The 57,163-nt window shown below is 63.7% G+C and carries 50 protein-coding genes (1 of these 50 cut by a window edge); 30 read left to right on the top strand and 20 right to left on the bottom strand.

The features are described 5' to 3' along the window. The coding region (locus HAQ05_RS11605) for a hypothetical protein (protein WP_190420616.1) at positions 1 to 923 on the bottom strand (923 nt) is incomplete at its 3' end. A 415-nt stretch (positions 924 to 1,338) separates the two neighbouring features. On the opposite strand from HAQ05_RS11605, the gene HAQ05_RS11610 reads away from it, so the two are divergent. The 3 genes from HAQ05_RS11610 (at position 1,339) to HAQ05_RS11620 (ending at position 5,097) form a co-directional block, all read left to right on the top strand. Continuing rightward, positions 1,339 to 2,688, top strand: coding sequence for an MFS transporter (locus tag HAQ05_RS11610; protein WP_190420618.1), 1,350 nt, complete (start codon positions 1,339 to 1,341; stop codon positions 2,686 to 2,688). Positions 2,689 to 2,712: 24 nt separating this feature from the next. Further along, positions 2,713 to 4,266 (top strand): galactarate dehydratase, encoded by a 1,554-nt coding sequence (gene garD / locus HAQ05_RS11615; RefSeq protein WP_190420620.1) that lies wholly within the window; start codon positions 2,713 to 2,715, stop codon positions 4,264 to 4,266. 138 nt (positions 4,267 to 4,404) lie between these two features. Further along, on the top strand, positions 4,405 to 5,097 hold the full coding sequence (locus HAQ05_RS11620) for an NADPH-dependent F420 reductase (RefSeq protein ID WP_190420622.1): 693 nt from the start codon (positions 4,405 to 4,407) through the stop codon (positions 5,095 to 5,097). A 12-nt stretch (positions 5,098 to 5,109) separates the two neighbouring features. On the opposite strand, the gene HAQ05_RS11625 is transcribed toward HAQ05_RS11620, so the two are convergent. Further along, the gene (locus tag HAQ05_RS11625) at positions 5,110 to 6,447 is read right to left on the bottom strand and encodes an MFS transporter (protein ID WP_190420623.1); all 1,338 of its coding nucleotides are present in this window, start codon (positions 6,445 to 6,447) and stop codon (positions 5,110 to 5,112) included. 451 nt (positions 6,448 to 6,898) lie between these two features. Here HAQ05_RS11625 and HAQ05_RS11630 point away from each other — a divergent pair, with 451 nt between their 5' ends. After that, on the top strand, positions 6,899 to 7,477 hold the full coding sequence (locus HAQ05_RS11630; RefSeq protein ID WP_190420631.1) for a CGNR zinc finger domain-containing protein: 579 nt from the start codon (positions 6,899 to 6,901) through the stop codon (positions 7,475 to 7,477). Between the two features lie 18 nt (positions 7,478 to 7,495). Further along, complete coding sequence (locus tag HAQ05_RS11635) at positions 7,496 to 8,581, top strand: NAD(P)H-dependent flavin oxidoreductase (protein ID WP_190420633.1); 1,086 nt, start codon at positions 7,496 to 7,498, stop codon at positions 8,579 to 8,581. Positions 8,582 to 8,583: 2 nt separating this feature from the next. Here the strand turns inward: HAQ05_RS11635 and HAQ05_RS11640 are convergent, their stop codons facing one another. Then, the gene (locus HAQ05_RS11640; protein ID WP_190420635.1) at positions 8,584 to 9,777 is read right to left on the bottom strand and encodes an MFS transporter; all 1,194 of its coding nucleotides are present in this window, start codon (positions 9,775 to 9,777) and stop codon (positions 8,584 to 8,586) included. Between the two features lie 326 nt (positions 9,778 to 10,103). On the opposite strand from HAQ05_RS11640, the gene HAQ05_RS11645 reads away from it, so the two are divergent. Next, positions 10,104 to 11,252: a MalY/PatB family protein gene (locus HAQ05_RS11645; protein ID WP_190420637.1), complete on the top strand. Its 1,149-nt coding sequence runs from the start codon at positions 10,104 to 10,106 to the stop codon at positions 11,250 to 11,252. A gap of 164 nt (positions 11,253 to 11,416) precedes the next feature. Here the strand turns inward: HAQ05_RS11645 and HAQ05_RS11650 are convergent, their stop codons facing one another. Beyond that, positions 11,417 to 12,214, bottom strand: a complete 798-nt coding sequence (locus tag HAQ05_RS11650) for an IclR family transcriptional regulator (RefSeq protein ID WP_190420639.1) — start codon at positions 12,212 to 12,214, stop codon at positions 11,417 to 11,419. A 145-nt stretch (positions 12,215 to 12,359) separates the two neighbouring features. Between HAQ05_RS11650 and HAQ05_RS11655 the strand changes: the two genes are divergently transcribed. The 11 genes from HAQ05_RS11655 to HAQ05_RS11705 all read left to right on the top strand — a co-directional run bounded on the left by HAQ05_RS11655 (position 12,360) and on the right by HAQ05_RS11705 (position 24,474). Continuing rightward, positions 12,360 to 12,743 carry a Zn-ribbon domain-containing OB-fold protein gene (locus tag HAQ05_RS11655; RefSeq protein WP_190420648.1) on the top strand — a complete coding sequence of 128 codons (384 nt, stop codon included), beginning with the start codon at positions 12,360 to 12,362 and terminating at the stop codon, positions 12,741 to 12,743. Further along, positions 12,740 to 13,891, top strand: coding sequence for a thiolase (locus HAQ05_RS11660; protein ID WP_190420650.1), 1,152 nt, complete (start codon positions 12,740 to 12,742; stop codon positions 13,889 to 13,891). The genes HAQ05_RS11655 and HAQ05_RS11660 overlap by 4 nt, the downstream gene beginning before the upstream one ends. A gap of 38 nt (positions 13,892 to 13,929) precedes the next feature. Beyond that, positions 13,930 to 16,074: an acetate--CoA ligase family protein gene (locus HAQ05_RS11665; protein ID WP_190420652.1), complete on the top strand. Its 2,145-nt coding sequence runs from the start codon at positions 13,930 to 13,932 to the stop codon at positions 16,072 to 16,074. Continuing rightward, entirely contained in the window at positions 16,064 to 16,930 is an 867-nt protein-coding gene (locus HAQ05_RS11670) for a MaoC/PaaZ C-terminal domain-containing protein (RefSeq protein ID WP_190420654.1), read from the top strand. The genes HAQ05_RS11665 and HAQ05_RS11670 overlap by 11 nt, the downstream gene beginning before the upstream one ends. Continuing rightward, complete coding sequence (locus tag HAQ05_RS11675; RefSeq protein WP_238936509.1) at positions 16,930 to 17,988, top strand: acyl-CoA dehydrogenase family protein; 1,059 nt, start codon at positions 16,930 to 16,932, stop codon at positions 17,986 to 17,988. Before HAQ05_RS11670 ends, HAQ05_RS11675 begins: the two co-directional genes overlap by 1 nt. Next, positions 17,981 to 18,745 (top strand): enoyl-CoA hydratase/isomerase family protein, encoded by a 765-nt coding sequence (locus HAQ05_RS11680; protein ID WP_190420656.1) that lies wholly within the window; start codon positions 17,981 to 17,983, stop codon positions 18,743 to 18,745. Before HAQ05_RS11675 ends, HAQ05_RS11680 begins: the two co-directional genes overlap by 8 nt. A 12-nt stretch (positions 18,746 to 18,757) precedes the next feature. Next, positions 18,758 to 19,915, top strand: coding sequence for an acyl-CoA dehydrogenase family protein (locus tag HAQ05_RS11685; protein ID WP_202988059.1), 1,158 nt, complete (start codon positions 18,758 to 18,760; stop codon positions 19,913 to 19,915). A gap of 33 nt (positions 19,916 to 19,948) precedes the next feature. Next, positions 19,949 to 20,869, top strand: coding sequence for an SDR family NAD(P)-dependent oxidoreductase (locus HAQ05_RS11690; protein ID WP_190420660.1), 921 nt, complete (start codon positions 19,949 to 19,951; stop codon positions 20,867 to 20,869). 16 nt (positions 20,870 to 20,885) lie between these two features. After that, a complete protein-coding gene (locus HAQ05_RS11695; protein WP_190420662.1) occupies positions 20,886 to 21,866 on the top strand; it encodes an NAD(P)H-dependent flavin oxidoreductase in 981 nt (326 codons plus the stop codon). 54 nt (positions 21,867 to 21,920) lie between these two features. Further along, positions 21,921 to 23,204, top strand: coding sequence for an MFS transporter (locus HAQ05_RS11700; RefSeq protein WP_190420664.1), 1,284 nt, complete (start codon positions 21,921 to 21,923; stop codon positions 23,202 to 23,204). Between the two features lie 223 nt (positions 23,205 to 23,427). After that, positions 23,428 to 24,474 (top strand): PAS domain-containing protein, encoded by a 1,047-nt coding sequence (locus HAQ05_RS11705; RefSeq protein WP_190420673.1) that lies wholly within the window; start codon positions 23,428 to 23,430, stop codon positions 24,472 to 24,474. A gap of 195 nt (positions 24,475 to 24,669) precedes the next feature. On the opposite strand, the gene HAQ05_RS11710 is transcribed toward HAQ05_RS11705, so the two are convergent. Continuing rightward, entirely contained in the window at positions 24,670 to 25,584 is a 915-nt protein-coding gene (locus tag HAQ05_RS11710; protein ID WP_190420675.1) for a LysR substrate-binding domain-containing protein, read from the bottom strand. A 302-nt stretch (positions 25,585 to 25,886) separates the two neighbouring features. Here HAQ05_RS11710 and HAQ05_RS11715 point away from each other — a divergent pair, with 302 nt between their 5' ends. Continuing rightward, on the top strand, positions 25,887 to 26,639 hold the full coding sequence (locus tag HAQ05_RS11715; protein WP_338050202.1) for a DMT family transporter: 753 nt from the start codon (positions 25,887 to 25,889) through the stop codon (positions 26,637 to 26,639). A gap of 88 nt (positions 26,640 to 26,727) precedes the next feature. Beyond that, positions 26,728 to 27,366: a LysE family translocator gene (locus HAQ05_RS11720; RefSeq protein WP_190420679.1), complete on the top strand. Its 639-nt coding sequence runs from the start codon at positions 26,728 to 26,730 to the stop codon at positions 27,364 to 27,366. Between the two features lie 164 nt (positions 27,367 to 27,530). On the opposite strand, the gene HAQ05_RS11725 is transcribed toward HAQ05_RS11720, so the two are convergent. The 8 genes from HAQ05_RS11725 to HAQ05_RS11760 form a co-directional block, all read right to left on the bottom strand. Then, positions 27,531 to 29,126, bottom strand: a complete 1,596-nt coding sequence (locus HAQ05_RS11725; protein WP_190420681.1) for a gamma-glutamyltransferase family protein — start codon at positions 29,124 to 29,126, stop codon at positions 27,531 to 27,533. A gap of 21 nt (positions 29,127 to 29,147) precedes the next feature. Continuing rightward, complete coding sequence (locus tag HAQ05_RS11730) at positions 29,148 to 30,032, bottom strand: ABC transporter permease (protein ID WP_190420683.1); 885 nt, start codon at positions 30,030 to 30,032, stop codon at positions 29,148 to 29,150. Then, positions 30,032 to 30,976 (bottom strand): ABC transporter permease, encoded by a 945-nt coding sequence (locus tag HAQ05_RS11735; RefSeq protein WP_190420684.1) that lies wholly within the window; start codon positions 30,974 to 30,976, stop codon positions 30,032 to 30,034. Before HAQ05_RS11735 ends, HAQ05_RS11730 begins: the two co-directional genes overlap by 1 nt. A 43-nt stretch (positions 30,977 to 31,019) precedes the next feature. Then, positions 31,020 to 32,519 (bottom strand): ABC transporter substrate-binding protein, encoded by a 1,500-nt coding sequence (locus tag HAQ05_RS11740; RefSeq protein WP_190420686.1) that lies wholly within the window; start codon positions 32,517 to 32,519, stop codon positions 31,020 to 31,022. A gap of 2 nt (positions 32,520 to 32,521) precedes the next feature. Further along, entirely contained in the window at positions 32,522 to 33,637 is a 1,116-nt protein-coding gene (locus tag HAQ05_RS11745) for an ABC transporter ATP-binding protein (protein ID WP_190420695.1), read from the bottom strand. Then, on the bottom strand, positions 33,634 to 34,641 hold the full coding sequence (locus HAQ05_RS11750) for an ABC transporter ATP-binding protein (protein ID WP_190420697.1): 1,008 nt from the start codon (positions 34,639 to 34,641) through the stop codon (positions 33,634 to 33,636). The genes HAQ05_RS11745 and HAQ05_RS11750 overlap by 4 nt, the downstream gene beginning before the upstream one ends. Continuing rightward, the gene (locus HAQ05_RS11755; RefSeq protein WP_190420909.1) at positions 34,638 to 35,375 is read right to left on the bottom strand and encodes an FCD domain-containing protein; all 738 of its coding nucleotides are present in this window, start codon (positions 35,373 to 35,375) and stop codon (positions 34,638 to 34,640) included. The genes HAQ05_RS11750 and HAQ05_RS11755 overlap by 4 nt, the downstream gene beginning before the upstream one ends. Positions 35,376 to 35,707: 332 nt before the next feature. After that, positions 35,708 to 37,087 carry an aminotransferase class I/II-fold pyridoxal phosphate-dependent enzyme gene (locus HAQ05_RS11760; RefSeq protein ID WP_190420699.1) on the bottom strand — a complete coding sequence of 460 codons (1,380 nt, stop codon included), beginning with the start codon at positions 37,085 to 37,087 and terminating at the stop codon, positions 35,708 to 35,710. 321 nt (positions 37,088 to 37,408) lie between these two features. Between HAQ05_RS11760 and HAQ05_RS11765 the strand changes: the two genes are divergently transcribed. From HAQ05_RS11765 to HAQ05_RS11815, 11 genes are all read left to right on the top strand, one after another. Next, positions 37,409 to 38,329, top strand: coding sequence for an ABC transporter permease (locus HAQ05_RS11765; protein ID WP_190420701.1), 921 nt, complete (start codon positions 37,409 to 37,411; stop codon positions 38,327 to 38,329). Beyond that, positions 38,319 to 39,131, top strand: coding sequence for an ABC transporter permease (locus HAQ05_RS11770; protein WP_190420703.1), 813 nt, complete (start codon positions 38,319 to 38,321; stop codon positions 39,129 to 39,131). Before HAQ05_RS11765 ends, HAQ05_RS11770 begins: the two co-directional genes overlap by 11 nt. After that, on the top strand, positions 39,124 to 40,125 hold the full coding sequence (locus tag HAQ05_RS11775; protein ID WP_190420705.1) for an ABC transporter ATP-binding protein: 1,002 nt from the start codon (positions 39,124 to 39,126) through the stop codon (positions 40,123 to 40,125). The genes HAQ05_RS11770 and HAQ05_RS11775 overlap by 8 nt, the downstream gene beginning before the upstream one ends. Continuing rightward, positions 40,122 to 41,072: an ABC transporter ATP-binding protein gene (locus HAQ05_RS11780; protein WP_190420714.1), complete on the top strand. Its 951-nt coding sequence runs from the start codon at positions 40,122 to 40,124 to the stop codon at positions 41,070 to 41,072. The genes HAQ05_RS11775 and HAQ05_RS11780 overlap by 4 nt, the downstream gene beginning before the upstream one ends. A 36-nt stretch (positions 41,073 to 41,108) precedes the next feature. Beyond that, the gene (locus HAQ05_RS11785; RefSeq protein WP_190420716.1) at positions 41,109 to 42,695 is read left to right on the top strand and encodes an ABC transporter substrate-binding protein; all 1,587 of its coding nucleotides are present in this window, start codon (positions 41,109 to 41,111) and stop codon (positions 42,693 to 42,695) included. 85 nt (positions 42,696 to 42,780) lie between these two features. Beyond that, positions 42,781 to 44,232: an FAD-dependent oxidoreductase gene (locus HAQ05_RS11790; protein WP_190420718.1), complete on the top strand. Its 1,452-nt coding sequence runs from the start codon at positions 42,781 to 42,783 to the stop codon at positions 44,230 to 44,232. Next, positions 44,229 to 45,134 carry a TauD/TfdA dioxygenase family protein gene (locus HAQ05_RS11795; protein WP_190420720.1) on the top strand — a complete coding sequence of 302 codons (906 nt, stop codon included), beginning with the start codon at positions 44,229 to 44,231 and terminating at the stop codon, positions 45,132 to 45,134. The genes HAQ05_RS11790 and HAQ05_RS11795 overlap by 4 nt, the downstream gene beginning before the upstream one ends. Then, entirely contained in the window at positions 45,131 to 46,351 is a 1,221-nt protein-coding gene (locus tag HAQ05_RS11800) for an acyl-CoA dehydrogenase family protein (protein ID WP_190420722.1), read from the top strand. Before HAQ05_RS11795 ends, HAQ05_RS11800 begins: the two co-directional genes overlap by 4 nt. A 1-nt stretch (position 46,352) precedes the next feature. Beyond that, the gene (locus tag HAQ05_RS11805; RefSeq protein ID WP_190420724.1) at positions 46,353 to 47,132 is read left to right on the top strand and encodes a class II aldolase/adducin family protein; all 780 of its coding nucleotides are present in this window, start codon (positions 46,353 to 46,355) and stop codon (positions 47,130 to 47,132) included. Then, positions 47,122 to 48,057 (top strand): NAD(P)-dependent oxidoreductase, encoded by a 936-nt coding sequence (locus HAQ05_RS11810; protein WP_190420726.1) that lies wholly within the window; start codon positions 47,122 to 47,124, stop codon positions 48,055 to 48,057. The genes HAQ05_RS11805 and HAQ05_RS11810 overlap by 11 nt, the downstream gene beginning before the upstream one ends. Before the next feature lie 166 nt (positions 48,058 to 48,223). Continuing rightward, on the top strand, positions 48,224 to 49,570 hold the full coding sequence (locus HAQ05_RS11815) for an OprD family porin (protein ID WP_190420727.1): 1,347 nt from the start codon (positions 48,224 to 48,226) through the stop codon (positions 49,568 to 49,570). On the opposite strand, the gene HAQ05_RS11820 is transcribed toward HAQ05_RS11815, so the two are convergent. The 7 genes from HAQ05_RS11820 to HAQ05_RS11850 all read right to left on the bottom strand — a co-directional run. Then, the gene (locus tag HAQ05_RS11820; protein WP_190420729.1) at positions 49,567 to 50,703 is read right to left on the bottom strand and encodes an alpha-hydroxy acid oxidase; all 1,137 of its coding nucleotides are present in this window, start codon (positions 50,701 to 50,703) and stop codon (positions 49,567 to 49,569) included. The two genes, HAQ05_RS11815 and HAQ05_RS11820, sit on opposite strands and share 4 nt — an antisense overlap. Positions 50,704 to 51,002: 299 nt before the next feature. Continuing rightward, positions 51,003 to 52,664, bottom strand: a complete 1,662-nt coding sequence (locus tag HAQ05_RS11825) for a rhodanese-like domain-containing protein (protein WP_190420732.1) — start codon at positions 52,662 to 52,664, stop codon at positions 51,003 to 51,005. Positions 52,665 to 52,872: 208 nt separating this feature from the next. Then, positions 52,873 to 53,541: an HAD family hydrolase gene (locus tag HAQ05_RS11830; RefSeq protein ID WP_190420734.1), complete on the bottom strand. Its 669-nt coding sequence runs from the start codon at positions 53,539 to 53,541 to the stop codon at positions 52,873 to 52,875. Positions 53,542 to 53,609: 68 nt separating this feature from the next. After that, positions 53,610 to 55,148 (bottom strand): sodium:solute symporter family protein, encoded by a 1,539-nt coding sequence (locus HAQ05_RS11835; RefSeq protein ID WP_190420736.1) that lies wholly within the window; start codon positions 55,146 to 55,148, stop codon positions 53,610 to 53,612. Beyond that, positions 55,145 to 55,390, bottom strand: a complete 246-nt coding sequence (locus tag HAQ05_RS11840) for a hypothetical protein (protein WP_190420739.1) — start codon at positions 55,388 to 55,390, stop codon at positions 55,145 to 55,147. The genes HAQ05_RS11835 and HAQ05_RS11840 overlap by 4 nt, the downstream gene beginning before the upstream one ends. Positions 55,391 to 55,626: 236 nt before the next feature. Next, entirely contained in the window at positions 55,627 to 56,562 is a 936-nt protein-coding gene (locus HAQ05_RS11845; RefSeq protein WP_190420741.1) for a choline kinase family protein, read from the bottom strand. Positions 56,563 to 56,567: 5 nt separating this feature from the next. Continuing rightward, positions 56,568 to 57,163: the 3' portion of an aminoglycoside phosphotransferase family protein gene (locus HAQ05_RS11850; RefSeq protein ID WP_190420743.1), read on the bottom strand. It continues 346 nt past the right edge of the window; only the last 596 of its 942 coding nucleotides appear in the window; its start codon lies beyond the right edge, outside the window; it ends in the stop codon at positions 56,568 to 56,570.

Below are 57,163 nucleotides of genomic sequence, written 5' to 3' on the forward strand. Positions count from 1 at the left end.
GCCTTGCGCACGGCGGCGGGGGGGGGGGGCATGGGGCTGGCTTCGGCCTGCGCCTGCGCCGGGTTTGGCATGGGCAAGGTGTCCCAGGCCCGGGCGACACTGCGGGCCTGCGCCACGGCTCGGTTCAAGGTGGCCAGCGCGACAGGGTCCTCGGTGCTGCCAGCGTCTTTATCCACCCCACAACTGCTGTGGCTGGTGATTTGCCCGTGAGTGTCCAACGCTACGGTTTGCACGAAGTTCGGGTCTGCGACGGTCACGGTGTATTGCTGGTGCTTGAACGGCACGCTCAGAAAGGTGAGCGTGGCGGTACGGCAGGCCGAATAGAAGTAAATACCCGAGGCCTTGGCCAAGTCGAGCAGGCGGGTTTCGATGGTATCGGCAGGCACCGCATCATAGGCCAATTCCAGGGCCACTTTGTTACCGGAGTTCTCCACCACCCCATAGGCTGTGCCAGCTTCACGGCGTGGCTCGTTGAGCAAGCGTTGTACGTCCACCGCCAGTGGCAGCGCCAGGCGCGCACCGCTGGGCTTCGCGGTTGCGCGGTCGATGCTGGCCGGCACCGCCACCGGTGTGGCTGCCCGGGTTGCAGCCGGTACGGCGGCCTGCGCCAGGCTTAGGCGGTGAACCAGGCGGGTGCTGTCAAGGGTGCTTAGTTGCATCACTGGTGTGCCCACCACCGGCTGGAAGCCGAACTGGGTGTGGGCTCCTTCGGCCTCGGCTGGTAGTGATAGCAAGGCGGCAGCTGTACCGGGCTCGCTCGGTGGTTGCAGCAGCAATATGGATTTGGCCAGGGTGAACTTGCTCAGGCCACCATAATCGGCACTGGCATGTTGGGGGTCGAACTCAACATAGCGCCACTGGGCTTCAGGGCTGCTACAGCCGGTCAGCCATAGGGCGCTTAGCGTCAAAGCCAGCACTGGCATGATCTTCACCTTCGTACTCCCTCGAACCGGCCACTGACGTGTCGGGCACATCCATGGCGCCTTTCCCAAAGCGCGAACATAGACCCGCGCAGGGAACTTGTCCAGCCTAATACAATCGTCATCGTACAGGTACACAATTGCTGGGCCAGTTAGCAGGGGCCACGCCCTCCTTGGCGGCAAGCGAGCGACGTGCTGTCGTTGCTGCTCAGTAGTGTTTAAAAGGTGCTGATGGGCGCCATGATCGCCTATTTTCGCCTCGTTTTACGACGAATGGGCGGGCTGCCTTGGCGGATGAAAAAACATCGCACCCTCTAGCGCCTGGCTTAGTTGTACGATAACGTATCGCAGAACACGGCCTCGACCGTGAGCCTGTTGGCCTTACCCGCACAACGATAACAAGTGGGAGTTTTTCTGCATGCATGCGAACAAGAACACGCACGTGCGCTATTTGATCCTGTTTTTGCTCTTTGTAGTGACCACGATCAACTACGCCGACCGCGCCACCATCTCTATCGCTGGGTCCAGTATCCAGAAAGATCTGGGGGTAACCCCGGTCACGCTCGGTTTCATCTTCTCGGCCTTCGGTTGGGCCTATGTCGCTGCGCAGATCCCTGGCGGCTGGCTGCTCGACCGCTACGGCTCCAAGCGGGTGTATGCGTTCAGCATCTTCACCTGGTCGGCGTTTACCATCTTGCAAGGCTTCGTGGGCTTTTTGCCGGTCGCCACGGCGGTGATGGCGCTATTCACCCTGCGTTTTCTGGTCGGCATGGCCGAAGCACCGTCGTTCCCGGGCAACGCCCGTATCGTGGCGGCCTGGTTTCCCACCCAGGAGCGCGGCACTGCCTCGGCCATCTTCAACTCGGCGCAATACTTCGCCACCGTGCTGTTCACCCCGCTGATGGGCTGGATCGTGCACTCCATGGGCTGGGAACACGTGTTCATGGTGATGGGCGTGCTCGGTGTGCTGTTCTCGTTGGTATGGCTGAAGCTCATCCATAACCCCAAGGACCACCCGATGATGGGCCAGGCCGAGTACGACCTGATCCGCAACAACGGCGGTGTGGTCGACATGGACCAAGTCGGCAAGAAAAGCGGCGGGCCGCAGTGGGGGTACATCCGCCAGTTGCTCTCCAGCCGCATGATGGTCGGCATTTACTTGGGCCAGTATTGCATCAATGGCATTACCTATTTCTTCCTGACCTGGTTCCCGGTGTACCTGGTGCAGGAGCGCGGCATGACCATCCTCAAAGCCGGGTTCGTCGCCTCGTTACCGGCGATTTGCGGGTTCATCGGTGGCGTGCTGGGCGGGGTTATTTCCGATTGGCTGTTACGCCGTGGCCATAGCCTTACGTTTTCGCGCAAGTTGCCGATCGTCTGCGGCCTGGCGCTGTCGACCAGCATGGTGGTCTGCAATTATGTGCAACTGGACTGGCTGGTCGTCGGCCTGATGGCCCTGGCCTTCTTCGGCAAGGGCGTCGGGGCGCTGGGTTGGGCAGTGATGGCCGACACAGCGCCCAAGCAGATTGCCGGCATCAGCGGCGGCCTGTTCAACATGTTCGGCAACATCGCTTCGATTACCACCCCCATCGTAATTGGTTACCTAATCAGCGCCACCGGCTCGTTCAAATGGGCTTTGGTGTTCGTGGGTGCCAATGCGTTGGTCGCCGTGCTCAGCTACCTGTTCATCGTTGGCCCCATCCGCCGTGTGCAATTGCATGACGCCGATGGCCAGCCGGTGGTCGATTCGCAGCCCGTACAAGCCTGATAACAAAAGACAGGGGAGCTCCCCATGCAACTGATCGAACATTCCGACTCGCCGCGTTACATACGCCTGCATGAAGATGACAACGTGGTGGTGGTGGTCAACGACCAAGGCGTTGGCGAAGGCAGTGTGTTTCCCGATGGCTTGACCACCATCGAGGGCGTGCCGCAAAGCCATAAGGTGGCGCTGCACACCATCCCCGAGGGCGCCCCCGTGCGCCGCTACGGGCAAGTGATCGGCTATGCCGTCAAAGAGCTGCCCAAGGGCAGTTGGGTGCAGGAGCACCAATTGAAAATGCCCCAGGCCCCGGCGCTGGACAGCCTGCCCATGGCCGACGCGGTGCCGGCAGCGCTGCCGGCGCTGGAAGGCTACACCTTCGAAGGCTATCGCAACGCCGACGGTACGGTGGGCACGCGTAACATCCTGGGCATCACCACCACGGTGCAGTGCGTGACCGGGGTGCTCGAACACGCGGTCAAGCGCATCCGCCAGGAGCTATTGCCCAATTACCCGCACGTAGACGACGTAGTCGCCTTGACCCACAGCTACGGCTGCGGCGTGGCGATCAACGCTCGCGACGCCTACATCCCGATCCGCACCGTACGCAACTTGGCGCGCAACCCCAACCTGGGCGGCGAAGCCTTGGTGATCAGCCTGGGCTGCGAAAAACTGCAGGCCGGGCAGGTGATGCATGAGGGTGACCCGTCGGTAGACCTCTCCGAGCCCTGGTTGTACCGCCTGCAGGACTCCAGCCACGGCTTCAACGAGATGATCGAGCAGATCATGGCGCTGGCCGAAACGCGCCTGAAAAAACTCGACCAACGCCGCCGTGAAACCGTGCCGGCCTCGGAGCTGATCCTGGGCATGCAATGCGGCGGCAGCGACGCCTTCAGTGGCATCACCGCCAACCCCGCGCTGGGTTATGCCGCCGACCTGTTGGTGCGTGCGGGGGCCACCGTGATGTTTTCGGAAAACACCGAAGTGCGCGATGCCATTTACATGCTCACCGCCCGCGCGGAAAACCTCGACGTGGCTAACGCACTGGTGCGTGAGATGGACTGGTACGACAAGTACCTCGACCGCGGCGCCGCCGACCGCAGTGCCAACACCACGCCCGGTAACAAAAAGGGTGGTTTGTCGAACATCGTTGAAAAAGCCCTTGGTTCTATCGTGAAATCCGGCAGCAGCGCTATCAATGGCGTGATCGGCCCAGGTGAACGGGTCGATCGTAAGGGCTTGATTTTTTGCGCCACCCCGGCCAGCGACTTTGTCTGTGGCACCTTGCAGCTGGCGGCAGGCATGAACTTGCACGTGTTTACCACCGGCCGTGGTACCCCCTATGGCTTAGCCATGGCACCGGTGGTGAAAGTCGCCACCCGTACCGAACTGGCCACCCGTTGGCATGATTTGATCGATATCGACGCCGGCCGTGTGGCCAGCGGGCGCATGACCATCGAGGAACTGGGCTGGGAGCTGTTCCACTACTACCTGGATGTGGCCAGCGGCCGCAAGCAAACCTGGGCCGAGCAGCATCGCCTGCACAACGATATCGTGCTGTTCAACCCAGCGCCGATTACCTGACCGGCTGGGTTGTAAAACGCTGCCTGCGTATCAATGCAAGCTTGGGGTGCGCAGCGGATGCTGCGCACCTTTCGTTTGGCGGTAGGTTTTACTACGGTGTCAGTACGTAGAACCGATCTCCAACGGGAGCCGCACACCATGCTTAAAACCCTTCTGCTCGCACTCGCAGGGCTTGCGCTGTGCACCACCCAAGCGCTGGCCGAGCCCCTGAAAATCGGCGTTATCGGCGCTGGCAACGTGGGCGGTACGCTCGGTACGTTATGGGCGCAGGCCGGCCACCCGGTAATGTTTGCCTCGCGCCATCCCGATGAACTGGCCGGCTTGGTCAAGGCCGCCGGGGCCAATGCGCGGGCAGGCTCTGTCGCCGATGCGCTGGCCTATGCCGATGTGATCGTGCTGAGCGTGCCCTATGCGGCCATGCCAGCGATCAGTGAACAGGGTAGGGGCACATTCCAGGGCAAAGTCGTACTTAGCACCAGCAACCCCTTTAGTGGGCGCGATGGCGAGGTGGGCCGCCAAGCCCTGGCCGACGGCGTGGCCAGCGCCGACCAGCGCTACCTGCCGGGCGCGCGGTTAGTGCGCGCCTTCAATGCCATTGGCTACGGGTCGATGAAAAGCCAGGCCCACCGCCAAAGCGGCGGGCCGGTGGCAATCGCCACGTTTGCGGATGATGCCAAGGCCCGTGAAGTAGGTGCCCGCTTGGTGCGCGACGCAGGGTTCATACCGGTGCTGTTGCCACTGGCGCGAGCTAACGAAGGCTTGCCAGGCGGGGCCACCAGCGGGGTGCTCAGCGAAGCCCAGCTCAAAAGCGCCCTGGGCGTCGCCCCTTAACCTTAAACCTGCCTAAGCGACCTGGGCAGCGGCGGTCGCTCCGTCGTCGGCCTCACCGTGCAGGGAGATGCGGTAGGTTTCCGGCAGGGCCAGGCCGCCCGCCATGGCTAGCACAGCGATCAGCACCAGATAAAAGGCCGGTGCCAGGTTGCTGCCGGTCAGGTCGATCAGCCAGGTGGCGACCAGCGGCGCGGTGCCACCGAAGATCGTATAGGCCATGTTGTAGGTGATTGCGCCTGCGGTGTAGCGGGTGCGGGTGGGGAAGGTTTCCGACAACAACGCCGCGGTTACCACCCCGCACAGCAATGCGCCGATGGCCAGTAAGATAACCCCGAATATCGCCGCGCCCACCGAGCCGGAACTGGCCAGCCAATAGGCCGGGAATACCGTGAAAATCAACCACAGGCAAGTAAAGCCGACCGTTTTACGCCGCCCCACGCGATCGGAGAATGCCCCGGCCACCGGGCAGGCGGCGGCGGCGAACAGCAGCGCCACGGTAGATACCAGCAGCGACTGGGCACGGCTTAAGTGGCCCACCACCTGCAAATACGTGGCGAAGTAAGTAGTGAACATATAGAACGACAGTGCCGTCAGCGAAATGAACGCCCCCAGGCAGCAAATCGCACCGCCGTGGTTGTTCAGGGTTTCCTTCAGCGGCGAGTGCGCGTGCACGTTGTCTTCGGCAAGGGCCGCCTGGAATGCTGGGGTTTCTTCCATGCGCCAGCGCAGGTACAGGCCAACGATGCCCAGCGGGGCGGCCACCAGGAACGGCACCCGCCAGCCCCAACTGCTCATGGCTTCGGGCGACAGGCTGGCATCGAGAACGTAGGCTAGCACCGCTGCGCAGGCGAAGGCCGAGAAAGTCGACACCGGCACGAAGCTACCGTACCAGGCGCGCTTGTGCCGTGGGGCGTGCTCCATCAAGTAGGCGCAGGCGCCGGCGTACTCACCGCCGGCCGAAAAACCTTGCACGCAGCGGGTGAGCGTGAGCAACACCGGCGCCAGCAGGCCGATGCTGGCATAGGTCGGCAGCAGCCCAATGACCGTGGTGGCGCTCGCCATCAACAAAATCGTCAACGACAAGATGCGCTTGCGTCCCAGTCGGTCGCCCAATGCACCAAAGAACACCCCGCCCAACGGGCGCAAGGCGAATGCCACGGCGAACACGGCGAAGGTCTTGAGCAAGGCCACGCTGGGTGCGGAGCTGGTGAAGAACTGGTTGGCAATGATCGTTGCGAGAAAGCCGTAAACGGCGAAATCGAACCATTCCACGAAATTGCCGATGGCCGAGGCGGCGATCACCTTGCGTAAGGTGGCCGGCGAAACCGGCCCGTGTGCAGTGGTTGCCATGCGCGAACTCCCGTGAACGATGTCTTTGGTGGATTATCGGCAGTGGCCCTTAAGGGGGCGTTCGAAAAGCGCCCTCGACGTAGCCAAGAGCGCAACATGGGGGGTGGCGGCGCTCTGCGGCGACGTATAGGCCGGTATTTAGCAAATTCCGCGCCGTGATCGCCGGCTGGCCCTGCTGAGGCGACCCGGTCGGGCAACCGGGTGCTGTTAGGTCATTACGAAAGTGTTTTGGGCTACGCCAAGCGTAAGGCCTCGGCATGCACCTATCGATGCCATGCACTGCTGCTGTAACCTTTTTAACGCTATTTATAGGTTATTAAACCGACAAATATATTTTAGTTAACCTATAAAACACATAATGAACGGTTACTAATATAAGCTTTTCGCCTGCGGGTAACTGTCATTATGAGTTATAAAAGTTACCGCCCTTTCGTTTTCGGAGCTTGTGTACATGCACCAAAACCCCGCCGAACCTTTCGTGATCGCCGACCACCCGGTGCTCGACATGCTCAACACGGTGAGCCAGGTCGACGGCCAGGCGCAGGATGAATGGCGCAGCGCCGATGATGTGCTGCATTGGTGCGAACGCCTGGGAATGACCTTGGCACTCCCTGCTACGTATAACCCAGGCGAACTGTTGGCCCAGGCCCGCACCCTGCGGGAGGCGGTCCGTGCCCTGGTTTGCCGCCGCCAGGCCGGTGAGCCGGCTGACCCGGCACCGTTGAACGGCTTTTTGCGCCACGCTGCCAGCTACCCGCAGGTGGCCTGGGCGGCCGACGGGGGCGTGACCCTGTATCGGGTGGGCGGGCCACCAACGCTGGCGCAAGCGTTGGCACCAATGGCCGAGGCGGCCGCGCAGTTGCTGGTAGAAGGGGACTTTCGCCGGGTACGCCAATGCCAGCACCCCGATTGCATCCTATGGTTCTATGACCGCACCAAGGCCCAGCGGCGGCGTTGGTGCAGCATGGCGCTGTGCGGGAACCGCCACAAGGTGGCCGCGCATCGCAACCGGCAAAAACTCATTAACTGACCCTCCAGGAGCAGGTTGATGTCCGATGTTCAATGGCTGAACCTACAACTGCCAGTGATCCAGGCGCCCATGGTGGGTGTGTCCACCCCGGCGCTTGCGGCCGCCGTGTCGAACGCCGGTGGTCTGGGTTCCATTGGCCTGGGCGCCTGTAGCCCGGAACAGGCCCGTACCATGCTGCAGCAAACCCGCGCGCTCACGGCCAAGCCCTTCAACGCTAACCTCTTCTGCCACCGCCCGGCCCGGGCCGACGCTGTGCGGGCGCGGGCATGGCTGGAGCACCTGCGGCCGTTGTTCGCGCAGTTCGGTGCCGAACCACCGGCACAGTTGGCCGAAATCTATAAAAGCTTTGCCAATGACCCAGCCATGCTGGAGGTGCTACTAGAATTATGCCCGCCCGTGGTGAGTTTCCATTTCGGTTTGCCACCGCAGGCCTTTATCGATGCGCTCAAGGCTAAGGGCATTGTGTTGCTGGCAACGGCGACAAGCTTGGCCGAAGCACGGTTGATCGAGCAGGCCGGCCTGGATGCCGTCGTCGCCCAGGGGGTTGAAGCCGGTGGCCACCGTGGGGTGTTCGAACCGCGCGAAGACACCCGCCTGGGTACCTTTGCCTTGGTCCGTTGCCTGGCCGAACGGGTATCGCTGCCGGTGATCGCCGCCGGTGGCATCATGGACGGTGCTGGCATACAAGCCGCCCTTACCCTGGGCGCGCAAGGTGTACAAATGGGCACGGCATTCATCCTGTGCCCCGAGTCTGCCGCCAACGCCGCTTACCGCCAGGCACTGCGTTCGCCGCGCGCCGAATGCACGGCGATCACCGCGGCCATATCCGGGCGCCCGGCGCGGGGGCTGGTGAACCGCTGGTTTACCGAGGTCGATTGCCCCACTGCGCCGCCATTACCGGATTACCCCAACACCTACGATGCAGCCAAGGCCCTGGTAGCCGCCGCCGGTGTCCAGGGCAGCGACGCATTTGCCGTGCAGTGGGCCGGGCAGGGCGCGCCATTGGCCCGCGCCCTGCCGGCAGCGCAGTTGCTCGCACAGTTGGCTGAGGAACTGGATAATGCCCGTGGCGGGCGCGTTGTGAAGGGCGGTGGCCGCCGTTAGTATCACTGCAGCTCGCGGGCCCGCGCCGCCCTGGCCACCACCCAGGCCAGCCATAGGCACAGCGAAAAGGCCAGGATCGCCAGGGTGGCCATCAGGTCGATCATCGCCTCGCTGCCCAGGTGGGCGATCAAATAACCACACGCCAGTGGCGCCAAGGCCTGGGCGATCAGCGCCGGGCGTGCCATGCGCCCCGACACTTCAGCGTAGTCGGCCGGGTTGACCACCACCAGCGGCAAGGTGCTCTTGACGATGGCGCGCAAGCCGTTACCAGCGCCATAGCACACCAACCCCCATGCCACCCAGGCGGGGGCGAAGTCCACCACCAGCAGGCCCACGGCAGTGAGCCCGCTGGAGAGCAGGGCGGTGGCCATTGGCGCTTGGCGCTTGAACACCAGGTCGCCGATACGGCACAACACCTGCGCCGGGCCAATCAACGCACCGAGGGCGATGGCCGATGCCAGGCTATGACCGCGTGCTTGCAACACAGTGAGCAGCACGATAGAGATGCAGGTCATCAGCGCCGCCGCGAGGGCGAACAGCAGGGTCATCGGCCAATAGATGGAGGGCGCCAGCGCCGGGTGGCCGTGCCCGCGCGCGTGGTGGGCCGCCGCGGCAGCCGGCGGCGCCACCAGGGCATAGCGGTATAGCGGGTAAATGGCCAGCAGTACCACGCCATAGGCGCCGCAGGTCAGGCGCCAGCCCAGGGTGTGGGCCAGCACCGCCAGCAATGGCCACATTAACGTGGTACAAAAACCGGAAATCAACGTGACGCCTACGATAATCGGCCGTGCCGCCAGCCCGTGGGTGGCCCCCAGCGAGGTGAACAGCGCGTCGTACAGCCCACCTGCCATGCCGGCGCCGATCAATGCCCAGGCCAGCAGGAACACCGGCAGGGATGGCGCCACAGCCATCAGCCACAACCCGGCGCTGAGAAAAAACCCATGGCTCGCCAGCACCGTGCCGCCGCCGATGCGCGCGATCAGCCGGCCACACAGCGGCGCCAGCAACCCTGCGACCAGCAACCCGAGGGAGGCGCCGGCCAGCACGCCCTGGCGCGGCCAGCCGGTGTCGGCGACGATAGGGTCGGCCAGCACGCCCAATAAATAGAACGAGCCGCCCCACGAGAGGATTTGCAGCACCCCGAGCAGGGCAATTTTCAACGCGCTGGGGCGTTCGGCAGGGGTAGCGGTGCTCAAGCGGGGGCCTTAGCGCGACGGATAGTTTGCAAAGTGTAACAACGCTGGGCCACCCTTGGGCGGCGAATAGCGAACGCCATTGGCTTTAGGTTCAGTGTATTGCGCCGTGCTGGCCTGCCGTCGTCATGGCCGGTAACCTATTCGCCCCGGTGTGGTGTTTCAGAAGTTTGCATAAGCATTGCCGTGAGAATGTTACTACGGGCGAGGTGCGGCAACGCAGCCCGGCGGCACAGGGCATCGTCAAAAAGGCTGCAGCCAGCTTCTGTAACACCATACTAGACGCCCGCAGCATGATGCCGCTGGCCATCGAATAAGCGAGCCAATCCATGAACGCGCTTTTTGACACCGTATTGCCCCGTGCCAGCACCGACAGCAGTAAATGGAGTGCCTACCCGGCCGATGTGCTGCCCATGTGGGTGGCAGATATGGACTTCGCTGCCGCCCCGGTGATCATCGATGGTATCCGTGAACGCCTGGGCCACCCCGCGCTGGGGTACGCCACCGCCACCGCAGCCTGGCGCGCCGACGTTGTCGCCTACCTGCAGCGCCGCTACGGCTGGGTGGTCAGCGAGGCCGCGTTGGTGCCGTTGCCCGGCGTGGTGCCGGGCTGCAATATGGCGCTCGGGGCCCTGGCACCAGCCGATAAACCGGTGGTGGTGAAGGTGCCCAACTACCCGCCCTTACGTGCCGCCGCGGCCCATTGGGGTTTGGAACAGCGCGTGGTCACCCTTGAGGCTGACGCCAGCGGCCAATGGCACTGCGACCCCGATACGCTCGCCGGTGCCCTACACGGTGCCGGCGTGTTGTTGCTGTCCAACCCGCACAACCCAGTGGGCAAGGCCTACAGCCGCGAGGAGCTGCTGCAATTGGCCCAGGTTTGCGAACAGCAGGGTGTGTTGGTCATCAGCGATGAAATCCACGCCGACCTGCTGTTCGAGGGCCGCCGGCACGTACCGATCGCCAGCCTTGGCCCTGAAATCGCCGCACGCACCATCACCCTGATGTCGGCGAGCAAGGCCTACAACATTGCCGGGCTCAAAACCGCTTTCGCGGTGATCACCGACCCGGAACTGCGGCGGCGCTTCCAGCAGGGTCACAAGGGCATGGTCGACAGCGTCAACGTGCTAGGCCTGGAGGCCACCCGCATCGCCTTTAGCCAGGCAGAACCTTGGCTGGAGCAACTGCTCGGTTATTTGCAGGGCAACCGCGACTGGCTGGCCGCTACCCTGGCCGAGCGCGCGCCGGCGATACGCATGCACCTGCCGCAGGCCACCTACCTGGCCTGGCTCGACTGCCGGGGCTTGGGCTTGGATGATCCGCAGCGGTTCTTCCTCGACAAGGGGCGGGTGGCTTTCAGCGCCGGCACCGATTTCGGCCAGGCCGGGCAGGGCTTCGTACGCTTGAACTTCGGCTGCCCGCGGGCGCTGCTGCAAGAAGGTGTGGCGCGCATGCTGCAGGCGCTGGAGGGTGCGTAAGCGCACCCGGCGGTAGGCGGCTCTGGCGCAATTTCCGCCAGCCGCGGCGCGCCATGGCATATGTAGGTGCCGTGCATCGTTCAAGCACGCGCCAGGCTGTGGCATTCGTTACTGCCGAAGCAGGATGGCGCTGCGGCCTTGGTATGGCAATTCCTGAATGGCATTTATTCATCTGAACGCTGCAAGGGGAACAGCGCCCGCCCAATAAACTGTGCTGTTTGGCTGAGGGCCTCGCCGATGGCTTCAAGCTGGGGGCGATCGTGCTGGGCGCTGATGGCGATGCCCGACAGCACGAAGCGCGGCTGGCCGTGTTGGTCGGCGACGGCCGCCGAGGCCAGGGACACGCCTCGGTACAGGTTGCCTTCCTCTACCGCCCAGCCGCGCTCGCGGGCCAAGGCGGCCTCGTGTTGGTAGGTTTCGAAGGTGGGCGGGTTTTCCCAATGCAGGCGGGCGAAACGCCGGCGCAACTCGCTTTGCGGTAGGTCGCGCAGGGCCGCGATGCAACGCCCGCTGGCGCCGACCAGCTCGGGCAGCCGGGTTTGCAGGCGCACGTCGACGTGGGCGGCATTCGGCAGGGCCCGGGCGATGGCGGTGATGTGGTTGTCGCCGGTGACCTGCCAGAGGATAACCAAGATGCGGTGGTTGATGCTCACACGTTCCAGTTCGGGCTGAATAAGGTCGGCGTAACTGTAGCCGATGAAGCTCACCGCCAGTTCCGACAGCCCCAGGCCCAACTGATAGGTTTTGCGCTGCTCGTCGAAGGCCACCCACTGTTCGTTGGCCAGCGTACGCAAAATGTTGAAGGCGCTGCTGGGGCTTATGCCCGTGCCGCGGGCAATGGCGGCCACACCTTCCGGTGCAGCGCTGCGAGACAGATGGCGCAGGATCTGGATCGCATTGACCACGGCCCCGACGTCCTTGGTTGCGCCTGGCTTGCCACTGCGCGTGTTCGAATCATCCATCGGTATTTTTCACTATAGGGATTGATATTCTGTATTCTGAATGTATGCTGAGTATAGGTTCTGATGCGGCGGCCTGGAAGATACCATGCCGACCCCCGCCGGGAACCCACCGCAAACCCTCACAATAACAACCAGGAGGATGCGAATGACAGCCATGCACCCGCAGGGCGTCGGCCCCCAGGCCACCTACGAGGCATTCCTGCGCGAAGGCCGTTTCATGCTGCAACGTAGCCGCGCCACTGGCCGCCATGTGTTCTACCCCCGGGTGCTCGTGCCCGGCAGCGGCGAGGCGGATTTGGAATGGGTGCCCGCCAGCGGCTTGGGCACCCTTTACGCCATCACCGTCGACCATGCCCGGGAGGGTGATCGGAACATCATCCTGGTACAGCTCGATGAGGGGCCGCGAATGATGGCCTGCCTGGTGGATTGCCTGGCCGCGCCCATCGGCACGCGCCTGAAAGCCGAGGTGCAGGTGCTGGGCGAGCATCCCGCCGTGGTGTTCCGCTGCCTCGGCGAGGTACAGCCATGAGTACCCTACTGCGCGGCCAAACGGCCATCGTTGGCATCGGCCAGGCGGGCATCGGTGAAGCCCCCGGCTACAGTGCCATGGAGCTGCTCGGCCAAGCCGCCTTGGCCGCCATCGCCGATGCGGGGCTGGCCTTGGCTGACATCGATGGCCTGTTCACCGCCACCAGCAGTCACGCTTTTCCCACCCTGTCGGTGGCCGAGTACCTCGGGTTGCGCCCAAGCTTCTTCGACGGCACCAACGTGGGCGGCGCCAGCTTCGAAATGCATTTGTTGCAGGCCGCGCTGGCGCTGCAAGCGGGGCTGTGTAATGCGGCGCTGATTTGCTACGGCTCGAACCAGCGCAGCGCGGGTGGGCGGCTAGTGTCGATGAGCGAACCGCAGTGGCATGAGCAGCCGTACCGGCCCAGGCACCCCATCACCGGCTATGCCCTGGCCGCGAGCCGCCACATGCATCAATACGGTACCACCCGGGCGATGCTCGCCGAGGTGGCGGTGGCCGCCCGGCAATGGGCGAACCTCAACCCCGACGCCTTCGCCCATGGGCCGTTATCGGTGGATGATGTGCTCGCCAGCCGCATGGTCAGCGACCCGCTCAGCCGCGCCGATTGTTGCCTGGTAACCGATGGCGGCGCTGCCTGCGTGATGGTCCGCGCCGAGCGCGCCCGCGACCTGCCGGCGCCACCGGTGTATTTTTTGGGCGCGGCCGGTGCCCAGTGGCACCGTTCCATCGTGGCCATGCCGGACCTTACCGTGACCGCCGCCGCCGAAAGTGGCCCGCGCGCCTTGGCCATGGCCGGGGTAGGGCTCGCCGACCTCGACCTGGTGATGCTCTACGACGCCTTCACCATCAACACGCTGTTGTTTCTCGAAGACCTGGGCTTCTGCCCCAAGGGTGAGGGCGGCCGTTTCGTGCAAGGCGGGCGCATCGCCCCGGGCGGTGCCTTGGCCGTGAACACCAACGGCGGCGGCTTGTCGTGCGTGCATCCGGGCATGTATGGGCTGTTCCTGATCCTCGAAGCCGTAACCCAACTGCGCGGCGCCGCTGGCGCGCGGCAGCTGGCCAAGGCCGAGGTAGCCCTGGTGCACGGCAACGGCGGAACGTTGTCGAGCCAGGTCACCGCCGTGCTTGGCAGTGCCGCGGCCCACTGAACCCTTCCTCTATCCCTTCGCAACCAAGGTGCACCGGCATGACTTCATCTAGCCACCACGCCCCGCCACCCTCCGGGGACCGCTTCGCCAGCCTCACACCCTTGCTGATGCCGCGCTCGGTCGCGGTAATCGGCGCCTCCAGTGACCCCACCCGCATCGGTGGGCGCCCCATCGCCTATATGCTTCGGCAGGGCTTCGACGGCCTGCTGATGCCGGTGAACCCCAACCGCCAGGAAGTGCAGGGCCTGCCGGCGTGGCCAAGCGTCGAGGCATTGCCCCAGGCCCCCGATACCGCCATCATCGCCGTGCCCGCCGCGCAGGTGTTGGATACTCTGAGCGCCCTGGGCCGCAAGGGAACCCGCAGCGCCTTGGTGTTTTCCTCAGGTTTCAGTGAAGTGGGCGGCGAGGGCGAGGCCCTGCAGCAGCGTATCGTCGCCGAGGCCAAGCGCTGGAACCTGCGCCTGCTGGGGCCGAACACCGCCGGGGTATTCAACGCCAATATCGGCTATTACGGCAGCTTCGCCTCGGGCTTGGAGCGGGGGTTTCCCTTACCCGGCCGGGTAGGCATCGCCTCGCAGTCGGGCGCCTATGCCGCGCACATGCTGGGTTTGGCCCGGGCACGCGGCCTGGGCACACCGATCATGGCGTCTACCGGTAACGAAGGCGACATCACCTTGGGCGACGCCATCGGTTGGCTGGTGCAAAGCCCGGATATCGATGTGGTGGTGGCGTATGCCGAATCGGTGCGCGAGCCGGAAGGCTTCATCGCCGCCCTGGAAGCCGCGCACCGGGCGCGCAAGCCGGTCATTTTGCAAAAAGTCGGGCGCAGCGCCCTGGGCAAACGGGCGGCGCTGTCCCATACCGCATCCCTGGCCGGTGATGACAACGTGTTCGACGCCCTGTTGGGCGATTATGCAGTGGTGCGGGCCAACAGCAGCGCCGAGCTGCTCAACCTGGCCTACACCGCGACCCGGCGGATTTACCCGGTGAGCAACAGCTTGGGGATGGTCACCATCAGCGGCGGTGCCGGCATCATCGTCAGCGATGCCGCCGAAGAACTGGGCTTGCCGATGCCACCCATGCCCGAGCCAGCCCAAGTGGCGCTAAAGGAAAAACTTTCGTTCTGCTCGCCCATCAACCCGGTGGACTTCACTGCCCACGTGCTCAACGACCTGGCGTTGGCCGGGTATTTCACCACCCGGCTGATCGAAGACGGCGGCTACCGCTCGGTCCTGGCCTTTTTCAGCCAGGCCGGCACCGTGCCGTCCATCGCGCCGCGCCTGCTCGCTGAGCTGACGGCGGTAAAGCGCGCCCACCCGGATCGGCTGTTCGTGATTTCGCTGATCGGCGATGCCACCCAGAACCAACCGTATGAAGACGAAGGCTTCGTGCTGTTCGAAGACCCCACCCAAGCGGTGGCGGCCATCCATGCCATGGGTCGGCTGGGCGATGCTTTTGCCCGGCCGTTGCCCGTGCGCGAGGCGCAGCCGCCGATCGACCTACCGGCCGGCCGCTTGAGCGAGGCACAGGCCAAGGCGTTGTTGGCCGAGTTCGACATCGCCGGGGTCGAAGAGCGCGTGCTCGACGATGCAGAGGCGGCGGTGGCTTTCGCCACCCAGGTCGGCTGGCCGGTGGTGATGAAGATCGCCTCGGCCGACATTGCGCACAAATCGGACATCGGCGGTGTGCTGTTGGGCGTGGCCTCGCCCGAGGCGGTGCGCGAAGGCTTCGCCACCCTGCTCGAACGCGCCCGCCTGCACGCCCCGGCGGCCAAGGTCGACGGCGTACTGGTGGCGCGCCAGGTGCAGGGGGCCGTGGAGTGTTTCATGGGTATCCAGCACGACCCGCTGTTTGGCCCCTTCGCGGTGTTTGGCTTGGGCGGCATCTTCGTCGAGGTGCTCAAAGACGTAACCCTGCGCCGTTGCCCCTTCGGTGAGGCTGAGGCCCTGGCGATGATACGCAGCGTGCGCGGCGCGCCCTTGCTGTTTGGCGCACGTGGGCGGCCACCGGTGGACGTCCAGGCCCTGGCGCGGATGCTCGCCCGGTTGTCTGAGTTCGCCTGGCGCGCTGGGCCGGGCCTGGCCTCGGTAGACATCAATCCGGTGTTGGCGCTGCCAGAAGGCCAAGGCGCCTTCGCCGCCGATGCGGTGATCGAAACCTGCGAGGTGCACCATGCCCCTTGACCCGCAGAAGTTGCTCGCTTACCCGATACCCGACGTCCGCCAGGCGCTCACCCGCCGAGACGTGGCCTTTTATGCGCTGTCCGTCGGCCTGGGCCAAAACCCCACCGACCGGCCTGCACTGAACTTCGTCGACCCGGCGCAAGACTTTCGCATGTTCCCGTTGATGCCCGTGGTGCTTGCCTACCCAGGCTTCTGGCTGGGCAACCCAGACACAGGCGTAGACGCGCTGCGCCTGGTGCTGGGCGAGCAGCGCGTAACCTGGCGGCGGCCGCTACCGGTGCAGGGCGAGATCATCGGGCGCACTCGGGTGACCTCGATTATCGACAAGGGCGTGGGCAAGGGCGCCTTGCTCTACAGCGATAAGGAACTGATAAACGCGGCCACTGGCGAATGCATCGCGGTGACCTCCAGCACCACCTTTTTGCGCGGCGATGGTGGCTGCGGGGCCCCGACGGGCCCGGTACAGCCAGCCCATGCCATACCCGAACGTGCCGCCGACCGGGTAGTCGACTCGCCCACGCGACCCGAGCAGGCCCTTTATTACCGCCTTAATGGGGACGATAACCCCCTGCATGCCGACCCAGCGTTTGCCCGCCGCGCCGGCTTCGAAAGGCCCATCCTGCATGGCCTGTGCACGCTGGGCGTGGCCTTCCATGCGGTGTTCCGCGAGCTTGCCGATTACCGCAGCGAGCTACTGCGGGCCATGCAGGTGCGCTTTTCGGCGCCGGTTTACCCCGGCGAAACCCTGCGCACCGAGATCTGGAGCGATGGCTCGTTCCGTACACGGGTACTGGAGCGGGACCAAGTGGTGCTTAACAACGGCCGGCTGACCTTGGCCGGGCAGGAGGGTGCTTGATGAACGAGCCCATGCATGACGTTGACCTCGCCGAGCGCCGCGAGCGCGTGACCATGCTCAGGGACAGCGCCGCCGCGCTGGTGCCCGCCGACGGCGACTTGCGCCGGGTGCGGGCGTGGCGCTTTGCTGGTAACGGTCTGGATGCCCAGGCCTGGGCCCTGGTGTGCGAGATGGGTTGGCCTGGCCTGCGCCTGGCTGAGGAACAGGGCGGTAGCGGCTTGGGCCTGTGCGAATACGTGGCGCTGCTAGAGGAGTTGGGCAAGGGCCTGGCCCCCGAACCGCTGAATGAGGTGGCGTGCCTGGTTTCGCTGTTGCCGGCCGAATGGCGCGAGCCTGTGCTGCGTGGCGAGCGCTTGGTATTGCCAGGGCACGGCGCGGGCTTGGTAGCCGATCACCAAGGCCGCCTGCTGGGGCAGGCCAAGGTGTCGCTGGGCAAGGCGGCCCACGGCTGGCTGCTGATGAACGAGGACAGCGCCTGGCTGGTAGACGCGCAGGGTCTAGAAGGCCAAGCGCTGGCCACCCAAGACGGCGGCCATGTGCTTGCGCTGGCCTTGAACGGCGTGCCGGCGCAGCGCCTGGCATCAAGCCCGGAGCAACTGAGGCGGGTGCGTGACGAAGCAGCCCTGGGCGTTGCTGCCTACCTGCTGGGCTGCATGCAGGGCGCATTCGCCCGAACCCTCGACTACCTCAAGGTGCGCAAGCAATTCGGGCGGGAAATCGGCAGCTTCCAGGCCCTGCAGCACCGCATGGTTGACCTGCACATCCAGATCGAACTCAGCCGCGCGCTGGTAGAAGAAACCGCCGCGTGCCTCGACCGTAGCGTTGCGCCTGGCGAGGCGCAACGGCGCATCTACGCCACGCGAGTCCAGGCCGGTGATGCGGCCTTGCGGGTGTGCCGCGAGGCCATCCAACTGCATGGCGCCATCGGCTACACCGACGAGGCCGACATCGGCCTGTTTCTGCGCCGCGTGTTGGTGGCTGCCTCGGCCTGGGGCACCCAGGGCGGCTACCGCCAAGGCTATGCGCGGCTGATCGCCGAGGAGGCTTTCAATGGCTGACCATTTGCTTGAGCAGCGGCGCGGCAACGTGTCGATTCTTACCTTGAACGTACCGGAGCGGCGCAATGCGCTGTCTCCCGACCTGCGCGCGCGGCTCTACGAGGCGCTGGTGGCGGCCGACGAAGACCCTCAGGTGCGTGCCCTGGTGCTCACCGGTGCCGGCGGCCACTTCAGCGCGGGGGGCGATATCGGCTCCATGGACGTGACCCGCCTCGCCGAAGGGCGCACCCGCATGCGCCGCAGCCACCGGCTGATCCGCCAATTGTGCAGCATGGGCACGCCGGTGGTCGCGGCGGTGGAAGGCTGGGCTGCGGCGGGTGGCCTGGGCGTGGCCTTGGCTTGCGACAGCCTGGTGTGCAGCGAGGCGGCGCGTTTTTCGGCCAACTTCGGCGCGGTGGCGCTGCTGCCCGACCTGGGCATCCTGCACACGCTGCCCCGGCGAGTCGGCGTGGCGCGGGCCCGGCAGTTGCTGTTGTACGGCGAGCCTATTGAAGCCAGCGAGGCATTGCGCATCGGCCTGGTTGACCAGTTGGCAGCGCCGGGCCAGGCGCTGGAAGTGGCACTGGCCCGCGCCGAAGCCCTGACCCACCGCGCGCCGCTGCCCCTGGCCTTGACCAAAGCCCTGTTGGCCGAGGGCCTGGAGGCGCTGCTGGAGCGCGAATGCGAACTGCAAAGCCAACTGTTCCTGAGCGCCGACCATGCCGAGGGCAAGGCGGCCTTCCTGGCCAAACGCCCGGCCAACTTCACGGGGGCCTAACCGATGAGCGACATGAACGCACTACACGAAGACTACGAAAGCATGAGCGACGAGGCGTTCCGGGGCCTGCTGCGCGAATGGATCGAAACCCATTACCCCGCGCACTTACGCAACCCGCGGCGGCGTTTGGGGCTGGAAGAAAGCCGCGCGTGGTATCGCTTGTTGGGCGAGCGCGGCTGGCTGGCACCGGGCTGGCCCACCCGCCATGGCGGCATGGGGCTTTCGGCGGCCAAACAACTGATCTACATGGAAGAGTGGGAGCGGCACGGCTGTGCCCGGTTGCCCGACAGCGGCTTGACCATGCTCGGGCCCTTGCTGATCCGCTTTGGCAGCGAGGCCCAGAAAGCCTTCTACTTGCCGCGCATTTTGGCCGGCGAGCACTTCTGGTGCCAGGGTTACAGCGAGCCCAATGCCGGCTCCGACCTCGCCAGCTTGCGCACCGAGGCTGTGGACTGCGGTGACCATTGGCGGGTCAATGGGCAAAAGATCTGGACCACCATGGCCGGGCATTCGAACTGGATTTTCATGCTGGTGCGCACCGACCGCCAAGCGCGGCCGCAGGCCGGCATCAGCTTTCTGCTGGTGCCGTTGGCCAGCCCCGGCGTTGAGGTACGGCCCATTCTCAACCTGGACCTGCACGACGAATTTTCCGAAGTGTTCTTCACCGACGTGCGCGTGCCCAAAGAGAACCTGGTTGGGGAGGTCAACCAAGGCTGGAGCATGGCCAAGGCGCTGTTGGGCTTCGAGCGTATCTTTTTGGGCTCGCCCAAGCAGTCCACTCATGCCCTGGAACGCCTGGAGCGCCTCGCCCGGCTCGGCGGTATCGAACACCAGGAGGCCTATCGCCAACGCCATGCCGCGTTGCGCCTGCGCCTGGATGCCCACCGCGCGCTCTACGAGCGCTTCGCCGAGGCGCTGCGCCAGGGGCAGGCGCTGGGGCCTGAGGTGTCGATGCTGAAGATCAACCAATCCGAACTGTTCCAGGCCATTTGTGAACTGGCCCTGGAGGTGGCCGGTGAGGATGCCGCACTACTCGACCCGTTGGCCGAGGACGCTGCCCTTTACCCGGCGGGGCTGTTCATCCAGTCCTTGCCGACCACCATCTACGGCGGCAGCAACGAGATCCAGCGCAACATTTTGGCCCGGCAAGTGCTCGGCCTGCCCGGCTGAGCGCCCACACCCTAACAAGAAGGAGTAGCACCTATGAGCGCAGGACATTTCATCGAAGGTAAAGTGGCCATCGTTACCGGTGCCGGCAATGGCATCGGCCAAGCCATCGCCTTGGCCATGGCGGCGGCTGGGGCCAAGGTGGTGATCAACGACATCGGCGTTTCCCTGGACGGCGAAGGCGGCTCGCAGACGCCTGCCATGCACACCTGTGAACTCATTCGCGCCGCTGGCGGCGAAGCCACGGTGAACACCGACAGCGTGGCTGAATGGGCCAGCGCCCAGCGCATCGTTGAATGCGCCCTGGACAGCTTCGGGCGGGTGGATGTGGTGGTCAACAATGCTGGCATCCTGCGCGATGCGATCTTCCACAAAATGACCCCAGAGCAGTGGCTGGCCGTGGTCAATGTGCACCTTAATGGCAGCTTTTACGTCAGCCGCGCCGCCGCTGAGCATTTCCGTGCCCAGCAAAGCGGCGCCTTCGTGCACATGACCAGCACCTCCGGGCTGGTCGGTAATGTGGGCCAAGCCAACTATTCGGCGGCAAAGCTGGGCATCCTCGGGTTGTCCAAGACCATCGCCCTCGACATGCAACGCTACGGCGTGCGTTCCAATTGCATCGCGCCCTTCGCCTGGGGCCGCATGACCGGGTCGATCCCCGCCGAAACCCCCGAACAAAAGGCGAGGGTCGAGCGCCTGCAGCAGATGACCCCGGAAAAGAACGCGCCACTGGCGGTGTTCCTGGCCTCGGACGCGGCTCACGAGGTGACCGGCCAGGTCTTCGCCACCCGCCGTAACGAACTCTTCCTGATGAGCCAAAGCCGGCCGCTGCGCAGCCTGCAGCGCAGCGACGGGTGGACGCCAGAAAGCATCGCCGAACATGCGCTGCCCGCGTTGCGGCCGAGCCTGGTAAGCCTGGAGCGCAGCCAAGACGTGTTCGCCTGGGACCCGGTCTGACCCACAGGAGGTGGCTATGGCCTTGCTCGAAACCCGCTTCACCCGCCTGTTCGGCGTGGCCCATCCGGTCATGCAGGGCGGTATGCAATGGGCCGCCCGCGCCGAGCTGGTGGCCGCGGTGGCCAACGCTGGCGGCCTGGGTACGCTGTCGGCCTTGACCCAGCCCAGCCCCGAGGCCTTGCTCGCGGAAATCCGCCGCACCCAGGCGCTCACCGAGCAGGCCTTCGCGGTGAACCTGACCCTGCTGCCCACGCTGAAACCGGTTCCCTATGACGACTACCGCAACGCCATCATCGAAGGCGGGGTGCGTATCGTCGAAACCGCCGGTAGCAACCCCCAAGCGCATATCGAGGCGTTCAAGGCCGGCGGGGTGAAGGTCATCCACAAATGCACCTCGCTGCGCCATGCCCTCAAGGCCCAGCAGTTGGGGGTGGATGCGGTGTGCATCGATGGCTTCGAGTGTGCTGGCCACCCCGGGGAGGAGGATATTCCTGGCCTTGTGCTGATTCCCCTGACCAGCCGCGCCTTGAGCATTCCGGTCATTGCCTGTGGAGGCTTTGCCGACGGCCGCGGCTTGGTGGCGGCGCTGGCACTCGGTGCCGAGGCGATCAGCATGGGCACGCGCTTTCTGTGTACCCGCGAAGCCCCGGTGCACCCGAACGTAAAGGCACGCCTGGTGCAGGGCAGCGAGCAGGGCACCCAGTTGATCCTGCGCAGCCTGGGCAACAGCGTGAGGGTGGCGCGCAATGCGGTGAGCGAGCATGTGGCCGCCAGCGAAGCACAGGGCGTGGGTTTCGATGGCTTGGCCGAGTGGGTCAGCGGCCAGCGTGGCCGCCAGGTGTACGAGACGGGCGATATAGACGCCGGGGTATGGTCGGCCGGCTTGGTTCAGGGGCTGATCGAAGACATACCGGCCTGCCACGAATTGATCGCGCGCATCGTCGATGAGGCACGCGCCATCATCCGCGGCCGCCTGGGCGACTTGGCCAAGGCATGAGCGGGCCCGACCTGGGCCATCGCCGTCATCTATTTTTCAGAGGACACAACAATAATGGACAGCCTCACCCTCACCGCCCAGGCCGCCCCGCAGGCGGCCGTCATCCCGCGGCATACCAAGGTCATCGTGTTCTGCTTCTGCTTTCTCGGCCTGCTCGCCGATGGTGCGGATTTGATGCTGCTGTCGTACAGCCTGGGCAGCTTGCGCCAGGAGTTCGGCTTAACCCCGTTTCAAGCGGGCAGCCTGGGTAGCATCACCCTGGCGGCCATGGCCATCGGGGGACTATACGGTGGCTGGGCCTGTGACCGCTTTGGCCGCGCCAAGGTGGTGTTCTGGACGCTGATTATTTTTTCGCTGGGCACCGCGACCCTGGGCCTTACCCACAATTATTGGCAGTTCGCGGCAGTCCGCTTCCTCTCGTCGCTGGGGTTGGGGTCGCTGTTCGTGGCGTCCAATACGTTGATGTCCGAGTTCGTCTCGACCCGCTACCGCACCACCGTGCTGGCCACCCTGCAGGCGGGCTGGACCGTGGGCTACTTGGTCGCGACGGTGCTGGCGGGCGCGATCATACCCGGGCATGGCTGGCGCTGGCTGTTCTTCGTGGCGGTGTTGCCGGTGACCCTGGCCCTGTTCGCCAAGCCGCTGGTACCCGAGCCACCGGCCTGGCTAGCAGCCCACGCGGAAAAAAACCGGCTGCGGCGCAGCGGCGAGGCGGCTGCGGTGAAGCGCCAGGACGCTCTACGGGTATTGCTGGGCGACCCCGCCGCACGGCGCATGCTGCTGCTCTGGACCTTGACCGCGGGCCTGATGCAATTCGGTTACTACGGGACCAACAACTGGATGCCGTCCTACCTGGAAGGCGAGTTGCACATGAACTTCAAAGCCATGACCGGCTATATGGTGGGCACCTACGCCGCCATGATCTTCGGCAAGGTGTTCTCCGGCATGGCCGCCGACCGTTTTGGGCGGCGCGCCACCTTCGTATTCGGGGCGCTGGGCACGGCGATTTTTCTGCCGGCTATCGTGTACCTGCACTCAGCGGGGAACATCCTGTACCTGCTGGTGGCATTCGGCTTTCTTTACGGCATCCCGGTCGGCGTGGTGGCCACCTACATGACCGAGAGCTTCGACACCCGCGTGCGCGGCTCTGGCGTGGGCGGGGCCTACAATGGTGGCCGGGTGATCGCCGCGTTCGCCCCGGCGATCATCGGCGTGCTGGCCTCAGAGGTCTCCATCGGCATGGGCTTCGTGGTCATGGGCGCCGCCTACCTGCTGTGCGGGGTCATCCCAGCGCTGTGGATCCGCGATAAGCTCCACGATCCGCAGAAGGGTAGCTGAGCGGCCAGGCCATGCTGCAAAGGCTGTTGCAGCATGAGCGCCACCTGAGTCATTGCCGGCGTGGGCCTACTTCCCTGATTCGCAGTGTCTTTCTCTTGGGCTACCTGGCGTTTTCCCGACCGCTTACAGCGATATAGGGGCGTGCGAAGCGCAAGGGTGTGGGAGTATGCTGCAAAAAACGGGGGTGTTGGATCCGACCGATACGCAGGGCGAGGGGTGAACGATGGCGGAGTCAGATGAGGGACCCTACGCGCGGCTTGTTTTTTCAAAAAACCGTTCCTACGCCGAGGCGTACGCGCTGCAAAAGGCGATGCTCGATGCCACACCCGATTGCATCAAGGTCTTATCGGTGGGCGGCCAGTTATTGATGATGAATAAAGCAGGGTGCCTGGCCCTGAATGTTCCCGAAGATTCTGAATTTGGGCTGCCATGGCTTCCGTTGCTTGCGCAGGACGTTCATCCGCAAGCAATGGAAGCACTTCAGCAAGCCGGCCAGGGGCGGACCGCCCGCTTCTTTGGGAAAAGCCTGTCACCGGCCGGGGTGAGGTATTGGGATAACCTGCTAACGCCGATTACTGACGCTGGCGGCGCCGTTTCATCGATTCTGTGTGTTTCGCGAGACGTGACCGCGAAAACCCGGCTCGAAACAGAATTACAGGAGGCGATCGAGCGCGAGAAGTTGCTGTCCCGAGAAATGCAACATCGCATAAAAAATGTATTTTCTGTGGTTTCAGGGCTCATTTATATCGCCGAGAAAGAGGCGGCTGAAGTGAGTGCGGCGCATACCGCCACCCACATTCTGCGGCAAAAGCTGGGGGCGCTGGCGCGGGCATCGGATGCCGCGTTTATGGGGGGCGATAGCCAAGACGGGCAGCCGAGCGAAGTCGATCTACAGGCGGTCGTCGGTTCAGTGCTGCAGCCCTATGGAGACCGATGCGCGTTGGCCGGCAATCCGGTTTCAATAGGTGGCAATACCCTGACGACGCTCGCGTTGTTCCTTCATGAGCTCGCGACGAACTCTATAAAATACGGGGCCCTTAGCGCTGATGAGGGCAATGTTAGGGTCCGCTGGGCGGCCAGCGGGGAAGCGCTAACAATCACCTGGATGGAAACAGGCGGGCCGCCGATTTCGGGGTCCCCAGGGCGGCAAGGTTTCGGCAGCGACATGGTGGACCGCATCGTGCGATCTGCCGGGGGGAGCATCCAGCGGACATGGCGAACCGAAGGGTTGGTCGCCGATTTGATGTTGCCGGCTTCCACTGTCGGCTAACGGTATAGGGTAGGTGGGTGGGGCAAGCGCATCACCCCCAGCGTGGTGTTTCAGACGTTCGCAAGCATTGCGCTGTGTCTGTTGCTGGCGGGTAAGGCGCCGCGACGCGTGATAGCAGCGCTATGGCGAGGGGGCAACGCCGGCTGGCGGCAAAAGGCACCGCTAAAAGGGTGCAAACAGCTTCTGAAGCACACGTTAGGCCCCGTCACCGAGCAACTCAACCTTCAGCCACTCGATCAACGATTCAGTTTCGTTTCTCTGCGCCGCCGCGTGGTGCTTGAAAACCGACAGGGCATGGGGCAAAAAAACCCTCTCCGAACACGGTTTGACCAACGCTCCGCTGTCGACCAACCTGCCAGCCGTGCGACCCCAGCCGACGGCGATCCCATGCCCCTCGACGGCGGCCTGCAGCATCATAGGGTAGCTGTCGAAAACGTGCCCCTTGGCGTCGCCGCTGAGGGCAACCCCATACTGGGCTAGCCAACTGTCCCATTCCATTAAATGAGGCGGGGCAGCGCGATGGTGCAGCAATTGATGGTGAGGCAAATCGATAACGCTGAGTACCTGTTCGTTCCCCTTCAGATAATTTGGGCTACACACTGGAAAGACCTCGTCTGGGGCGGTGAATAGTAGATGGCTTAAACCACTCGCCCGCCCGGTACTCTGCAGCGCAACGTCGAAATGGCCAGCGAACCGCGCCACGGGTTGGGCCGTGGTCAACACCTGGATCTCGATGTCTGGATGGCGTTGGTGGAATGTCGACAGCCGCGGCATCAACCAATAGAACGCCTCGCACAGCTGCGAAAGCAACACCACTTGATGCTTGCCAGTGGCCCCTCGCAGACCTTCGGCGGTTGCGCCTATTTGGCTCAATGCTGTGCTCACTGCCAGCGCCAGCCGGTGGCCTTCGGGTGTTAGGAACACGGCACGGTTGCGGCGGGTGAACAACCTCACCCCCAAATTCAGCTCAAGGCCGCGGATTTGCCGGCTTACGGCGGCCTGGCTCAGATGCAGTTCCGCCGCGGCCTGCGAAAAACTCTCAAGCCGCGCGGCGGCTTCAAACGGCAATAGGCTCGCCAGCGGCGGCAGTGCTTTACCCAGGGTATTCATAACCACCGATTATGCATTCGTGGCTGAGAACTCGTTTGTACCATAGCCCCAGCAGGCACCACCATGGTGAAAAGCCGGCCATGGAGCAACCTATGCACGCGTTTTTTAAACACCCGCGCGCCATCGGTGTAGGGTTTGCGGTGCTCGCCACGTTTTGTTGGGGGTTGAATTTCATCGTTCCCTACGTCCCCGGGCGCTACAGCGTATTTGATTTCCTGGCGATCAGGTTCATGGTGGTAGGGGCGCTGGGTATCGCTTGGGGGTTCAGCCAACGTGCCGCCATCCGTGGGCTGGCATGGCCATTGCGCCGGTTGGGGTTAGCGCTGGGCGCTATCGGCTACTTCGGCTACGCGTTGTGTACCGCCTGCGCCATCGAGCTGAGCGGCCCCGTATTGATGCCGGCCTTCGTCGCGGCGGTGCCGGTATTATTGGCCTTGCTTGGCAACACCCCAACGAAGATGTTGGCGTGGCGAACATTACTGTTCCCTTTATCCCTGTTGGCGGGTGGTCTTTTACTGATCACCCTCCGGGGTAACAACTCCTCGGTGGCCGATCCCCACACGTTCGCCGTCGGCGTGGTTTTTTCACTTGTAGCCGTTGCCCTGTGGTTGAGCTTCAGTGTGCTGAACCAAAACGCGCTGGGGAAAATCCCCGCGCGTTCCACCGGCGGATGGACGGCGCTGATGATGGCCGGCAGCGCCCTATGCATGCTGGTACTGATGCCGCTTGGCTATGCGTTGCGCCTTTTCAAGCTTCCCTGCCTGGGCGCCAGCTACGATAACGCCGGCAGCCTGTACGCATGGGCGATAGTTATCGCTTTGTTTTCGTCCGTGTTCGGTGCATGGGCGTGGAACATGGCCTGTCGTTATCTTCCTCTGGTGCTCTCAGGGCAACTGATTGCGCTGGAGTCGATGTTTGCCACGTTGCTGTGTTTGGCGTTTGAAAAACGCCTGCCCAGGGTACATGAAACGCTGGCTATTACGGCGGTGTTAACGGGCACCACGCTGGCGATAAGGCTGCTGTGGGCAACGAACGAGGCTGGCGGGCAGCGGTAAACCTGGGGTGGGTGGGGGGCCGTCGCGAGCCGTGGTTGTGCATGAAAGTTGCATTGTAAGGGCAACTACAGGCCCAATGGCGCACGCAATGGACGCATGGACACCGATCATAGCCATTATGGCCGCACTCCTGCTGGGGGCCATGAGCCCTGGCCCCAGCTTTATAGTGGTGGCGCGCAACACCGTGCGGTCATCACGCCGGCATGGCGTTGCCACAGCGCTGGGCATGGGCGTAGGCGGCGTTATATTTTGCAGCATGGCATTGGCCGGCCTCTATGCATTGCTGGCGTCTATAGCCTGGTTATACCTTGCCGCAAAGGTCATCGGCGGGTGTTACCTGCTTCACTTGGCGTGGCGGATGTGGCAGGGAGCGTCAAAACCGCTTGGGCTGAACGTGGGCCCGTTAGGCAGCGCAGACACGCTTTTGAAATCATTCTGGATGGGGCTGAGCACGCAGGTCAGCAATCCGAAGACGGCGCTGGTTTATGGCAGTATTTTTGTTTCGCTACTGCCTCGGAGCGCACCTTTTTGGTGCTATCCGGTGCTTATCTTGGCGACCTTTGCGGTGGAGGCGGGGTGGTATTGCACAGTGGCGCTGGTCTTTTCCAATGAGGTGCCAAAGGCGTTTTATTCAAACGCAAAATCGATCATCGACCGTGCTGCCGCGCTTACCCTTGGCACGTTGGGCCTCAAGCTGATGCTGACTTCAAGCAAAGCAGGGTATTAAACGAGCGCCATCATGGGCTGCGCAATACAGCCTGGGTGTTGGCGGCTGTTGCCGCGCAGTGATGGGGTAGTCGTTCAGCGTGCAGGCGGGCGATTCAGGGCGGGCAATGGTTGAACGCTTGTGGGGGCGTTCAACCTGTAGCAACGGCCGCGCCCCGGGGCGCTTCAGTAGGCCGCCACCAAGCCATCCTTACGCGGGTCAGTTCCCCCCACATAGCCATGGGCGGTGCGCTGGATAATCTGCGCGCCACCAAAGGCGAATACGCCGCTTGGGTCTTCAACCTCAATGGCGTGGCCTCTGGCGCGCAGTTCTTCCACCACCAGCCGGTCGAATGAACGCTCCACGGCCACTTTGCGCCCTTGCTCGATCCTCCAGCGGGGTGCATCGGCGGCGGCCTGCGGGTTTTGTTTGTAACGCAGGATGCGCATCATCATTTGCAGGTGACCTTGCGCTTGCATCGGGCCGCCCATCAGGCCAAACGCCATTAACGGCGTGCCGTCGGTGTTCATCACGAAGCCAGGGATGATGGTGTGGAAAGGGCGCTTGCCCGGCGCCACGGTGTTGACGTGATCGGGGTCGAGGGTGAAGCCAGCGCCACGGTTTTGCAGGCTGATCCCGGTGCCTGGCACCACCACGCCTGAACCGAAACCCATGTAATTGGATTGAATGAACGACACCATCATGCCGCTTTCGTCCGCCGCCGATAGGCATACCGTGCCACCGGGTTTGGGTGAGCCGTGCCCCGGATCGGCCGCTTGCTCGTTGACCTGCGAGGCGCGCTTCAATAAGTAGGTTGGGTCCAGCAGATGCTCGGATCGCAGGCGCATATGGTCATTGTCCGCCACGTGTTCGTTGAGGTCCGCCAGCGCCAGCTTCATGGCTTCAAGCACCGGATGCACGGTATTGACGCTGTCTACCGGATATTCGCCCACTCCCAGCGCTTCGAGCATGGTCAAGCCCGCCAGGGTGGCGATGCCCTGGCCATTGGGCGGCAGCTCATGAACGACTGCGCCGGCGTAAGGGACCGACAAGGTATCGATCCAATCGACGCTGTGAGCTGCCAGGTCGTCGAGGCTCATCACACTGCCATGGGCCTTCGCATGGGCGATGATCGCCTCGGCCAGTTCGCCACGGTAGAACGCTTCGCCCTTCGTTTTGGCGATCAATTCGAGGCTATGGGCGTGGCCCTCGAGGGTGATTTTCTCGCCCGCCTTGGGCGCCTTACCCCCCGGCATAAAGCACTCGGCAAAGCCCGGTTGGTCCTTCAGCAGTTCGGCGCCGCGCCGCCACAGCTCAGCGATGATCGGCGTGACCTGATAACCGTCGCGGGCATAACCGATCGCAGGTTCTGCGAGGGTAGCGAAGGGCAGCTTGCCGTAACGCTCGGACAACGCCACCCACGCCGACACTGCGCCGGGCACGGTGACGGAGCCCCAGCCGCGCTGCGGCATCTGTTTTTGCCCGTGGAAAAACTCAGGTGTCCAGCCCTTTGGCGAGCGGCCCGAGGCGTTAAGCCCTTGCAGTGTGTTGCCGTCCCAAACGATGGCGAATGCATCGCTGCCGATGCCGCAACCGGTGGGTTCGACCACGGTCAGCACCATGGCCGCGGCAATGGCCGCATCGACCGCGTTACCGCCTTTGCGCAGCATGGCCAGGCCGGCCTGGGCAGCCAGTGGTTGGGAGCAGGCGACCATGTTGTTGCCCATCACCGGCGAGCGGGCGGAGGTATAGGGTTGGCTGTAATCAAGGTCATCGAACATAAAGGGGTCTCTTGGCTGTGATTAGTTTTTCGGGTCCAGGGCATCTCGCAAACCATCGCCCAGCAGGTTGAAGCACAGAACCGTGAGGTAAATCGCCACACCTGGCGCGATGGACATCCAAGGCGCCTGTTCCATAAAGTTTTTCGCCGTGTTGAGCATCGAGCCCCAGGACGGTGAAGGCGGCTGCTGGCCCAGGCCAAGGAACGACAAGCTGGCTTCGGCGAGGATGGCCGAGGCGATGGTCAGCGCCGCCTGCACCACAAGCGGCGACAGTACGTTGGGCAGCACATAACGCAGGATGATCCAGCGGTCTGGCAAGCCGATCGCGCGGGCGCCTTCGAGATATTCCTCATGGCGAATGGCGAGTACCTGGCCGCGGGTGAGGCGGGAAAAAATCGGCATCGCCGACAGGCCGATGGCGATCATGGCGTTGGTCAGGCTCGGGCCCAGGAACGCCCCCAAGGCAATCGCCAATACCAGGAAGGGGCAGGCCAGCAGGGCCTCCATGACACGGGAAATCACCGCATCCAGCTTGCCGCCGAAGTAGCCTGCCACCAGCCCCAGCGGTACGCCGATCACCATCGCGATCGCCACCGACACGCCCCCCGCCAGCAGGGAACTGCGCGCGCCCCAGAGCAGGCGCGAAAACAGGTCACGGCCGAGTTCGTCGGTGCCCAACCAGTGCACCAGTGAGGGGGCTTTGCGTACCGCCAGGAAGTTGGCTTTGAGCGGGTCAAAAGGCGCGACCCAGGGCGCTAGCAGTGCCGCCAAGACGAACACCAGCAACACCACCGTGCCGACAACCGCACCTTTGTTAGCGAGGAATTTGCGCACGAACGGTGAGCGGGCCGCGGGTGCGCGGGTGATGCCATCTGGGCGGGCGGCAGTGGGGGCGACAGCAGTCATCAAGCCGTCCTCAAGCGTGGGTTGACCATGCGGTAAAGCACGTCGGCCAACAGGTTCAACAACAGAAAACCCACGGCAACGCACAGCACCACGCCTTGCACCACGGCATAGTCGCGGTTGAACACTGCGTCGACGATCATCTTGCCGAAGCCGGGGATGCTGAACACTTGCTCGGTCAGCACCGCGCCGCCCAGCAGTTCGCCGAACAGCAGCGTGGTCAGGGTGATGATGGGCATCAGTGCATTACGCAAGGCGTGCTTGAGGATCACCGTGCGGGTGAACAAGCCCTTGGCCCGGGCCGTGCGCACGTAATCGGCGCGCAGCACTTCAAGCATGGCGCTGCGGGTGTGGCGCATCAGCACCCCCGACAGCCCGGCGCCAAGCACGAAGGCCGGTAAAATCAAGGTTTTCAGGTTTTGCCCAAGGTTCTCTTCCGGTGGCACGAAGCCCGAGGCCGGTAGCCACTGCAGTTTCACGGCGAAGATCATGATCAGTAGAATCCCCAGCCAGAAGTGCGGGATCGAGATTCCGGACAAGGCGAATACATTGGCCCCATAATCCACCGCCGTGCCCTTGCGCACGGCGGCAACAACCCCGGTGGGAACGCCGATCAACAGCGCTATGAGCAACGCCAGCACGGCCAACTCGAGGGTCACCGGCAGCTTCGAGGCCAGTAACGTAGTGACCGGTTGCTCGGTGCGCAGCGAGGTGCCGAAGTCGCCGTGCAGCACGTTGCCGACCCAATGGATATATTGCAGTGGTACCGGGTCGTTGAGGCGGTATTTGTCGCGCAGGTATTGCATCACCGCCGGGTCGCGCTCTTCCCCAGCCAGTGCCAGCACCGGGTCCCCCGGCAGCAGTTTTTGCAGGGTGAAGACGAACAACGATACCAGTATCAGCGTGGGTATGGCGCTGAACAAACGCCGGAAAATAAACGTTAGCATGCTCAACCCTCGAAGGTGGCCGGCCCAGCCATGGCAGCCATGATCATTTGAATGCGACGCCGGCCAGGCGGATCAGCCCGTCGGGGTTCGGCACGAAACCGGTCAATTTGCTGCTCATGGCGATGATCCGTGGGTCGAAATACAGGTAGCTGGTGGGCACGTCGCTGGCGAGCAGCCGCAGGGCTTGGAAGTACAGGGCCTGGCGCTGTGCTGTGTCGTTCACGGTGCGGGCCTTGTTCAGCAACTCGTCGAGTTTCGGGTCGCAGAAGTGTCCATCGTTCTGGCCGCCTTTGCAGGTTACGAACTGATGGATGTCGCCATCGGGATCCGGCCGGCCCGACCAGGCGCTCATGCCGATCTGAAAGTTGCCCGCCTGCTGTTCGCTTAGCAGCGTGGCATATTCGGTGGCGACCAAATTGACCTTGAACCCGGCTTCCTCGGTCATTGCCTGGATAATCTGGCCCACCTGCTGCGCAATCGGGTTGTTGGCGACTTTCAACTCGACGTTCAGGGGCAGCTTTACCCCCGCCTCGGCCAGCAGCTTTTTGCTTTGCTCCACGTCGCGCGCCGGTACCGGCAGGCTTTTGTCGTAATACGGGCTGCTGCTGGGGAACGGCTGGGCACTGGGCGCGTACAGGCCTTCGAACACCACTTGGTTGATCGCATCGCGGTCGATGGCCGTTTCGAAGGCCTTGCGTACGCGCGGGTCCTGGCCCATCGGCGTCTTGGCCCGGTCGCCGTTGTTGGTGTTGTACATCAACTGCATGTAGCCCAGGCCGGGGGTGTTGAACACTTGTAGGGTGCTGTCGGCCTTGGCGGTTTTCACGTCGGTGGGCGCCACCCGTTCGATAATGTCCAGGTCACCGGAGCGCAGGTTGGCCAGGCGCACCGAGGTGTCAGGAATCGGCAGGAAAATCACTTTGTCGAAATGGTACGCCTGCTTGTTCCAATACTGGTCGAAGCGCTCCAGCACGATGCGGTCTTGCTGCACGCGCTGGGCGAATTTATACGGGCCGGAACAGACGGGTTTCGTGCCCACGTCAGTGGCTGAGGCGGTGGGCGCCAGCATCATCCCGGCGCGGTCCGACAACTGCGAGATCAGCGTGGCGTCTGGCTGTTTGAGCTTGATGGCCACGGTTTTGGCATCGACCACCTCGACACTGTCTACCGACGCCAACTCGCTCTTGCGCAGCGAGTCGGGGAGGGTGCGGGCGCGGTCCAGGTTGAACTTCACGGCGACGGCGTCGAACACTTCGCCATCATGGAACGTCACGCCATCGCGCAGGGTCATGGTCAAGGTCTTGCCGTCTTCGCTCCAGTTCCAGGCCGTGGCCAGTTGCGGCACGTAGGTGAGCTGCGGGCTGACATCCACCAGTTTGTCGCACAAGGCGGTATAGACCAGGCGGCCCGAGTAGGTGCGCGAACGATGTGGATCAAGCACGTCGGGGTCATCTTGGATACCGATGCGCAGCGTGGTTTCGGCAAACGCAGCATTCGCAGCGAGCAGAAAAAGCGAGCCTGTTATCAGGTGTGCGAATTTCATGGCTAACCCTCCAGAGATAAGGCTTGATAGCTTTCGAACAAATTCAGGCGTTGGCTGTAGGCGGCGCTAGGGGTTGGCACCCGCAATGAGCCGGCGCCGGCATTGGCGACTTCACGCCAGTAATGGCAGGCGACCTGGCGCTCGCCCTCGGCGGTACCTAACGGCGGTTTCACCTCCCGGCACAAGGGCCGGGCGTGCGGGCAGCGCGTGTGAAACCGGCAGCCTGAAGGCGGGTTGCTCGGGCTCGGCATGTCGCCACCGAGCACCGGGCGGGAATGGCGAAGGTCGGGGTGGCTCACGGGTATGGCGGCCATCAGTGCCTGGGTGTAGGGGTGAAACGGCGTCTCGAACAGCGCGTCGACGGGCGCCAGTTCAACGATCTCGCCTAGGTACATCACTGCCACGCGGTCGCTCATGTGGCGGATCACCGCCAGGCCGTGGGCTACGATGACCAACGTCAGGCCAAACTGATGCTTGAGGTCTTCGAGCAGGTTGACCACCTGCGCTTGCACCGAAACGTCCAGCGCCGACACCGGTTCGTCGCCAAGAATCAACCGCGGCTCTGAAGCCAGCGCGCGAGCGATGCCGATGCGCTGGCGCTGGCCGCCGGAAAACTCGTGGGGGTAACGGCTGCCATGCTCCGGCGCCAAACCGACAGTGCGCAGCAGCTCGGCGACCTGGTCTTGGCGTGCGCTGCGGTTGGTGTCCCGGTGCAGCCAGATGGGTTCGCCGACAATCGCTTCGACGCTCATGCGGGGGTTCAATGAGGCGAACGGGTCCTGGAAGATGATCTGCAAATCGCGGCGCACCTGGCGCAGCGCCTGCGGTGATAGGTTACCGAGGTTGCGCCCTTCGTAGATCACATCGCCAGCGGTCGGTGCGAGCAGGTTCAGTAGCACGCGGCCCAAGGTCGATTTGCCTGAACCGGACTCGCCCACCAACGCCAGGGTTTCACCCCGGCGCACGGCCAGCGATACGTTGTTGACCGCTTGTACCGGCGGCTTTTTGCGCTGCAGCAGGCCGGTTTCGCTGCTGAAGTGTTTACTGACGGCAATGCTCTGCAGAATCGGACCCTGTAGCCCAGGGGCCGGGTTGAGGCTGGCTTCGGGCAGGGTCATGCGCTAGCTCCCAGGTGTTGTTCCAATGGCGCACGGATACAGGCGGCGAAATGCCCCTCGGTCACTTCCAGCAATGCTGGGCGCGCTTCACGGCAGGCACTGATGGCGAACGGGCAACGGCCTGCGAAGCGGCAACCGCTGGGCATTTCAGCGGGTGTTGGCACGCGCCCATTGATGGTCGCCAGGCGCCCCTGCCGTGGGCCAATAGACGGCATCGACCCCATCAAGCCGATGGTGTATGGGTGCTGCGGGTCGTCGAACAGGGTTTTCACCGAGCCGCTTTCGACCACCTGCCCGGCGTACATCACCATCACCTCGTCGGCCACCTCGGCCACCACCCCGAGGTCATGGGTGATGAGGATCATCGAGGTGCCGGTTTGCGCTTGTAAGGCACTCACCAGCGCCAGGATTTGTGCCTGGATGGTCACGTCCAGCGCCGTGGTGGGCTCGTCGGCGATGATCAGCTTCGGGTCGTTGGCCAGCGCCATCGCGATCATCACCCGCTGGCGCATGCCGCCCGACAGCTCATGGGGGTAGGCGTCCAGGCGTTGCCGCGCATCGGGCACGCGCACGTGTTCCAGCATTTGCAACGCTCGCTGCATGGCCGCTTTGCGGGCCAGCCCCTGGTGGCGCATTACGCTTTCGGCAATTTGCTCGCCAATGGTGAATACCGGGTTAAGCGAAGTCATGGGCTCTTGGAAAATCATTGCCATGCGGTTACCGCGCACATCCAGCAGGCGCTCGGCCGGCATGCCCAGCAACGGCTCGTCGAGCAGCCGCGAAGCACTGGCCGTGACCGTCGCGGTGGCTGGCAGCAAGCCCATCAGCGCCATGGACGTCACGCTTTTGCCGCAGCCGGACTCGCCCACGATGGCCAGGGTTTTGCCGGCTTGAACCGAAAACGACACGCCGTCGACCACGTTCGCCGGGGCGCCATTGAAGCGCACGGTGAGGTTATCGACGCTCAATACCGGCTGTCGGCTTTCGGGGTTTTGCAGGCTCATACGCTCGCCTCCAAGTCCTGGTGAATGATGTTTTCCAGCGCCTGTTGCAGGCCCCGCAGATGGCCCCGCATCGCCGTGGCGGCCTTGATCGGGTCACGGCTCTCGATGGCGTTGACGATGTCGTCGTGATCGTGGCTGTACGTGTTAAGCCGGTCTGTGTTACGCGCCCGTTGGCGCAGGCCGCGCCAGGCCGGGTCAAGGCGGATGGCGTCGAGCATTTCAAAGATGTCCAGCATCAGGCGGTTGCCCGCCGCCTCGGCAATCCCCCGATGCAGCGCGCTGTCCCACAACTCCAGGCCCTCGGCATCGATTTGCTCGGCACCCTGCTGGCGCGTGGTACGTTCCACCAAGCGGCGCAGGATCGCCATTTGTTCACCGCTGGCCCTGACGGCGGCCAATGAGGCCAGCGCAGGCTCCAAATGCAGGCGTGCTTCCATCACCTCGCTGAAATTGGTCCGGCTCGACAGCTTGGCAAAACTCATACAGCCGCTGGGCGGGGTAGGCCCGACAAAGGTGCCTTTGCCCTGTCGGCGCCAGATCTGCCCTTCGGCTTCCAGCACGGTAAGTGCCCGCCGGATCGCGCGCCGGCTGACGCCGAACGCCACCGCCAACTCACGCTCCGGAGGCAGTGCCCGCTGGGGGAACGCCGCCTGCTGGGCGACCATCTGGCGTAGCGCATCGAGGGCCAGCTTTGAAGCGTTATCGTGCGGCGCGTCGGTGTCGAACCGTTCCATCATGGCGTCTCGTGACAGGCTGAAAAGGGCATACGGCAGCGGGGCTTCCCGGTTTGCCAAGCTGTAGGGCTATTTGCAATAGCGATGCCAATTGCAATTGGTTCGCCCGGTGGGCCGGGGTTATTCCCCTATGCGGGCGGCAATGGCGGCGGGGCGGGCCAATCGACAAAGGTTCGGGCAGGTGGTTCGCCGGCAAAACGTGCATTGGTTCAGCACCAGGCGAACCAATGTTCCGGGCGTGCTCGTGCCGGCCAAGGTGTGTGGCACGTGTGCGCCCTGAAAGTGCACACCCTGGGCGAAATGGGCGCTGAAAGGTCGTTATTGGCCGCTGATCAGTCAAACGCCTCGCGTCGCGGCCGGTTGACGCCTTTGGCGATGGTATCTGCCAATAGCCGAATTTGGCTCACGTCATCGGGCAAGCGGCTGATGGCAACCCGCAAATAAGGCTGTTGGCCTGTGCCAATAAAGCAATGCGAGCCACTGCCGAGTACCACGCCTTGGGAGGCGAGGCTAACGATGGCCGCGGTTTCGTCGGCCACGGGTACCCACAATGCCAAGCCAGTGCCTTCTTCAATCTCGAAACCATGCTCGCCCAACGCTTGGGCGAGCGCTTGGCGGCGGTGCGCGTAACGGGCACGGGCGTGCTCCAGCGTAGCCTTGGCCGTGGGATCGGTGAGCAGAAAAGCCAGGGCACCTTGAAAGATCCGGCTGGTCATGGCGACCCGGTCACTGCGGTAATTTTCAATGGCCTGTACCAGGCGTGCCGCGCCGCCCAGCACGGAGGTGCGTAAATCGACCCCGAACGCACGGCAGTAGGCCCGGACGAGCAGGGTTCTATCCGGCAATTTTTCACTCAGGCTGTATGCCGGCGCGGTAGACACGGTGCCCATGTGGTCGTCTTCAAGAATCACTACCTCGGGATGCTGCTCCAATACCAAGGCCAGCGTGTCCCGGCGTTCGAGGGAAAGCGCTGAGCCGGTCGGCATCTGCGCCCGCAGCTGGAATAGGAACGCCCTGGGCTTGTGAAGCAGCGCCGCTTGCAGGGCCGCTGGCAGCGGCCCATGGCGGTCACAGGCAACCGGGATGGCTTCGACCTTCAACAGTTCCAGCAAGCCCAGCAAGCGCGGGCTGGTCGGTTCCTCAATGGCGATACGGTCACCTGGGCGGGTGGATGCCTGCAATGCCAGCAGCATTCCCTCGGTGCCGCCGCCCGCCGTGGTCCATGCCTGCGGCGGGCACGGCCATGTCGGCGCAACGGCATTACGCAAGGCGTCGATCATGTGCTCTTTTTCCGCCGCGTGCAGGTGATCGACCTGCAGGCCGGCGTTCAAGGCGGGGCCGAGGTCCGGTTGCAGCGCAGGGTCGGCGCTGGCGCGAGACAGGTCGACGCAGGCCCATACCACATCCACCGGGTCGAGCCATTGGCGGGGCGGCAAGCTGATGCCCGGGGGCTCGGCGCCCTTACCCAGCACCACCGTGCCGCCGCGCCGCCGGGTTTCGATCAGCCCCTTGCCGCGCAAGGTGTTCCAGGCCGCAGCCACAGTGCTGGCGCTGATGCCCAGGCCTCGGGCGAAGTCGCGCACCGTCGGCAGGCGCGCGCCTTTACCAATGCGCCCGGAGGCGATCAGGCTGGCGACCGCCGTGGCGATGCTGTCGCTGCCTGGAGATTCGATATGACCTGCAAGCCACTGGCTATCGATCCACTCATCCATGTACTTCTCCAGCGGTGGCGCGGCATCCCGGGCACCGAACATAGCGGGTAAACATAGTTGTTGTTGTCCGCCGTTGACAAAAAATGTTCCTTTAAACTACGCCAACACCTCGCGACTGCACAACTGAACGATTTATGGGGATTTTGCTTTATAACGATTTACGGGGTCTATATGTTTTTCACGAGTTATGTTTTTTTGATCTGAACATATCCTCTTCTAGTTATGAGGTAATGAACAATAGGTATTTTGTTTGGTTGGGGGCGGTTCTTATAGTGCACCGCAGCAACGCGCACCCCTACCTTCGAGTAACCAGGCTGGCCCATGAAGAAATACCTATTTTTACGCATTGGCTCGGCGCTGGTGACGCTGTGGCTGATGTCGGTGCTGGTATTCGTCAGCGTGCGTTTGATCGGTGACCCGACCCACCTGCTGCTGCCGCCCGAAGCCACTGAGCAGGATCGCCAAGCGCTGCGCGAGCAAATGGGGCTGACCAAGCCGCTGCCAGTGCAATACCTCATCTATGCCGGCAACCTGCTCAAAGGCGACATCGGCACCTCGTTCGTGACCGGCCAACCCGCTACCGTAGTGATCGGCCCGCGCATCGTGCCGAGCGTGCTGCTGGCCGCTGCCGCGTTGCTGCTGAGTTTAGCGGCCGGGGTGCCGGCCGGCATCGTGGCGGCCTGCAACCCCGCAGGCGCTACGGCGAGAATCGGCAACTTGCTGGCTACCCTGGGCCTGGCCACACCTGCGTTTTTCGTGGCGCTGTTGCTGATTCGTTGGTTATCAGTGGACCTGCGCTGGCTGCCCACCAACGGCTACGGGACGCTGGCCCACTTGGTCATTCCGGCGGTATCGCTGAGCCTGTATTCGGCGGCGGCGTTATACAAGCTCACGCAATCGACTATGGGCGAGATCCTGCAGTCTGATTTCATTCGCTTTGCCCGCATCAAGGGTATCTCCCTGCGTTCGGTGATCTATAAGCACGCGCTGAAAAACGCCAGCTTGCCGATTATCACCTTCTGCGCGTCGCAGTTCGGGCTGCTGATCGCTGGCGCCGTTTCGGTGGAAGTGATCTTCGGCTGGCCGGGCATTGGCGGTGCCATGATCGATGCCATTTCCCAATTCGATTACACGGTCATCCAGGCCGTCGCGCTGATCGTGGTGCTGCTGTTCGTGGTCATCAATCTTCTCGTCGACGTCCTGTACGGCTGGCTCGATCCGAGGATTCGCCTTGCACATTAAACGCTACATAGCGCCCACTTTTTTAGCCGCAGTGGTGTTCGTGGCTGTCTTCGCGCCTTGGTTACCGTTGTTCGATCGCGACGCCATCGACCTGGCGTCAGCGTTGCAACCGCCGTCGGCGAACCATTGGTTCGGCACCGATAACCTGGGCCGCGACACCTTTACCCGGGTCGTTTACGGCAGCCGCACGTCGCTGTCGATCGTGGTCGCAGCGGTGGGCGCCGGTGGTGGGCTGGGCTGCTTGCTGGGCCTGCTGGCGGGTTATCGCGGCGGCTGGTTCGACGCCATCATCATGCGCGCCGCCGACCTGCAGTACAGCCTGCCGCCGGTGATTCTCGCATTGGTCGCGACGGTGGCGCTGGGCACGGGCATGGCCAATTTGGTGATCGCCATTTCGCTGGCGACCTGGCCGCGTTTCGCCCGCATCGTACGCGCCGAGGCGTTGCATTTGCGCCAGCGTGACTTTGTATTGTTAGCGGAGCTGGGCGGGGCCTCGGTGGCGCGGGTGTTGTTGCAGCATTTACTGCCCAATATGCTCAACACGGTGATGGTGCTGGCCACCTTGGACATCGGTTTGGTCGTCACGCTGGAGGCAACCTTAAGCTTCCTCGGGTTAGGGGTGCAGCCGCCAGACCCCTCGTGGGGCACAATGATCGCTGACGGCCGTGCCTACCTGAGCCAGGCCTGGTGGCTGACCGCGTTGCCGGGGGCGATACTGGTGGCGACGATTCTCGCGGTCAATACCACCAGCCATCTCTTGCGCCAACGCCAAGACGAGCGCATGGAGGTGGCCTTTGTCTAGCTTCGCATTAGCGGTCAAGCACCTCAGCGTAGACGTCGCGACCCCCAGCGGAGTGATTCGCCCGGTCGACGACGTCAGCTTCTCGGTGCGCGCCGGGCGTACCTTGGCGCTGGTGGGCGAATCGGGTTCGGGCAAATCGATCACATGCCTGTCGTTGCTTCGGGTGTTGCCGCCCAGCGCCAGCGTAGTGGCCGGCGAGGTAGTGTTCGAGGGGATGAACCTGCTCGGATTGCCTGCCGAAGCCATGAGCCGCCTGCGCGGCAGCAAGATCGGCACCGTACTGCAAGACCCGCACGCGTCACTCGACCCGCTGTTCACGGTGGGCGACCAGGTTCGGGAGATCATCGATTATCAGCAGGCGCCGGGGCGTGCGGTGAGCCGCCAACGCAGCGTCGATGCGTTGCGCCGGGTGCATATCCCCGCGCCTGAGCAGCGTTACGCCAGCTACCCGCATCAGTTTTCTGGGGGGATGCGCCAACGCGCTGCCATTGCCATGGCGGTGGCGTGCAACCCCAGCTTATTGATCGCCGACGAGCCGACCACGGCGCTTGACGTCACCATTCGCCTGCAGGTGATGCGCTTACTTGCCGAGCTGCAGGCCGAGCATCGCATGGCCATGCTGTTCGTGACCCACGACTTGCACGTCGTCCGCTCCTTCTGTGACGACGTGGCGGTGATGTATGCCGGACGCATTGTCGAGCAGGGGCCAGTAGAGCAGGTGTTCGCAGCACCGGCCCACCCGTACACCGCGGCGCTGATCGATGCGATCCCGACGCTGGCCAAACGTCGCACGCGGCTGACCGCCATCGACGGCCAACCGCCATCGTTCACGGCGCTGCCCAGTGGCTGCCGCTTTGCCCCGCGGTGCCCAGCCGCGCAGCCACAGTGCGTGGCGCAATACCCCAGCTGGCAAGCGCGGCCCACCGCCGAGGGTAGCGGTGCCGCGTGCTGGCGGGCAACCGAAATGCTTGATGGGCGTTTGAACATTCAATGAGTGCGTTTATTTCCATAACCGACGTGCACAAGGTCTATCGGGTGGGCGCTGGCATGCTCCGTCGTGGGCAGGCACTGCAAGCGGTGCGCGGGGTGTCCCTGGCCGTGGCCAAGGGCGCTAGCTATGGGCTGGTCGGCGAATCCGGGTCGGGCAAAAGCACCCTCGCGAAAATCGTCATGGGCGCCGAGCGACCGAGTGCCGGCACGGTGCAGATCGATGGGCGCCTGATGGACGGCCGCGCGAGCGCCCTGAGCTGGTTGCGCACGTGCCTGCAGCCGGTGTTACAAGACCCTTACGGCTCGCTCAACCCAACGTTTTGCGTACGCCAATTGGTCGATGAGCCGCTACGCATCCATCACAAGGGCCTCAGCGCGCGCGAGTTGACCCTGCGCGTCAACACCCTGCTGGCGCAGGTGGGTTTGCCGACCCATCTGGCGCTGCGCCACCCTCGTGAGCTGAGCGGTGGGCAAAAGCAACGGGTAGCGATCGCCCGAGCCTTGGCGCTGTCACCGCAGTGCCTGGTACTTGATGAGCCCGTTTCCGCGCTGGACGTATCGGTGCAGGCGCAGGTGCTCAACCTGCTCGATGACATGCAGGCCGAGCGTGGCCTGACCTACCTATTGATTTCCCACGACTTGGCCGTGGTGGCGCACATGAGCGACCACGTCGGGGTGATGTATTTGGGCGCATTGCAGGAGCAGGGGCCGGTGGAGCAGGTGCTCGCCGCGCCGCGCCACCCTTATACGCGCGCCCTGATCGCGGCCGCGGAGCCAGTACGTGGTCGCCTTGCCGAGCCTTTGCAAGGTGAGGTGCCGTCGCCGCTGGCGCCGCCCAGCGGGTGTGTGTTTCACCCCCGCTGCCCAGCTGCCTCGGCGCGCTGCCGGCGCGAGGCACCACCCTTGCGGCAAGTGGCCCAGGGGCATTGGGCCGCTTGCCATAACGCCTGAGCGAATTTCGATGACTGATGCGTATGTGGGGAAAACATGACGGACAACAACATAGCCAATGAACGCTTGGATGAGCGTCGCCGCAATGTGCTCAAGGCGGCGGCAGCCCTCGCCGGTGTCGCCGCGTTCGGTGGCATGCCGAGCGCCTGGGGCGCACCGGCCGAAGCACCGGCGGTGGACACCGATACCTTGGTCATCGGCCTGGACAAAGGTTTCGTCAACCTCAACGGCGTGGTGGCTGGCACCGGCGACTCGGATCGCTACACCCTGCAAGTGTTCGACCGCCTGTATGGGTTCGATGCCCAAGGCACGTTGCAACCTAGCCTGGCCACTGCTTACGAGATCGCCGCCGATGGGTTGAGTTACACCTACCGTTTGCGCCCCGGCGTGAAGTTTCACCACGGTGGCGTGGTGAGTGCCGATGACGTGAAGTTCACCATGGAGTTTGCCCTGGACCCCGCCAACAAAAGTGCACGGCGGGCCTTTTTTGCGCCCTATGTCGAGCGTGTCGACGTACTGGATGCCGGTACCGTGTGCTTTCGTTTGCGTAAGCCCGATGGTGCCTTCCACAACAAACTGGCGGGCTATTTGCCCATCATCCCGCGTAACTATGGCTCGCCGTTGCCGGCGCTGGAGTTTTTCGCGCGCAGCCCCGTGTCGGCCGGCGCCTACCGCGTGGTGAAGTTGAGCGCGGATGGGAACCTGCTGGAACTGGAACGCTTCGAGGATTACTGGGGCCCGAAGCCCGCCATCAAGCGTATCGTGTTTCGGGCGATCAAAGACGCCAGCAACCGCGTCAACGCGCTGCTGGCGGGGGAAATCGACCTGATCGTGGGCGTACCGGCGCAAGATTTCGCGCGCCTGAACGCCACCGATAATTTTGTCGCGGTCGCTAATCCGGTCGCCGCGCCATTGTTCGTACGGCCCTACACCAGCGACCCGCAACTGCCGCTGGCCAATGTGCAGGTGCGCCAGGCGCTGAACTATGCGCTGGACAAAGACGCGATCATTAAAACCGTGTTGCAGGGCATCGGTGAACCGCTGGCCAGTGGTATTTCCCGTTATTACCCCTATGGCGCCGATGCAACGTTGGAACCTTATCCGTACTCCCCGGCAAAAGCCCGCGAACTGCTGGCCGCGGCGGGTTTTGCCAAGGGCTTTACGACCAAGCTGTTGATTTCCAGCGACAACCCTAAGGAAGTCGCCGAGGCGGTGGCCGCCTATTGGTCGCAGGTGGGCGTACAGGCGCAAATCCAGGTGGTCGATTACGCCACTTGGGTGCTCTGGAACGACACTCGCCGCACCACGCCCATGACGGTGCAGCAAGTGGCCAACGCCATCTACGACCCCTCGCACCCGGTAGGCGGGCTGTTCGTCAAAGCCGGCGCTTGGTCGGACTACAGCCACCCGGAGGTGGAGGCGCTGTTTGCCGAGGCCAGCCACACCGCCGACAGCGCTGGGCGCGGTGCGCTTTTCCAGCGCATCAGTCGCATCCTCCACGACGATGCCGCGGCGATTTTTATTTCCGAAATCCACCGCGTTTATGGCCGCAAAAAAAACCTCCAATGGGCGCCGACCCGGGGTACCGCCGCGTTGCGCTTGAACGAGGCGCGCTGGGTATGAGCAGGCCCTGCGTAACGCTGAATAACACCGCCAGCCTGCCACGGGCGGCAGGCGATTTCTCGATGATGACTTTGACGGCACGCCAATGAACACTCTGGATCTTCTGCAACAACGCGTCGCCGACGACTTGCGCCTGTTGGGCCAGCCGCCGGAAAACTGGGTTCCCGACCCGATGGGCACCGACCATGATGTGGTCGTGGTCGGGGGTGGGCAGAGCGGGGTGGCTGCTGCCTTCGCACTGGCCCGTGCAGGTGTGACCCGCACCAGCGTGATTGAAAGCCGCCCGGCCGCGGCCACGGGCAGCTGGCGCGCTAAGGCGCGGATGCTCAACTTGCGCACCGCGAAAAGTAATGCCGGCCCAGACCTCGACATTCCTTCGTTGACCTTCCGCGCATGGTACGAAGCGCAACACGGGCGAGCGGCGTACGACGAGTTGCCGCGGATTCCTACCGCCGAATGGGCGAGCTATCTAGAGTGGCTGCGCGAGCAGGCCGGGATCGCGGTGCGTTTCGGCGTCGAGTTGCTGCGCATCGAGCCCGACGCCGGAGTGTTGCGCCTGCATTTGCGCCGGGGCGAGGCGCGCTTCACCGAGACGACGCGCAAGGTGGTGCTGGCCACGGGGATTGTCGGCAGCGGCGAGCCCTTTATTCCACAGCCGGTGACCGAGGCGTTGCCGCCGACACATTATGCGCACACGGATACGCCGATCGATTTCGCCGCCCTGGCCGGGCGCACTGTCGCCGTGCTGGGCGCGGGCTCGGCGGCGTTCGACGCGGCCGCTACGGCGCTGGAAGCAGGCGCAGCTGAGGTTCATCTGTATTGCCGCCACCCGCGCTTGGCGGCCGCGTCGAACATGGGCACGCTGAAGTACATGGCCGCCCAAGAGAATTTCGCCAACCTGGCCGACCCCTTGCGCTGGAAACTCGCCTGGCATTTTCGCGAGCGCTCCCCAGGCCCTACCCCGGAGGTGGTGGCGCGGGCAACGCGCTTCGACAACTTCACGCTGCATCTGGGCGCGGCGGGCTTATCCGTCGGCCTTGACGGCGGGCAGGTGCGGTTGCTCAGCCGGGGCCATGAGCTGCGCGCGGATTACCTGATCGCCGGCACTGGCTACACCTGCGATTTGGCCCGCCGCCCGGAGCTGGCCGCGGTGGCGGCAGACATCGCGCTGTGGCGCGACCGCTACGCGATCCCGGAAGCCGAACGGCAACGGCCGAACGCCACCTACCCTTACCTGGGGCCAGGTTACCAATTTCAGCAGCGTGAGCCCGGCAAGGCGCCGTGGGTGGAAAACATCTACTGCTTCAACTTCGCCGCCATCACCAGCTTCGGTCGCCACGTCGGCGATGTCGGCAGCATCCGCTATGGCATCCCACGGCTGGTCAGCCACTTGGTCAAAGACTTGTTCCTGGCCGACCTCGACCACCACGTCGCGCGGCTGTTCGCCGAGGTGCCGGATGAACTGCAGTACGCGCAATACGCCCATGCGGTGCATACACCCGCCTCGCCGGCAACCCTCCAAGGAGACCTCTCATGACCCTGCTCGCCGTTGCGCCCCCCCTCGATGCCCGCCCGCTGACCGTGCGCACCGGCGCAGAAATTCATGGCGTACGCCTGGCTGGTGATTTGCCAGACAGCACCGTCGCGGCCATTCGCCAGGCCCTGCTAAAACACAAAGTGATCTTTTTTCGCGGGCAAGGGCACTTGGACGAAGCGGCCCATGAGGCATTCGCCCGTCGCCTGGGGCCGCTGCAGCCCCATCCGGCACGGGCAGCGGTGCAAGGCACCCAGGCAACCTTGAACCTGGACAGCCGCGATACACGCTCCAGTACGTGGCATGCCGACTTGACGTTTCTCAACGCGTTTCCAGCGTTGTCGGTGTTGCGCGGCGTGGAAATCCCTGCACTGGGCGGCGATACGCTGTGGGCTAACACCGCGTCGGCCTATGAGCACCTGCCGGGGCCGTTCAAGGCATTCGTCGATTCGCTTTGGGCGGTGCATAGCAACGTTTACGACAGCAGCGCGTTGATACCCGCCGGTTCCACCACGGCCGCGGAGTTTCACGCCCAGTTGTCGAAAAAGCGCGTGATCGAAACCGAGCATCCGGTGGTGCATGTGCACCCTGAAACCGGCGAGCGTTCATTGCTGCTTGGCCATTTCGTCAAACGCCTGGTGGGTTTCAACAGCCCAGACTCCGCGCGCTTGCTGGCCATCCTCCAGGACCATGCAGTGGCTCATGAAAATATCGTGCGCTGGCGCTGGCAGCCGGGTGACGTGGCCATCTGGGACAACCGCGCCACGCTGCACAAAGCCGTCGACGATTACAACGACGCCCCGCGCATCGTGCGCCGCGTAACGGTGAGCGGCACGTTTGCCACGGCCGTTGACGGCGCGACCAGTGTGACCCGGCAATCGGCCGACAGCGCGGGGGTGGCATGAATTTTTCGCTGAGCGCCGAACAGGCGCGGGTGCGCGAACTCGCCCGCGACCTGGCGCGCGAAGCGTTCGCGGCGCGCGCCAAGCATTATGATACGCACGCGCAAGTGCCGCTTGAAAACCTCGCGGACCTGCGCAGCCACGGCCTACTGGGGTTGGTCATTGGCCGCGACGTGGGCGGTGCCGGCGGAGGTATCCAGGGCGAAGACCCGTTGGCCTACTTGTTGGCCCTAGAGCAGATTGCCCAGGTGTGCTTGGCCACCAGCCACTGCCTGCAGGTGCACTGCCATGCCGCGCACTATATCGACCAAGCCGGTAGCCGTGAGCAGCGAGAGCGTATCCTCGGTGACGTGATCACCAACGGCGCGCTAATGACCACGCTGGGCAGCGAGCCTGGGCGCACCGCGCGCGGCGCGCGCAATCAGACCACGGCGCAGCCGCGCCAGGGCGGATGGCAACTGGACGGGGTCAAGAATTACGCGACATTGGCCAGCGCATCGACGTACCTGCTAGTGCTGGCCGACTGCGAAACCGACGGCCGCGTGGCGGCGCCGGATGGCCAGATATTTCAGCACGGCGAGCGGGTAGCCCTGGCCGTCACCGTGCGCACGCCCGGGGTGAATGTGCTCGAAGGTTCTTGGGACCCGCTCGGTATGCGCGCTGCCGTCAGCCCGACGGTTAGCTTCGACGGCTGCGCGGTAAGCTGGGCGAACACCATCGGCGGCTCCAATACGCACTTCAGTGGGCACTGGTCGGTTAAAGCCGACCTGGGCTTCGCTGCCCAGTACGTCGGCGCCAGCGAAGGCATCCTCCAGCGCGCGCTGGCGGCGGTCAATCGCCGTGGCACCGCCGGTGATGCCCATGTGCAACGCCACCTGGGGCGTTTGCGCTTTGCGATTGACGGTGCCCGTGGCCTGCTTTATCGGGCGGCATGGTTATGGGCGCAGGGCGAAGAGGGCATTGCCGCCCAGGCATCGCTGGGGGCCAAGCATCAGGCCCTCGTGGCTGCCCAGCAGTTGTTGGAGGGGGTGGTTCAAATCGTCGGCCCCAGCCACTTTGCCGCAACGTCGGTGCTGGCGCGCCAGTACCGCGACCTGCGCTTTTTGAGCATGCGCGAACACCTGGACCGCACGGCCGCGCAGGTCGGCGCCGAGCTGCTGCAAGGGCGCGCGCCGCTGGCCAGCGAAGCCACACTCAAAGCCCTCGAGCACGGAGCCTGAAATGAGCACAGTTAACCTATCGCCACCCGCGCCAGCAGGCATGCCCGAGCAGGAGTGGTTGGCCCGGCTGGACCTTGCGGCAGCGTACCGCTTGGGCGCGAAAATGGGCTGGAGCGACTTGCTGGGCACACACTTTTCGGTGCGCGTACCCGGTACCCGTGACGACTATTTGATCAACCCCTATGGGTTGTTTTTCGAGGAGATCACCGCCTCATCGCTGATCCGCATCAACACTCGCGGCGACGTCACTGGCCAGCAGGAATACGGTGTAAACCGCGCGGCCGACGTTATCCACGGGGGGTTATACGCAGCGCACCCGCAGGCACAGGCCGCCATCCACCTGCATTCCGTGGCCGGTACCGGGGTCGCCAGCCAGAACGGTGGTTTGCTGCCCGTGTCGCAGAGTGCATTGATGATCATGAGCCGGGTGCGCTACTACGATTACACCGGGGCAAAGCTGGACCGGGAAGAATGCGCGCGCATGGCCGTTACACTCGGCGACGGGCAGATATTGATGTTGCGTAACCACGGCACGTTGACCGTTGGCGCGAGCCTGGGCGAAGCCTTTGCCTTGATGATGCGCCTGGAACGCGCGTGCGCGATCCAATTGGCCGCGCAGGCCGGTGGCCAGGTGCACGCCATTGAGCAACGGTTCATTGACGAGAGCATTCGCTTCGGCAGCACGATCTATTCCGAACAGAGCTGGTCGCCCCACGCCCGGGTCGAATGGGCAGCGCTGCGGCGCAAGATCGATCGGGAGGACCCGGGCTATGCCGCCTGAACGCCTTGAGGCGCTGGTGCTGATCGAATTGCCCGGGCACCTGCAGGAACGGTTGCTGAGCCACATGGCCGCTCGCTTCGAGCCTTCGGCCGAGCCGTTGCGCCCCACGGCGCAAAACGCCACGGTACAAGTGCTCTTGAGCAACGGTGCACGGGGGGCCAGCGCGGCGGATATCGATGCCCTGCCGGCCCTGGCGTTGATTTGCAGCATTGGCGCCGGTTACGAACATATCGACGTGGGCTACGCCCACAGCAAAGGCATTGCCGTGACCCACGGCGCCGGCGCCAATGCCGAGATTGTCGCTGACCATGCGATGGCGTTGTTACTGGCCGTGGTACGCAGCATTCCACGCATGGACCGAGCGGCGCGCGCCGGGGCCGACCTGCGCACGTTGCCAGTCGATCCGGGGCTGCATCGCAAGCGCCTCGGCCTGCTCGGCGGCGGCCATGTCGCGGCGGCGGTGGCCAGGCGTGCCGCGGGGTTCGACATGGCGCTGGGTTACCACGCGCGGCATGACCGCGGGCAGTTGCCGTATCGGTATTTCGCCACGCCCTTGATGTTGGCCGCGTGGTGCGACGTGTTGCTGGTGGCGGTACCCGGCGGCATCGAAACGCTGCACATGGTTAACCTGGAGGTGCTGCGCGCGCTGGGGCCAGCGGGTTATCTGGTCAATGTCGGCCGTGGCAGTGTGGTCGACAGCCAAGCGCTGGCGGACGCACTTCGATTACAGCTTATCGCCGGCGCGGCATTGGATGTCTATGAAGGCGAACCGCGAGCGCCGGCAGCATTGTGCGGTTTTCACAACGTGGTGTTCACGCCACATATTGGCGGCCGCTCGGAGCAGGCGGCCCTGGCACAAGTAAAGTTGTTTCTGGATAACGCTCAAAGGCTAAAGGACCGCCGCGATTTTATTAACCGGTTGTGATGTAACGCACTCGTTACGCCTTGACTATTTATATCTTTCGCCAGCGGACCACCGCAACGAGCCCTCATGGGGGTTCTGCTGAAGGTATTGCCCATTGCAATGCCATTGCCGGCAGCCCTTGTATTGATATAGGCATGTTGCGCGTGCCTGCATAGGAGTATCTAGCATGTACAAGAAGTCCCTGGCCTGGGTCATTGCCTTGGGCACGGCTGCGCCGCACGTGAGTGCCGCAGGTTTTATCGAGGACAGTAAGGCCTATTTAAGCCTTCGTAATAATTACTTCACCACGGATAATCGCGAAAGCCGCGGGAAAGTCGGCAATACGGCGTACAGCGGGCAAAATAGAGAATGGGGGCAGGCCTTTCAAATCAATTATGTGTCTGGCTTTACCCAAGGCACGGTCGGCGTTGGTCTCGACGCGCTCGGTTCCTTGGGGGTGCGCCTCGATGGTGGCGGCCGCGCGGGTAAAACCGGGGTGACACGCACGCCTGGCCAACTGTTTCCGCTGGAATCCGACAACAGCGCGGTCGAGGATTACAGCCGCTTGGGCCTCACGGGCAAGTTGCGCTATGCCAAGAGCGAGTTGCGCGTCGGCACCCTGCAGACCAAGCTTCCCGTGCTGCTTTCCAATGACGGTCGGCTGCTGCCGCAAACCTACCAGGGTTACCAACTGACCTCCAAAGACATCGATAATCTCACGCTGGTCGGCGGCTTGATCGAGCACGCGGTCGGCCGCGCCTCCACCAACGAAACCGGCTTGGCGGTGAACGGCGGTACTCGGCAGAGCAACAAGTTTACGTACGCGGGGGGCGATTGGGCGGTCAACAAGGGGCTTATGCTGCAGTATTACTACGGCAAGCTCGAAGACTATTACACCCAGCATTTCGTAGGCTTGACGCACACATTGCCGATCAGCGGCGAACAATCGCTGAAAACCGACCTGCGCTATTTCCGTACCGCCGCTGACGGTGCCAATGCCACGTCGTCGGGCCGGGAGGAGGGCTATACCAGTACCGGCTATGCCTCTACTACCGGCAAAATAGACAACCGCGTGTGGAGCGCCGCGTTCACTTACAGCCTAGGCGCCCATTCGCTGATGTTGGGCCACCAGCGCCTGTCTGGCGGTAGTGGGTTCTTCCAAGTAGCCCAGAACTCCTTGCCGAACGAGGGCGCTGGCCCCGGTAGCTATTATTTGCTCACCGACCGGCAGATCAGCAGCTTCATCCGCGCCGACGAACACACTACCTTCGGCCAATACACCTATGACTTCGCCGCCCTCGGCGCGCCAGGGTTGAAGGTTGGGATGATTTACCTTAAGGGTGATCACATCGCCACGGCCAGCGGCGGCGCGCAGAAAGAGTGGGAGCGCGATATTAGCCTGGACTACGTGATTCAGAGCGGCCCGTTGAAAAACCTCGGCTTCGCCATCCGCCACGGTTCACTGCGCAGCGAAGCCGCCAACGACCTCGATCAAACTCGGTTGATCATGAACTACAGCGTGGCATTGTTTTAAAGGGCGCCGCCTGGGCGTGCCGCTACCGTGGCCGTATGCAACTGCGCCGCGCCGATCTCGGCGATGTTGCATACGCCGGCATAGGCCATGCAGCGGTCAAGTTCCTGGCGCAGCAAGGCGAGGGCGCGCAATGCACCGGCTTGGCCGCCTGCGCCCAGCCCATACAAAGGCGCCCGGCCAACCATGACCGCGCTGGCGCCCAATGCCAGCGCCTTGAAAACGTCGCTGCCGCGCATTACGCCGCTGTCCAGCAGGATCGGCAGGCGGCCCTCGACACTGGCCGCGACCGTTGCCAGTAGCTCCAGCGGTGACGCCGCGCTGTCCAGGTTCCGCCCGCCGTGGTTCGACAGCACCAGCCCGTCGATTCCGGCCTGCACCGCTAGTCGTGCATCCTCGGCACTGCCGATGCCCTTCACGATCAGCGGCCCGCGCCAGTATTCGCGGACCCGCTGAATGGCGCTCCAGTCAGCGCGCTCATCCCGTTGAATCGGTTCGAAACGCGGAAAGCCTTCGTGAAGTAGGTAACGGCCGAGTACACCCAGTAGCCAGCGTGGGTGCGTGGCCAGGTCGAATGCATTGCGACGGTTCAGCGTGACGGGCAGGTTGAAGCCGTTGTGCCAGTTGTATTCGCGATTGGGCGCCACGGGGGTGTCTACCGTTACGACCAGGCCATTATAGCCCAGTCGTTGGGCCCGTTCGATCAGCGCTCGATTGGCCAGCGGGTCGGGCGCCAGATACACCTGCAACCACAGCGTGCCGGTGGCTTCTTGGCGCACGATGCCCAGGTCGGTGTTGGACGCCATCGCCACCGTACAGGCGATGCCCGCGGCCGTCGCTGCCCGTGCCAACTGTGCCTCGCCGCGATAACGCAGCAGCCCGGCCGCACCGGTCGGGGCGATCACCAGCGGCATGGCCAGCCGCTGGCCAAACAGTGCTGTTTCAGTGCTACGCGCGGAAACGTCGACCAACACTTGTTGTTTAATTTTCAGTGCATCGAGTACGTACCGATTATGCTGCAACGCAACTTCGTTTTCACTGCCACGGGCGATGAACTCATAGAGGCCTTTTGGCAAGTAACGTTTCGCCCGTTTTCTGAGGTCATTGATATTTTGCGCGGTGTCGACAGATTTCATATATATCGGTGTCCGGGTCAAGCCAGTACGGTGCGTCGGCGATATAAACGCCCCTTGCACGCAAACGATCATTTTATCGTATGGCGGGTAGCTGCTTGATCAAGTAGAAGGCCTTAGCGGAACAGGGCCAAGTGATAGTTGCTGTCCGGAGCCGCCCGTTATACGCCGGACCATGTTTCATTTACGCGAGCATTAGGTTCGACCGTGGCGGGCATGAATAACCCAGTGAACACCTGAAACTGCGCAGGCAGTACTCAACACGATGGGGCCGCCACACAGGTGACGGCCAGCCACTGCCTTCAGGTTTGCGCAGGGGGCGAGGGTGGCCGTACGCCGCGGATGAGTATGGCCTGGAGCGGGTCACGGGCCAGTTGCTCAAGCAGGCCGACTTCCCAGGTCAGGTAGGCCTTCACGGCACCGAGCAGGTCGCCAACGGTTTGCTGTGGGGGCGTCCACACGTCGATGAAGTGCGCCACGTCGGCAGGTGCCTGCGCCACGCTGGCCACTAGCGGGAACCCGGCGGCGCGCCATGCTTGGTTACCTCCTGTGAGTACCTGCACACGGGACGCCAGCGCCGGTTGCTCAGCCACCAGGTATTGCCCCGCGACATCGGCGAATTGGCCGCTTTCGCAGGTTAGAACGATGCGCCCCGGGCCCTGCGCCAACAGCTGTTGCAATTCACTGCGCAGCGCCCAGCGGCTATCGGCGATGTGACCTTGGCGGTACGCCGGGCTGAGCGCCAGGTCTACCACCTGGACCGGCGTGGAGGGGGCGTTGTGCTGCAGCGCCTCGGCCAGTTCGGCGGCACTGACGTGTTCGACCGTAGCGCGTTTGATCGGCCGCACAGGTACTTGCTGCGGGCCTTGCGCGGTCGCGTCGGGCACCTCGGGCTGGGCCATCAGCGCCACCTCGAAGCTGCCCAGTTGTTCGAGCCAGTAGGCTGTTTGCCGGGCGCGCACCAAAGCGCCGTCGTCGATCAGCACGATGCGTGCATTCCATACGGGCGCATGCACGTCGATGGCCTGCAGGAGCTGCCCGCCCGAGACGTGGCGCGCCAGCGGGTGGTGGCCGGCAGCATAGGCATCGGCTTCGCGCAAATCGAACACATACAGGCTGCGCTGGCCATCGCCCAGCAGCGCACTGAACGCCGAAGTGGTCAAGGGCGGGCTATTGACCAGGTGTTCGGTGGCGCTTTGTGCCCAATCCAATGCTGCCTCGCTGGCAGGCGAGTGGGCGCGGTTGGCACCGTACTCCAGCTCGATGCCGTCCAGGCGTAGGCCGCCGGTGCCGTTGCGCAGCGTCAGCACCGGGTTGGGTACGCCGGCGCTGATCAACGATTGTGCGCCAATGATGCTGCGGGTGCGGCCGCCGCAACTGACCACCAGCGTGGTGGATGGGGCAGGGGCAATGTCGCGAACGCTGCGCACCAGTTCGGCACCGGGCACCGATAGGGCGCCCGGTACGGTGCTGTAGTGGTATTCGGCGAAGGGCCGGCTGTCCAGCACCAGGATGTCGTCGCCGCCCGCCTGGCGGGCGAATAACTCGGTGGCGGTAATCCCCGGGGTGGCGAACGCGTGTTCGACGTGTTCGGCAAAAGCCTTGCTGCGCACGTTGAAACCGCTATAAAGCGGCAAACCGTCGGCCTGCCAACGCTCGATGCCACCGTCGAGCACCGCGAGGTCTTGGTAGCCCAGCGCGTGCAGGCGCTCTACGGCCTGCGCGGCGAGCTCGCCATGCCGGTCGACGATCACGATGGGCGTGTGCAAGCGCGGCAGCGCCGTGGCCACGCTGAGCTCCAGGCGCTGCAGCGGCAGGTTGGTCGATAACAGAATCAGACCCTCGGCATAGGCTTTCTGTTCGCGCACATCGATCACAGCGATTTCGCCATCCCCCTTACTGGCGGCGCGGACGTGTTCGACCAGGGTCGAGCTGTCGATTGATCTAAACAAAGATCCGTACATAAAACCTGCCTGACGCTTAATGAATGATCACCAACCCACTGAAAATAAACACCAAGTTGGCCTATTTCAGGCAAGAGTACGTTTGCTTTAACTGGTTTGTCCAAGGCCGAACAGGCATAAGAGACGACAAAAAAGTTTGTACTAAACAAATATTGAGCGAATGATCGCCTGGGCGGGATTGTTCATTACGGCCGCTGGCAACCCGCTTCTATGCCGGTAAGCCCACCCGCCAATCCAGCACCGCCCAGCCGGCCGCCTGCGCGTGCGCTAACAAGGCAGGGTCGGGGTTGACGGCGAACGGGCGGGCGACGCGCTCGAGCAGAGGCAGGTCATTGCGCGAATCGGAATAGAAACTGGCGCCGGCCAGGGTGTCGCCCTGCTGTTCGAGCCAATCGATCAGGCGAATGACCTTACCCTCCCGGTACGTGAGCACACCGGCGGTACGACCAGTGTAACGGCCGCCAATCACTTCCAGGTCGATGGCCAGCACGTCTTCGATGCCCAGGCGTGCGGCGATGGGTTTGACCAAGAATACCGCGGAAGCCGAAATCACCAGCAGGCGGTCGCCGGCCGCGCGGTGCGCATTCACGGTGTGGCGGGCGTCGGGGTAGACGCGCGGCGCTATGACCTCGTCGAGGTAGCATGCAACCTTCTGGGCGACGTCTGCTGGCGTGCGGCCCACCAACGGCTGGAGGCTGAAGGCCATATACGCTTCCATCGCCAGTTTTCCTTCGCTGTAAAGCGCCATAAGTTCCTGGTCACGGCGCAGGAAGGTATCGGCGTCGACCCAGCCAATGCGCGCCATGTAGGCGCTCCAAAGGCTGGCACAGTCGCCGTGGATAAGCGTTTCGTCAAGGTCGAACAGGGCCAGTGCCATAAGGGGTTCCAAGCCAAGGTAATGAACGAAAAAGGCCGCCCAGGCAGCGGCGGCCTTTGAACGGTAGGTCAGCCCAACACAGGCGTAGTGCCACCCTTGGTGGTCAGGTGCTGTGGCGCGGCGCTGTCGAACAGCTCGGCGACGCGGCGGTTTTCCGCCTCGCTGGGCTTGAGCACCAATGCGCAGGCAACGAACACCAACGCGTTGACCGCCACCCCGACGATGCCGCTGGTCAGCGAGCCCAATGCAGGGATGTCGTCTGGGTAGAGGGTGGTGAGCACGATAGCGATCACGATGCCGGCGAGCATGCCGAGAATCGCCCCTTGTTTGTTACCCCAGCGGGTGAAGAGGCCGAAAAACAGCGGCACGGCCAACTGGATGATGCCCTGGTAGGAAATCTGTGCCAGCAGTTGCAGGCGCGAGTAGTTGAAGGTGAGGTAAGCGACGATGGCGGCGGCGACGATGAATACGATCATGCCGCCCTTGGCCAGGGCCGTGAGTTGGCGGTCGGTGCGCGGCTTGGTCCAAGTGGCCAGGTCGTTGGCGAACTGCACCCCGCACACCTGTACACAACCGTCTACGTGGCCGATGCTCGCGGCCAGCACAATGGCGATGGCCACGGCCAACAGCCAGGGGCCGCCGATGTCGAACAGCGAGAGGAACCAGCCCTGTTGTGGGTGGGCCGCCACGTTCGGGTACTGGCTTATGGCGGCGGCGAATAGCATGAGGATGCCGTAGAAGCCGCCTACCAGCAGGATGGTATAGACCGTGCCCTTTTTCACCGAGCGCACGCCGCTGGCGGTGTAGATACGCTGGAAGCTCATCGGCCAGCACATAGAGCCGATGACCCCGGTGAAGATCAGGCTGAACATGTACCAGGCGCCGTAGCCGGTGCCGGTGTCGCCGGGGATCAGCAACATCTTGGCCGGCAATGCCGCCAGGTGGGAGAATGACGCCCCTTCGCTGCCACCGAGCAAGAAAATACACAGCGCGGCGGCCAGCACGTACGCGATCAGGCCTTGGTACATGTCGGTCATGATCAACCCGCGCATGCCCATGCTCACCGTCCAGTATTGGCGGATAAGCACCACCAACACGCCGGCGCTCAAGCAGGCGGTCACGCCCCAACCTCCGTAGCTTGCGAACTGGAACAGCATCGCCAAGGCCTGGATGCCCATCACCACCCAGGGGAACACCGAGATGATGCCGATGATCGAGGCCAGGCGTTTCACCGCCGGGCTATTGAAGCGCATACCCAGCAGGTCGGGCTGGGTAGTGAGGTTGAAGCGCTTGCCCCAACTCCAGGCCCGGTTAGCCATCAGGTACATGGCGGTCACGCCGAGGGTGGAGTAAACCATCCCGTAGAAGCCCAGCGCGCCGCCCACCGAGAGCGAGAAGAATGCGGTGAACGTCGCCCCCGGCCACCAGGAGTTGGTGTAGCACATGGCGATGTACCAGGGCCCATAGGAGCGACCGCCGACGGCATAGTCGGCGAAATCGTGGCTTTGCTTGTTGGTGGTGTAGAGCACGGCGATCATCCCGGCCAGGAACAGGCCGATCACGCCAAAACTGATGAGGGAGTCAAAGGTGCTGCCGGTCGGGATCATGGTTGGGCCTGCTCGGGGATTTCCCCACGGGTGGATTCGACGAGGTACAGCGCCCAGACGCCGAGGCCGAGCAATACAGCAATGAGAATCCAGTAGAACATCGGCAGCGGAATGCCCAGTACCAGCGCGGTACTGCCGCTGACGCTGAGGTAGAACGGTGGGAAGATCGCCATCATCAGCAAGGCGAAGAAATACACGCCGAAAACGATGGTTTTGACCGGGGAGCGGCTGTGCGGGGTCATAAGCTCACCTCCGCGACACGGCCGGGGCGCGGCGCTAGCGAGGTGTGGCTACGCAGGTAATAGGGACTTTTCACGAGCATGGGCTCCTGTGGCGTGCTGCCGGTTGATCCAAAGTGGTGTGAGTCGAGGCAGTCGTAAGGCGGCGCCCAGGCGCGTGGTGCTTTCGCGCCACCGCGTCGTTGCCGGCGTTTTTTGTCGTTGTAGAGCCACCCTCTGCGGGGCGGCTTAAGGAACCATCACAGGTGTTTCAGCCAAGCCTCCCAGCGTGGGTCGTGGATCACGCTACGGGCACGCATATGCTTGAGCGCGCCGTACTTGTAAAAGTCGAAATCGAGCTGCGACACTGCATGCTGAACCATCGCCCACGTCGACCATTTGAGGTCGGCCAGTGCCTTGTTCACGTACACCCGCGCTAGGGTCTGCGCGGTGACCGTGCCGAAGTAGTCCTCCAGCAAGGCCAGTTCCATGGCCGGGTCAAAGAACATCTCGCCGAACCACAACGCCAGCTCGTAGTGCCGGTCGTTGTTGGAGGCATACTCGAAGTCGACCAGGCGAATATCACCGCGGTCGTTGAGCATGAAGTTGCCGGCGAGGGTGTCGTTCATGCAGGGCGCCAAGTCGATGCCAGACGCCTCCAGGGCCTGCCGCGCACGGCGGTACTGGCGGTCGAGCCAGGCGTGGTCGTCTGGCCACAGGCCGCCCAGTTCGCGTACCTGCCGCTGGTGTTCTTCGATCATGTCAAAGGCGGTCTTGGTCTGGACCAACAGCGGTTGATCATTGAAGGCCTTCAGCCCGCGCAGCGCCCTGTGGCATAGGTCAGGGTCGAGGAAGTCGCGGTTCGACGACGGCCGCCAGCCTTCCATGAATTCGAACACCTCGACCCCATGCGCCTCCAGGAAGGCCACGACCGGGGCACCGTAGCCTGTGCTGGCCGCTTTCACACTGGCATCATGGGCGGTGTGCCGGTCGATGAACATGTCGGTACCCTGGCCCGGCACTTTCACAAAATACGCGGTGGGGGCCCCTTCGACGCTCACCCGCCAGTTGCTGTTGGAAATCCCACCGCTCACCGGCGCATAACCCACCTCGCGGCCCGCCCAAGCGCTATAGCCCTGGATTGCCTGTTCCAGGTGGCGCTCGGCGGCCGTGCTCGCTTCGCCCAGTCGTTTCATGGCGCTCATCCTCTTACCTGGCGCAGCCAGCTTTCAAAACGGGGTTCCTGCACCGTCATCCGGCAGCGCAGCAGGGTCCACTGGCCCACTTTGGAAAATTCCAATGGCCGCGTCGAAGTTTCCCCGGCCCATAGGCCCCAGAGCGTCCAATACCAATCGTCGAGCAACGCGTAGAGGCGGCAGCGGGCGTATTCGGCATCTCCCGCGCTGGCGTTCCAGCGCGCAATACCCGCTCGCCATTGCGGCTCGAAGGGGTACAACTCGTTGAGCACGGTGGCGACGTCGTACCAGGGATCAAAGCAGCCGCCGCGGTCGAAATCCAACAAGCGCAACTCGCCGTCCGCGTTGACCATGACGTTGCTCGCCAAGCCATCGCCGTGCAGCGGGCGCGGCTCGGCAGGTGTGCATTGCAAGGCTGCCCAGGCCAGGTCGGCGCATTCGTCGAGCCACTCATGGTCGCCCGGCAATGCCACCGCCGCGCCTCGGCACAGGGCGCGCAACGTGTCGAGGTCGGCCATCGGCGAGCGCGCGAAAGCCGGCGCGGGGCCGGCATGCACGGCGCGCTTGAGTTGCCACAACCCCGCCAACCGGGCATCGGCTT

This window comes from Pseudomonas typographi (assembly GCF_014694385.1).
Lineage (GTDB): Bacteria > Pseudomonadota > Gammaproteobacteria > Pseudomonadales > Pseudomonadaceae > Aquipseudomonas > Aquipseudomonas typographi.

Coding starts and splice junctions, on each gene's coding strand:
- HAQ05_RS11825 (WP_190420732.1), bottom strand. CDS start 52,664: ATGTACGGATCTTTGTTTAGATCAATCGACAGCTCGACCCTGGTCGAA.
- HAQ05_RS11845 (WP_190420741.1), bottom strand. CDS start 56,562: ATGAAACGACTGGGCGAAGCGAGCACGGCCGCCGAGCGCCACCTGGAA.
- HAQ05_RS11785 (WP_190420716.1), top strand. CDS start 41,109: ATGACGGACAACAACATAGCCAATGAACGCTTGGATGAGCGTCGCCGC.
- HAQ05_RS11725 (WP_190420681.1), bottom strand. CDS start 29,126: ATGTTCGATGACCTTGATTACAGCCAACCCTATACCTCCGCCCGCTCG.
- HAQ05_RS11800 (WP_190420722.1), top strand. CDS start 45,131: ATGAATTTTTCGCTGAGCGCCGAACAGGCGCGGGTGCGCGAACTCGCC.
- HAQ05_RS11710 (WP_190420675.1), bottom strand. CDS start 25,584: ATGAATACCCTGGGTAAAGCACTGCCGCCGCTGGCGAGCCTATTGCCG.
- HAQ05_RS11680 (WP_190420656.1), top strand. CDS start 17,981: ATGGCTGACCATTTGCTTGAGCAGCGGCGCGGCAACGTGTCGATTCTT.
- HAQ05_RS11730 (WP_190420683.1), bottom strand. CDS start 30,032: ATGACTGCTGTCGCCCCCACTGCCGCCCGCCCAGATGGCATCACCCGC.
- HAQ05_RS11635 (WP_190420633.1), top strand. CDS start 7,496: ATGTCCGATGTTCAATGGCTGAACCTACAACTGCCAGTGATCCAGGCG.
- HAQ05_RS11820 (WP_190420729.1), bottom strand. CDS start 50,703: ATGAAATCTGTCGACACCGCGCAAAATATCAATGACCTCAGAAAACGG.
- HAQ05_RS11700 (WP_190420664.1), top strand. CDS start 21,921: ATGGACAGCCTCACCCTCACCGCCCAGGCCGCCCCGCAGGCGGCCGTC.
- HAQ05_RS11750 (WP_190420697.1), bottom strand. CDS start 34,641: ATGAGCCTGCAAAACCCCGAAAGCCGACAGCCGGTATTGAGCGTCGAT.
- HAQ05_RS11740 (WP_190420686.1), bottom strand. CDS start 32,519: ATGAAATTCGCACACCTGATAACAGGCTCGCTTTTTCTGCTCGCTGCG.
- HAQ05_RS11695 (WP_190420662.1), top strand. CDS start 20,886: ATGGCCTTGCTCGAAACCCGCTTCACCCGCCTGTTCGGCGTGGCCCAT.
- HAQ05_RS11610 (WP_190420618.1), top strand. CDS start 1,339: ATGCATGCGAACAAGAACACGCACGTGCGCTATTTGATCCTGTTTTTG.
- HAQ05_RS11755 (WP_190420909.1), bottom strand. CDS start 35,375: ATGGAACGGTTCGACACCGACGCGCCGCACGATAACGCTTCAAAGCTG.
- HAQ05_RS11705 (WP_190420673.1), top strand. CDS start 23,428: ATGGCGGAGTCAGATGAGGGACCCTACGCGCGGCTTGTTTTTTCAAAA.
- HAQ05_RS11830 (WP_190420734.1), bottom strand. CDS start 53,541: ATGGCACTGGCCCTGTTCGACCTTGACGAAACGCTTATCCACGGCGAC.
- HAQ05_RS11790 (WP_190420718.1), top strand. CDS start 42,781: ATGAACACTCTGGATCTTCTGCAACAACGCGTCGCCGACGACTTGCGC.
- HAQ05_RS11630 (WP_190420631.1), top strand. CDS start 6,899: ATGCACCAAAACCCCGCCGAACCTTTCGTGATCGCCGACCACCCGGTG.
- HAQ05_RS11645 (WP_190420637.1), top strand. CDS start 10,104: ATGAACGCGCTTTTTGACACCGTATTGCCCCGTGCCAGCACCGACAGC.
- HAQ05_RS11780 (WP_190420714.1), top strand. CDS start 40,122: ATGAGTGCGTTTATTTCCATAACCGACGTGCACAAGGTCTATCGGGTG.
- HAQ05_RS11690 (WP_190420660.1), top strand. CDS start 19,949: ATGAGCGCAGGACATTTCATCGAAGGTAAAGTGGCCATCGTTACCGGT.
- HAQ05_RS11765 (WP_190420701.1), top strand. CDS start 37,409: ATGAAGAAATACCTATTTTTACGCATTGGCTCGGCGCTGGTGACGCTG.
- HAQ05_RS11835 (WP_190420736.1), bottom strand. CDS start 55,148: ATGATCCCGACCGGCAGCACCTTTGACTCCCTCATCAGTTTTGGCGTG.
- HAQ05_RS11620 (WP_190420622.1), top strand. CDS start 4,405: ATGCTTAAAACCCTTCTGCTCGCACTCGCAGGGCTTGCGCTGTGCACC.
- HAQ05_RS11670 (WP_190420654.1), top strand. CDS start 16,064: ATGCCCCTTGACCCGCAGAAGTTGCTCGCTTACCCGATACCCGACGTC.
- HAQ05_RS11675 (WP_238936509.1), top strand. CDS start 16,930: ATGAACGAGCCCATGCATGACGTTGACCTCGCCGAGCGCCGCGAGCGC.
- HAQ05_RS11760 (WP_190420699.1), bottom strand. CDS start 37,087: ATGGATGAGTGGATCGATAGCCAGTGGCTTGCAGGTCATATCGAATCT.
- HAQ05_RS11795 (WP_190420720.1), top strand. CDS start 44,229: ATGACCCTGCTCGCCGTTGCGCCCCCCCTCGATGCCCGCCCGCTGACC.
- HAQ05_RS11720 (WP_190420679.1), top strand. CDS start 26,728: ATGGACGCATGGACACCGATCATAGCCATTATGGCCGCACTCCTGCTG.
- HAQ05_RS11815 (WP_190420727.1), top strand. CDS start 48,224: ATGTACAAGAAGTCCCTGGCCTGGGTCATTGCCTTGGGCACGGCTGCG.
- HAQ05_RS11735 (WP_190420684.1), bottom strand. CDS start 30,976: ATGCTAACGTTTATTTTCCGGCGTTTGTTCAGCGCCATACCCACGCTG.
- HAQ05_RS11650 (WP_190420639.1), bottom strand. CDS start 12,214: ATGGATGATTCGAACACGCGCAGTGGCAAGCCAGGCGCAACCAAGGAC.
- HAQ05_RS11805 (WP_190420724.1), top strand. CDS start 46,353: ATGAGCACAGTTAACCTATCGCCACCCGCGCCAGCAGGCATGCCCGAG.
- HAQ05_RS11655 (WP_190420648.1), top strand. CDS start 12,360: ATGACAGCCATGCACCCGCAGGGCGTCGGCCCCCAGGCCACCTACGAG.
- HAQ05_RS11840 (WP_190420739.1), bottom strand. CDS start 55,390: ATGACCCCGCACAGCCGCTCCCCGGTCAAAACCATCGTTTTCGGCGTG.
- HAQ05_RS11625 (WP_190420623.1), bottom strand. CDS start 6,447: ATGGCAACCACTGCACACGGGCCGGTTTCGCCGGCCACCTTACGCAAG.
- HAQ05_RS11810 (WP_190420726.1), top strand. CDS start 47,122: ATGCCGCCTGAACGCCTTGAGGCGCTGGTGCTGATCGAATTGCCCGGG.
- garD (WP_190420620.1), top strand. CDS start 2,713: ATGCAACTGATCGAACATTCCGACTCGCCGCGTTACATACGCCTGCAT.
- HAQ05_RS11665 (WP_190420652.1), top strand. CDS start 13,930: ATGACTTCATCTAGCCACCACGCCCCGCCACCCTCCGGGGACCGCTTC.
- HAQ05_RS11745 (WP_190420695.1), bottom strand. CDS start 33,637: ATGACCCTGCCCGAAGCCAGCCTCAACCCGGCCCCTGGGCTACAGGGT.
- HAQ05_RS11660 (WP_190420650.1), top strand. CDS start 12,740: ATGAGTACCCTACTGCGCGGCCAAACGGCCATCGTTGGCATCGGCCAG.
- HAQ05_RS11685 (WP_202988059.1), top strand. CDS start 18,758: ATGAACGCACTACACGAAGACTACGAAAGCATGAGCGACGAGGCGTTC.